General features: G+C 73.3%; 52 protein-coding genes and 2 pseudogenes (1 of these 54 cut by a window edge). 21 read left to right on the forward strand and 33 right to left on the reverse strand.

The genetic code is table 11. The features are described from left to right. Positions 1–236: 236 nt before the first annotated feature. Both AMK19_RS38420 and AMK19_RS37040 read left to right on the forward strand, forming a co-directional pair. Positions 237–404 (forward strand): annotated as a pseudogene (locus AMK19_RS38420) (IPT/TIG domain-containing protein); the annotation flags it as partial. 110 nt (positions 405–514) lie between these two features. After that, on the forward strand, positions 515–655 hold the full coding sequence (locus AMK19_RS37040) for a hypothetical protein (RefSeq protein ID WP_241844316.1): 141 nt from the start codon (positions 515–517) through the stop codon (positions 653–655). A gap of 16 nt (positions 656–671) precedes the next feature. Here AMK19_RS37040 and AMK19_RS09580 read toward each other — a convergent pair whose 3' ends face one another. Beyond that, the gene (locus tag AMK19_RS09580) at positions 672–1,646 is read right to left on the reverse strand and encodes a hypothetical protein (protein ID WP_073810084.1); all 975 of its coding nucleotides are present in this window, start codon (positions 1,644–1,646) and stop codon (positions 672–674) included. Positions 1,647–1,814: 168 nt separating this feature from the next. Here AMK19_RS09580 and AMK19_RS09585 point away from each other — a divergent pair, with 168 nt between their 5' ends. Further along, positions 1,815–5,582: a S8 family serine peptidase gene (locus AMK19_RS09585; RefSeq protein WP_073810086.1), complete on the forward strand. Its 3,768-nt coding sequence runs from the start codon at positions 1,815–1,817 to the stop codon at positions 5,580–5,582. A gap of 57 nt (positions 5,583–5,639) precedes the next feature. Here the strand turns inward: AMK19_RS09585 and AMK19_RS09590 are convergent, their stop codons facing one another. Together AMK19_RS09590 and AMK19_RS36460 are read right to left on the reverse strand one after the other, a co-directional pair. After that, positions 5,640–6,461, reverse strand: coding sequence for an alpha/beta fold hydrolase (locus AMK19_RS09590; protein ID WP_073810088.1), 822 nt, complete (start codon positions 6,459–6,461; stop codon positions 5,640–5,642). 105 nt (positions 6,462–6,566) lie between these two features. Then, positions 6,567–6,797, reverse strand: coding sequence for a hypothetical protein (locus AMK19_RS36460; RefSeq protein ID WP_198953280.1), 231 nt, complete (start codon positions 6,795–6,797; stop codon positions 6,567–6,569). Positions 6,798–6,821: 24 nt separating this feature from the next. On the opposite strand from AMK19_RS36460, the gene AMK19_RS09600 reads away from it, so the two are divergent. Beyond that, positions 6,822–7,322 carry a peptidylprolyl isomerase gene (locus tag AMK19_RS09600; RefSeq protein ID WP_073810089.1) on the forward strand — a complete coding sequence of 167 codons (501 nt, stop codon included), beginning with the start codon at positions 6,822–6,824 and terminating at the stop codon, positions 7,320–7,322. A gap of 7 nt (positions 7,323–7,329) precedes the next feature. Here the strand turns inward: AMK19_RS09600 and AMK19_RS09605 are convergent, their stop codons facing one another. Together AMK19_RS09605 and AMK19_RS09610 are read right to left on the reverse strand one after the other, a co-directional pair. Next, entirely contained in the window at positions 7,330–7,974 is a 645-nt protein-coding gene (locus AMK19_RS09605; RefSeq protein ID WP_073810091.1) for a response regulator, read from the reverse strand. Continuing rightward, a complete protein-coding gene (locus AMK19_RS09610) occupies positions 7,962–9,116 on the reverse strand; it encodes a sensor histidine kinase (protein WP_073810092.1) in 1,155 nt (384 codons plus the stop codon). The genes AMK19_RS09605 and AMK19_RS09610 overlap by 13 nt, the downstream gene beginning before the upstream one ends. Before the next feature lie 113 nt (positions 9,117–9,229). On the opposite strand from AMK19_RS09610, the gene AMK19_RS09615 reads away from it, so the two are divergent. Both AMK19_RS09615 and AMK19_RS09620 read left to right on the forward strand, forming a co-directional pair. Continuing rightward, on the forward strand, positions 9,230–10,414 hold the full coding sequence (locus AMK19_RS09615) for a serine hydrolase domain-containing protein (protein WP_073810094.1): 1,185 nt from the start codon (positions 9,230–9,232) through the stop codon (positions 10,412–10,414). Positions 10,415–10,643: 229 nt separating this feature from the next. Beyond that, positions 10,644–11,684, forward strand: coding sequence for a TIGR03617 family F420-dependent LLM class oxidoreductase (locus AMK19_RS09620; protein ID WP_073810096.1), 1,041 nt, complete (start codon positions 10,644–10,646; stop codon positions 11,682–11,684). 9 nt (positions 11,685–11,693) lie between these two features. Here the strand turns inward: AMK19_RS09620 and AMK19_RS09625 are convergent, their stop codons facing one another. Together AMK19_RS09625 and AMK19_RS09630 are read right to left on the reverse strand one after the other, a co-directional pair. Continuing rightward, entirely contained in the window at positions 11,694–12,098 is a 405-nt protein-coding gene (locus tag AMK19_RS09625) for a hypothetical protein (protein ID WP_143200134.1), read from the reverse strand. A gap of 183 nt (positions 12,099–12,281) precedes the next feature. Then, positions 12,282–13,079 (reverse strand): maleylpyruvate isomerase family mycothiol-dependent enzyme, encoded by a 798-nt coding sequence (locus AMK19_RS09630; RefSeq protein WP_073810099.1) that lies wholly within the window; start codon positions 13,077–13,079, stop codon positions 12,282–12,284. A gap of 120 nt (positions 13,080–13,199) precedes the next feature. Here AMK19_RS09630 and AMK19_RS09635 point away from each other — a divergent pair, with 120 nt between their 5' ends. Continuing rightward, positions 13,200–14,519, forward strand: coding sequence for a DUF2254 domain-containing protein (locus AMK19_RS09635; protein ID WP_073810101.1), 1,320 nt, complete (start codon positions 13,200–13,202; stop codon positions 14,517–14,519). 150 nt (positions 14,520–14,669) lie between these two features. On the opposite strand, the gene AMK19_RS09640 is transcribed toward AMK19_RS09635, so the two are convergent. After that, positions 14,670–15,617 carry a cytochrome c oxidase assembly protein gene (locus AMK19_RS09640; RefSeq protein ID WP_073810824.1) on the reverse strand — a complete coding sequence of 316 codons (948 nt, stop codon included), beginning with the start codon at positions 15,615–15,617 and terminating at the stop codon, positions 14,670–14,672. A gap of 271 nt (positions 15,618–15,888) precedes the next feature. Here AMK19_RS09640 and AMK19_RS09645 point away from each other — a divergent pair, with 271 nt between their 5' ends. After that, complete coding sequence (locus AMK19_RS09645) at positions 15,889–16,977, forward strand: hypothetical protein (protein WP_073810102.1); 1,089 nt, start codon at positions 15,889–15,891, stop codon at positions 16,975–16,977. Positions 16,978–17,014: 37 nt separating this feature from the next. Continuing rightward, entirely contained in the window at positions 17,015–17,881 is an 867-nt protein-coding gene (locus tag AMK19_RS09650) for a DUF3592 domain-containing protein (protein ID WP_073810104.1), read from the forward strand. A gap of 151 nt (positions 17,882–18,032) precedes the next feature. On the opposite strand, the gene AMK19_RS09655 is transcribed toward AMK19_RS09650, so the two are convergent. Beyond that, complete coding sequence (locus AMK19_RS09655) at positions 18,033–19,187, reverse strand: methyltransferase domain-containing protein (RefSeq protein WP_241844318.1); 1,155 nt, start codon at positions 19,185–19,187, stop codon at positions 18,033–18,035. 429 nt (positions 19,188–19,616) lie between these two features. On the opposite strand from AMK19_RS09655, the gene AMK19_RS09660 reads away from it, so the two are divergent. After that, positions 19,617–20,465, forward strand: a complete 849-nt coding sequence (locus AMK19_RS09660; RefSeq protein ID WP_073810105.1) for an SDR family oxidoreductase — start codon at positions 19,617–19,619, stop codon at positions 20,463–20,465. A gap of 399 nt (positions 20,466–20,864) precedes the next feature. After that, positions 20,865–21,974 carry a Tim44 domain-containing protein gene (locus AMK19_RS09665; protein ID WP_241844319.1) on the forward strand — a complete coding sequence of 370 codons (1,110 nt, stop codon included), beginning with the start codon at positions 20,865–20,867 and terminating at the stop codon, positions 21,972–21,974. Positions 21,975–22,026: 52 nt separating this feature from the next. Here AMK19_RS09665 and AMK19_RS09670 read toward each other — a convergent pair whose 3' ends face one another. From AMK19_RS09670 to AMK19_RS09715, 10 genes are all read right to left on the reverse strand, one after another. Next, positions 22,027–22,539, reverse strand: a complete 513-nt coding sequence (locus tag AMK19_RS09670) for a SigE family RNA polymerase sigma factor (protein ID WP_073810108.1) — start codon at positions 22,537–22,539, stop codon at positions 22,027–22,029. 86 nt (positions 22,540–22,625) lie between these two features. After that, positions 22,626–23,438 carry a hypothetical protein gene (locus AMK19_RS09675; protein WP_073810110.1) on the reverse strand — a complete coding sequence of 271 codons (813 nt, stop codon included), beginning with the start codon at positions 23,436–23,438 and terminating at the stop codon, positions 22,626–22,628. A gap of 281 nt (positions 23,439–23,719) precedes the next feature. Beyond that, a complete protein-coding gene (locus AMK19_RS09680) occupies positions 23,720–24,862 on the reverse strand; it encodes a hypothetical protein (RefSeq protein ID WP_073810111.1) in 1,143 nt (380 codons plus the stop codon). A 139-nt stretch (positions 24,863–25,001) separates the two neighbouring features. Continuing rightward, positions 25,002–25,997: a 2-hydroxyacid dehydrogenase gene (locus AMK19_RS09685; RefSeq protein ID WP_073810113.1), complete on the reverse strand. Its 996-nt coding sequence runs from the start codon at positions 25,995–25,997 to the stop codon at positions 25,002–25,004. Positions 25,998–26,069: 72 nt separating this feature from the next. After that, positions 26,070–27,095, reverse strand: coding sequence for a 6-phosphofructokinase (locus AMK19_RS09690; protein WP_073810114.1), 1,026 nt, complete (start codon positions 27,093–27,095; stop codon positions 26,070–26,072). Positions 27,096–27,375: 280 nt separating this feature from the next. Further along, a complete protein-coding gene (locus AMK19_RS09695) occupies positions 27,376–28,104 on the reverse strand; it encodes a type 1 glutamine amidotransferase (protein WP_073810828.1) in 729 nt (242 codons plus the stop codon). 347 nt (positions 28,105–28,451) lie between these two features. After that, positions 28,452–29,708 (reverse strand): Mur ligase family protein, encoded by a 1,257-nt coding sequence (locus AMK19_RS09700; RefSeq protein ID WP_073810116.1) that lies wholly within the window; start codon positions 29,706–29,708, stop codon positions 28,452–28,454. 200 nt (positions 29,709–29,908) lie between these two features. Beyond that, positions 29,909–31,246, reverse strand: coding sequence for a GNAT family N-acetyltransferase (locus AMK19_RS09705; protein WP_073810117.1), 1,338 nt, complete (start codon positions 31,244–31,246; stop codon positions 29,909–29,911). Positions 31,247–31,352: 106 nt separating this feature from the next. Continuing rightward, positions 31,353–32,792, reverse strand: coding sequence for a pyridoxal phosphate-dependent decarboxylase family protein (locus AMK19_RS09710; protein ID WP_073810119.1), 1,440 nt, complete (start codon positions 32,790–32,792; stop codon positions 31,353–31,355). Between the two features lie 195 nt (positions 32,793–32,987). Continuing rightward, positions 32,988–34,043 carry a Scr1 family TA system antitoxin-like transcriptional regulator gene (locus tag AMK19_RS09715; protein WP_073810120.1) on the reverse strand — a complete coding sequence of 352 codons (1,056 nt, stop codon included), beginning with the start codon at positions 34,041–34,043 and terminating at the stop codon, positions 32,988–32,990. Between the two features lie 117 nt (positions 34,044–34,160). Here AMK19_RS09715 and AMK19_RS09720 point away from each other — a divergent pair. After that, positions 34,161–34,424 (forward strand): annotated as a pseudogene (locus AMK19_RS09720) (tetratricopeptide repeat protein); the annotation flags it as partial. Positions 34,425–35,088: 664 nt separating this feature from the next. Here AMK19_RS09720 and AMK19_RS09725 read toward each other — a convergent pair. Then, the gene (locus AMK19_RS09725) at positions 35,089–36,195 is read right to left on the reverse strand and encodes a hypothetical protein (protein ID WP_073810122.1); all 1,107 of its coding nucleotides are present in this window, start codon (positions 36,193–36,195) and stop codon (positions 35,089–35,091) included. 367 nt (positions 36,196–36,562) lie between these two features. Then, positions 36,563–37,669 carry a winged helix DNA-binding domain-containing protein gene (locus tag AMK19_RS09730; protein ID WP_073810123.1) on the reverse strand — a complete coding sequence of 369 codons (1,107 nt, stop codon included), beginning with the start codon at positions 37,667–37,669 and terminating at the stop codon, positions 36,563–36,565. Positions 37,670–37,735: 66 nt separating this feature from the next. Here AMK19_RS09730 and AMK19_RS09735 point away from each other — a divergent pair, with 66 nt between their 5' ends. Both AMK19_RS09735 and glmS read left to right on the forward strand, forming a co-directional pair. Beyond that, entirely contained in the window at positions 37,736–38,041 is a 306-nt protein-coding gene (locus AMK19_RS09735; protein WP_073810125.1) for a hypothetical protein, read from the forward strand. Positions 38,042–38,092: 51 nt separating this feature from the next. Next, positions 38,093–39,934, forward strand: a complete 1,842-nt coding sequence (gene glmS / locus AMK19_RS09740) for a glutamine--fructose-6-phosphate transaminase (isomerizing) (protein ID WP_073810126.1) — start codon at positions 38,093–38,095, stop codon at positions 39,932–39,934. A gap of 78 nt (positions 39,935–40,012) precedes the next feature. Here glmS and AMK19_RS09745 read toward each other — a convergent pair whose 3' ends face one another. After that, positions 40,013–41,116, reverse strand: coding sequence for a calcium:proton antiporter (locus AMK19_RS09745; RefSeq protein WP_073810128.1), 1,104 nt, complete (start codon positions 41,114–41,116; stop codon positions 40,013–40,015). A 95-nt stretch (positions 41,117–41,211) separates the two neighbouring features. Here AMK19_RS09745 and AMK19_RS09750 point away from each other — a divergent pair, with 95 nt between their 5' ends. Together AMK19_RS09750 and AMK19_RS38590 are read left to right on the forward strand one after the other, a co-directional pair. After that, positions 41,212–42,084 carry a polysaccharide deacetylase family protein gene (locus tag AMK19_RS09750; RefSeq protein ID WP_073810130.1) on the forward strand — a complete coding sequence of 291 codons (873 nt, stop codon included), beginning with the start codon at positions 41,212–41,214 and terminating at the stop codon, positions 42,082–42,084. Between the two features lie 16 nt (positions 42,085–42,100). Next, on the forward strand, positions 42,101–42,505 hold the full coding sequence (locus AMK19_RS38590; RefSeq protein WP_443134997.1) for a hypothetical protein: 405 nt from the start codon (positions 42,101–42,103) through the stop codon (positions 42,503–42,505). On the opposite strand, the gene AMK19_RS09760 is transcribed toward AMK19_RS38590, so the two are convergent. The 4 genes from AMK19_RS09760 to AMK19_RS09775 form a co-directional block, all read right to left on the reverse strand. Then, positions 42,494–43,087, reverse strand: coding sequence for a DUF6629 family protein (locus tag AMK19_RS09760; RefSeq protein ID WP_073810131.1), 594 nt, complete (start codon positions 43,085–43,087; stop codon positions 42,494–42,496). The genes AMK19_RS38590 and AMK19_RS09760 overlap by 12 nt on opposite strands. Before the next feature lie 29 nt (positions 43,088–43,116). Continuing rightward, on the reverse strand, positions 43,117–43,521 hold the full coding sequence (locus AMK19_RS09765) for a VOC family protein (RefSeq protein WP_073810133.1): 405 nt from the start codon (positions 43,519–43,521) through the stop codon (positions 43,117–43,119). A gap of 88 nt (positions 43,522–43,609) precedes the next feature. Continuing rightward, positions 43,610–44,227, reverse strand: coding sequence for a DUF1707 SHOCT-like domain-containing protein (locus AMK19_RS09770; RefSeq protein ID WP_073810134.1), 618 nt, complete (start codon positions 44,225–44,227; stop codon positions 43,610–43,612). Between the two features lie 200 nt (positions 44,228–44,427). Then, the gene (locus AMK19_RS09775) at positions 44,428–47,346 is read right to left on the reverse strand and encodes a polysaccharide lyase family 8 super-sandwich domain-containing protein (protein ID WP_073810136.1); all 2,919 of its coding nucleotides are present in this window, start codon (positions 47,344–47,346) and stop codon (positions 44,428–44,430) included. 368 nt (positions 47,347–47,714) lie between these two features. Between AMK19_RS09775 and AMK19_RS09780 the strand changes: the two genes are divergently transcribed. After that, positions 47,715–48,371, forward strand: a complete 657-nt coding sequence (locus AMK19_RS09780; RefSeq protein WP_073810138.1) for an NADPH-dependent F420 reductase — start codon at positions 47,715–47,717, stop codon at positions 48,369–48,371. A gap of 17 nt (positions 48,372–48,388) precedes the next feature. After that, entirely contained in the window at positions 48,389–49,138 is a 750-nt protein-coding gene (locus AMK19_RS09785; protein WP_073810139.1) for a PIG-L deacetylase family protein, read from the forward strand. 103 nt (positions 49,139–49,241) lie between these two features. Here the strand turns inward: AMK19_RS09785 and AMK19_RS09790 are convergent, their stop codons facing one another. The 3 genes from AMK19_RS09790 to AMK19_RS09800 all read right to left on the reverse strand — a co-directional run bounded on the left by AMK19_RS09790 (position 49,242) and on the right by AMK19_RS09800 (position 51,115). Beyond that, positions 49,242–49,937, reverse strand: a complete 696-nt coding sequence (locus tag AMK19_RS09790) for a DedA family protein (protein ID WP_073810141.1) — start codon at positions 49,935–49,937, stop codon at positions 49,242–49,244. 36 nt (positions 49,938–49,973) lie between these two features. Further along, complete coding sequence (locus AMK19_RS09795) at positions 49,974–50,174, reverse strand: DUF1918 domain-containing protein (protein WP_073810143.1); 201 nt, start codon at positions 50,172–50,174, stop codon at positions 49,974–49,976. A gap of 266 nt (positions 50,175–50,440) precedes the next feature. Beyond that, positions 50,441–51,115 (reverse strand): TetR/AcrR family transcriptional regulator, encoded by a 675-nt coding sequence (locus tag AMK19_RS09800; RefSeq protein WP_073810829.1) that lies wholly within the window; start codon positions 51,113–51,115, stop codon positions 50,441–50,443. A 113-nt stretch (positions 51,116–51,228) separates the two neighbouring features. On the opposite strand from AMK19_RS09800, the gene AMK19_RS09805 reads away from it, so the two are divergent. Then, on the forward strand, positions 51,229–51,990 hold the full coding sequence (locus AMK19_RS09805; RefSeq protein ID WP_241844320.1) for an adenosylcobinamide amidohydrolase: 762 nt from the start codon (positions 51,229–51,231) through the stop codon (positions 51,988–51,990). Positions 51,991–52,001: 11 nt separating this feature from the next. Here AMK19_RS09805 and AMK19_RS09810 read toward each other — a convergent pair whose 3' ends face one another. Further along, complete coding sequence (locus AMK19_RS09810) at positions 52,002–52,208, reverse strand: DUF6011 domain-containing protein (RefSeq protein WP_073810144.1); 207 nt, start codon at positions 52,206–52,208, stop codon at positions 52,002–52,004. 236 nt (positions 52,209–52,444) lie between these two features. Here AMK19_RS09810 and AMK19_RS09815 point away from each other — a divergent pair, with 236 nt between their 5' ends. After that, entirely contained in the window at positions 52,445–53,068 is a 624-nt protein-coding gene (locus tag AMK19_RS09815) for a response regulator transcription factor (protein ID WP_073810146.1), read from the forward strand. Between the two features lie 36 nt (positions 53,069–53,104). On the opposite strand, the gene AMK19_RS09820 is transcribed toward AMK19_RS09815, so the two are convergent. Then, a complete protein-coding gene (locus AMK19_RS09820) occupies positions 53,105–53,845 on the reverse strand; it encodes a beta-glucanase (RefSeq protein WP_143200135.1) in 741 nt (246 codons plus the stop codon). Positions 53,846–54,008: 163 nt separating this feature from the next. Here AMK19_RS09820 and AMK19_RS09825 point away from each other — a divergent pair, with 163 nt between their 5' ends. After that, complete coding sequence (locus tag AMK19_RS09825) at positions 54,009–54,695, forward strand: aspartate/glutamate racemase family protein (RefSeq protein WP_073810147.1); 687 nt, start codon at positions 54,009–54,011, stop codon at positions 54,693–54,695. Position 54,696: 1 nt separating this feature from the next. On the opposite strand, the gene AMK19_RS09830 is transcribed toward AMK19_RS09825, so the two are convergent. Both AMK19_RS09830 and AMK19_RS09835 read right to left on the reverse strand, forming a co-directional pair. Further along, positions 54,697–55,461: a maleylpyruvate isomerase family mycothiol-dependent enzyme gene (locus tag AMK19_RS09830; protein ID WP_073810149.1), complete on the reverse strand. Its 765-nt coding sequence runs from the start codon at positions 55,459–55,461 to the stop codon at positions 54,697–54,699. A gap of 158 nt (positions 55,462–55,619) precedes the next feature. Then, positions 55,620–56,277 carry the final stretch of a sensor histidine kinase gene (locus tag AMK19_RS09835; RefSeq protein WP_073810151.1) on the reverse strand. The gene runs 1,013 nt beyond the window's last position, so only the last 658 of its 1,671 coding nucleotides appear in the window; its start codon lies beyond the right edge, outside the window; it ends in the stop codon at positions 55,620–55,622.

Consider the following 56,277-nt stretch of genomic DNA (forward strand, 5'->3'; position numbering starts at 1 on the left):
CCTGACGGCCTGACGGCCTGACGGCTCGACGGCCCGACGGCTGCGGCGCCGCGAGGGCGTACGCCCGATGGCATGACCTCCCGTGCCAGGACCCGCTCATTTCCGGCGACGGCACCGCGTTCACCGTCCACGCGCCTCCCGGCGCCGGCGTGGTCGCCGTCCGGGTCACCACCAACCCGGGCACCTCGCCGGCCGTCCCCTTCGGCCGGTTCGCCTACGACGGCCCCGCCCCGGTGGTGATCACCGGCATCGACCCGGACAGCGGCCGCAAGGACCACTCCGTCACCATCACCGGCGTCAACTTCGGCTCCGACGCCCGGGTCTTCTTCGGCGACGGCCCTTCCCCGTCCGTCCGGATCAGGCGCACCGGCGCGCCCGGCGAACTTGTCGCCACCGCCCCCCAGCCGAGCACCGGCCCCGGCAAGTCCCGCACTCCGGCGTCAACTTCGGCTCCGACGCCCGGGTCTTCTTCGGCGACGGCCCTTCCCCGTCCGTCCGGATCAGGCGCACCGGCGTGCCCGGCGAACTCGTCGCCACCGCCCCCCAGCCGAGCACCGGCCCCGGCAAGTCCCGCACTGTCGACATCACCGTGCTGTCCAACGGCTACTCGTCCCCGACCGGTCCGGTCGCCGAGTTCACCTACGAGGAGGCGTGACGGGGCGGCGGCGGCCTCAGTCGACCCAGCCGCGGCGGTGGGCCTGCCAGCCGAGTTGGATGCGGGTGTCGGCGCGGGCCAGTGACATCAGGCGGCTGATGCGGCGTTGGACGGTGCGCAGGCCGAGGCTGAGCTGTTTGGCGACGGCGGGGTCGGTGGCGCCGGAGAGCAGGAGCGCGAGGATGCGGCGGTCGGTCTCGTCGGGTTCGCCCGCGGGGACGGGGCCGACGGCGACGGTCGCGGGGCCGGTGCGGCCGAGCGGGTGGGCCCACTCCCAGGTCTGTTCGAACAGGACGGTGAAGACGGTGACCAGGGCGGGCGCGCGGACCACCAGCGCGACCGGGTCGGCGGTGGAGTCGGTGAGCGGGACGAGGGCGAGGGAGCGGTCCGCGACGATCAGCTTGGTGGGGACCTGCTCGACCACCCGGATGTGCTGCTGCCGGTCCATCGCCTCGAACAGTGGCTGCGCCGCGCCCGGTTCGTCCAGGGCGCGGCGCTCCAGCACCACCCGGTAGGTGACGCCGCGCTCCACCGCCGCCGACTCCGCGCCGGTCTCGTCGGCGGCCACCACCTGGTGACGGCCCGTCACCAGCGCCAGCAGCTCGTGCTCCGCGCCGGCCTGCAACTGCGTGACGCGGTGGCTGATCGCGGCCCGCCCGGCCACCACCTCCACCAGGTCGCGGTCCGCCCGGCCCGCGCGCGAGGTCGCCGACCGGTAGGCCTCGGTGAGGGTGGAGGCCGTCAACTCGGCCTCCCGCAGGGCGTGTCGGCGGCCGGTGAGCAGCGCTTCCAGGGCGACCGCCGGGGGAGCGGCGGTGTAGCGGAGGTCGGCGCCGGGGGCGACCAGCCCGCAGGCCTGGAGCAGTTCGAGCGAGCCGGTCGGCACCGGGCCGCAGCGGGCGGCCAGTTCGGCGCGGGACGCCGGGCCGTGGGCCACCAGGTGGGTGTAGACCCGTTCGGCGTGCTCGTCCAGACCTATCGCCGCCAGCATCCGCGCTCCGTTCCGCCGTCCCCAGGACCACCCGCCCGCCGCCCGTCCGCACCGCCCGTGGGCGGGTGGCGGTTTGCCGCCGGGCGGTGATCCGCCAGCGCACATCATGACCGGTCAGTCCCGTCTTCTGCCAGGCTCACCGGCCATGACCCGAACCTGGAGGCGTTCATGACACGAACGGCGCGCATACGCGGCGCGATGGCCCTGGCGGCGGCGGGCATCCTCGCCACCGGCACGCTCACCTCGACCGGGCAGGCCCTCGCCGCCCAGCCCGGCACCCCGGGCTCCACCCTGACGGGACGCCAGAGCGCCGCCCCGCGCACCGTCACCCTGATCACCGGCGACCGGGTGCAGGTCAGCACCGGGAACGACGGCCGCACCACCGTCACCGTACTGCCCGACGAGCACGGCAACGTCCCGCTGACGTTCACCCAGCAGCAGAACGGCGACCAGTACGTCATTCCGCAGCACGCCTCCGCCGCCCTCGCCGCCGGCACTGTCGACCGCGGCCTGTTCAACGTCACCGCGCTGCTGCGCCAGGGCTACGACGACCGGAACGCCCGGACGCTGCCGCTGATCGCCACCTACCGGGACGCGAAGGCCGCCGACGCCAGCCCGCAGGCCCGCGCCCGCGCCGCCGGCACCAAGCAGCTCAAGGCCGTCGACGGCGTGGCCTTCACGCCCGCCAAGGACGACGCCGCCAAGACCTGGAACCAGCTGGTCGGCCCGGACGGCAAGGGCCGCGACGGCCTGACCAAGCTCTGGCTGGACCGCAAGGTCCGCACCGCCAACGACGCCGAGAACAAGCAGATCGGCGCGCCCGCCGCCTGGGCCGCCGGCCTCGGCGGGCAGGGCGTCAAGGTCGCCGTCCTCGACACCGGCATCGACGACCAGCACCCCGACTTGGCCGGACAGGTCGACGCCCGCCGCAACTTCACCGGAGACACCGTCGACGAGGACGTGCACGACGCCGTCGGCCACGGCACCTTCGTCGCCTCCGAGATCGCCGGCACCGGCAAGGCCTCCGGCGGCAAGGAACGCGGCGTCGCCGACCAGGCCCGGCTGCTGGTCGGCAAGGTCCTCGACGACGGCGGCTCCGGCACCGACTCCCAGATCATCGCCGGCATGCAGTGGGCCGCCGACTCCGGCGCCGACGTGGTGTCGATGTCCCTCGGCAGCCCCGAACCCAGCGACTGCACCGACCCGATGTCGGTGGCCGCGCAGCGCATCGCCGAGCAGTCCAAGGCGCTGTTCGTGGTCGCCGCCGGCAACCTCGGCAGCTACCAGTCCGTCAGCTCGCCCGGCTGCGCGCCCGCCGTGCTCACCGTCGGCGCGGTCGACGCCAAGGACGGCACCGCCGCGTTCTCCTCGCACGGCTCCGTCACCGGCGCGCACACCCTGAAGCCCGAGATTGCCGCGCCCGGCGTCGACGTCAAGGGAGCCGCCGCCGGCGGACGCGGCGTCTACGCCTACACCTCGATGTCCGGCACCTCGATGGCCACCCCGCTGGTCGCGGGCAGCGCAGCCCTGGTCAAGCAGCGCCACCCCGAGTGGAGCGCCGCGCAGCTCAAGGCCGCACTGGTGTCGTCCGCGCTGGCCACCGTCCCCGGCGACGTCCAGCAGACCGGCGCGGGCCGGCTGCGCGTCGACGTCGCCGCCGGCCAGAGCGTGCTCGGCGCGCCCGCCGTCGGCTTCGGCGACTTCGCCTGGCCGCAGCAGAAGTCCGACACCCGCACCGTCCAACTTCCGTACACCAACACCTCCGACAGGCCCGTCACGCTCAGGCTGAGCGTGCAGCGCACCGACGGCGACGACGAGTCCGCGATCAAGTCGAAGCTCGTCAAGCTCGGCGCCGAGAAGATCACCGTCGCCGCCGGGGCCACCGTGCAGGTGCCGCTCACCTTCGACACGAACGCGAAGCTGACGGGCGGCCAGTACGGCGACGTCACCGGCCGGGTGCTCGCCACCGCCGACAACGGCGCGACCGTCTCCACCCCGTTCAACGCGTACGTCGAGCCCGAGACCCTCGCCGTCCGGGTCAAGCTGATCGACCGCGACGGCAAGCCCGCCGCGGCCGACGTCGGCACCAGCATCACCATGGTCGACCTCGGCCAGGCCACCGGCAGCCGCCAGGCCCCGAACGCCAACGGCGAGATCGTCTACCGGCTGCGCCCCGGCACGTACTCGCTGAGCGGATTCGTGGTCACCCCCGAGCGGGGCGACCCCACCGGCGAGGCCGCGGCGAAGGGCGTCACCGCGCTCGCCATGCCCGAGATCCAGCTGACCAAGGACACCGTCCTCACTCTCGACGCCCGCCAGGCCGCCCGGATCGAGGTGCAGGCCGACCGCGACGTCCAGGTGCGCGGCGGCGCGCTCGAACTCGGCCGCTGGTGGGGCGACAAGTGGGTCGACTCCACCGGCGTGCGCACCGGCCCGCTGCCCGTCGAACTCTCCGCCTGGGGCTCCGGCAAGGCCCGCACCGGCGGCTTCGAGTTCGGCAGCTACCTGCGGACGGCCGCCCCCGAGGTCGTCCTCAAGGGCGCCGGCCTCACCCTGGAGCCGCACTACGCCCAGTACGCCGACGAGGCCCAACTGCCGCACACCGGAAGCGCGTTGCTCGCCTCCGCCGCCAGCGCCGACCCGGCCGACCTGGCCGCCGCCGACGCCAGGGGCAAGCTGGTCCTCGTCCCCGACAACGGCACCTCGCAGCGCACCGTCTCCACCAACGCCAAGAACGCCGGCGCCGTCGGCGTGCTGACGTACCGCAACACCCCCGGCGTGTTCGGCAAGAACGACATCAGCCTGGACGCGCCCGTGCTGCCGATCACCGCCGACCGGGCCGCCGCGCTGAAGGCCGCCCTCGGCAAGGGCGCCGTCACCCTCGGCTGGACCTCCGCCGCCGACAGCCCCTACGTGTACAACCTGGCCTTCCGCGACGCCGGTTCGATCGCCGGCAAGCAGCGCCACACCGTCCGCGACCGCGACCTCGCCACCGTCACCGAGAACTGGCACTCCGTCGGCACGCCCGTCCGGATGAGCGACTACCTCACCGTCCAGCGCCCGTGGAACCCGTACGGCGGCACCGCCGTCGCGCAGGGCCTGGTCGCCACCCCGTCCACCCGCACCGCCCGCTACACCGCCGACGACACCACCTGGCTGCACGACGGGCAGAGCAGCTGGCCGTTCGCCGAGTTCATGCAGGACCTGCCGCGCCGCTACCAGGCCGGGCAGCAGCGCACCGAGGAGTGGTACCGGGGCGTGCTGCGGCCCACCGCCGGGCGTGCCGCCGACGGCTCCGCGCTGCTGGTCGGCGAACGCCAGGCCGACCTGATCGGCGTCGACCTCACCCGCACCCTGTGGGGCGACGGCAACGCCGACCACACCGGCAGCCAGGCCTACTTCGGAGACCTGGCCGCCGTCGAACTCTTCAGCGGCGGCGAGTCGTTGGGCCGCTCCTGGTTCGGCCCGATGGACGTCTGGGAGCTGCCGGCCGAGGCCCGCGAGTACACCCTGGTGCTCGACCAGTCCCGGATGTACCACCGCGACCTGTGGCAGCGCTCCACCGCCGTCCGCACCGAGTTCGGCTTCCGTTCGGCGGGCGACCCGAACGCGTACTCGCAGTCGCTGCCGCTGCTGTTCCCCGACTACCGGATCGACCTGGACGGCAACAGCACCGCCGCCGCCGGGCCGCTGCGGATCGCGCTCTCCGCCACCGGCCAGAGCGGCTACACCCCCGGCGCGCTGACCGACGCGAAGCTCGCGTACTCCTACGACGGCGGCACCACCTGGACGGACGCCGCCGTCGGCGCCGACAAGGTCGCCGTCCTCGACCACGCGGGCGCCTCCGGCAAGAACGTCAGCCTGCGGATCACCCTGGCCTCGGCCGACGGAGCCAAGGTCACCCAGACCGTCACCGACGCGTACGCCGTGCGCTGACGTCGACGCCCCCGGGCCCCACCGGTCTCCCGTACCGGTGGGGCCCGCTGCGTGCCGTCACACGGGCAGCGCGTGCAGGAACTCCGCGACCAGGCCGTGCAGTTCGGCCGGCCGCTCCAGGTGGACGTCGTGCCCGGCGCCCGGCAGGCTCGCCGCGTGCACGTCCGGGCGCAGCGCCAGCATCCGGTCCGCGTCCGCCGCCGGAACGATGCCGTGCTCGCCGAGCACCAGCAGCGCCGGGCAGTGCGCCGCGCCCGCCCAGTCCTCCCAGCGGTCCCGGACGGCGGTCCCGTCCAGCGCCGCCACCATCACCTCGGTGTCGAACCGCGGCCACCAGCCGTCCTCGCGCTGCTCCAGGCCGTCCGCCCAGGCCTCGCCCAGCGGGCCGCCGCCGAAGAACCGGACCGCCGAGGCGCGCTCCGCGAACGGCACCGGCCAGGACGCCAGCAGCGCGCCGATCTCCGCCGGCGCGTCCGGCGAGGCCGCCGCGGCGGCCTCCACCAGCACCACTCCCGCGAACCGCCCCGGGTGCGCGGCGGCCGCCAGCAGCGCCGTGTGCCCGCCCAGCGACTGGCCCACCAGCAGCGGACGCTCCAGGCCGAGCGCGTCCGCGACCGCCAGCACGTCCGCCACGTACGCCTCCCGGCCGAGATCCTCCGGGCGGCGGGTGGAGCGGCCGTGGCCGCGCTGGTCCACCGCCACCACCCGGTGCGCCGGGGCGAGGGCCGCCGCCAGCGCGTCCCACTCGCCGGCGTGCCCCGCCAGGCCGTGCAGCAGCAGCACCGGCCGCGCCTCGTCCGCGCCCGCCCAGTCGCGGCAGTGCAGTTCGACTCCGGCCGCGGCCACCGTCCGGGCCGTCCACGGGCTGTGCGTGCTCATGTGCTCGTCTCCCAACGCTACGGGGCCGGTCGGCCACGGGGTGTCAACCGACAATGCCACGCGACGGCGATGTCGATCAATGCCACTCGCGGTCCACAAGTGGCCTTATCGGCCGGTGGGATGACGGACCATCAGCAGCGCCTCGACGCCCGCCGCCACCGCCTCGTACGTGTGCGGGACATCCGCCGCCCACGCGTGGTGCCCGCCCTGCCCGCCCGCAGCATCCACGTTGCTGCTCGCTGCTCGCCGCTCGCCGCTCGCCGCCGGCGCCTCCGGCGGGTCCTGCGGGTCCCGCGGCTTCGCCGCCCGCGGGGCCTGCGAGGATGGGCGGACCATTCCGTCATCCCCAGTGAGGTTGTCTTGTCCAAGGTCAAGCTGAACACCAACCACGGCGACATCGTGATCCGCCTCGACGCGGAGAAGGCGCCCGCGACGGTCGCGAACTTCCTCCAGTACGTCCAGGACGGGTTCTACAACGGCACCGTCTTCCACCGGGTGATCAACAACTTCATGGTCCAGGGCGGCGGCATGGAGCCGGGCCTGCGCCGCAAGGACACCCGCGCCCCGATCCAGAACGAGGCCGACAACGGCCTGAAGAACACCAAGTACTCGGTGGCGATGGCCCGCACCTCGGACCCGCACTCCGCCACCGCGCAGTTCTTCGTCAACGTCGCCGACAACGCCTTCCTCGACCACACCGCCAAGTCCGGCCCCGGTTGGGGCTACGCGGTGTTCGGCGAGGTCGTCGAGGGCCAGGACGTGGTCGACGCGATCGAGGCCGTGCCGACCGCCTCCAAGGCCGGCCACGCCGACGTCCCCAAGGAGGACGTCGTCCTGGTCAGCGCCGAGGTCGTGGAGTGACCACCCGTCACGGCCGGCTGAGGTAGCTCAGCACCGCCAGCACCCGGCGGTGCCCGCTGTCCGCCGGGGACAGGCCCAGCTTGGTGAAGATGTTGCCGACGTGCTTGTGCACCGCATTGTCGGTGATCACCAGCCGGGCGGCGATGCCCGCGTTGTCCAGGCCCTCGGCCATCAGCGCGAGCACCTCCCGCTCGCGCGGCGTCAGCGCGGCGGTCGGGTCATGGGCGGGACGGGTGAGCAACTGGCCGATCACCTCCGGATCCATCACCGTCCCGCCCGCCGCCACCCGGCGCAGCGCGTCCACGAACTCGCTGACCCGGCCCACCCGGTCCTTCAGCAGGTAGCCGACCCCGCCGCGCCCGTCCGAGACCAACTCGCCCGCGTACTGCCGCTCCACGTACTGCGACAGCACCAGCACCGGCAGACCCGGCCGCCGGCGGCGGGCCCGGATCGCCGCCCGGATGCCCTCGTCGCGGAAGTCCGGCGGCAGACGGACGTCCACGATGGCGACGTCCGGACGGTGCTCCTCGACCGCGGCGAGGAAGGCCGGCGCGTCGGCGGCGATCGCCACCACCTCGAAACCCTTTGCCGTCAACAGGAGTTCGAGGCCGCCGGCGAGCAGCACATTGTCCTCGGCGATCACGACCCGCACGGCAGCTCCACCTCGATCACGGTCGGACCCCCGACCGGACTGTCCACCCGCACCACACCGTCCAGCGCCAGCACCCGGTGCCGGATCCCCGCCAGGCCGGTGCCCCGCGACTCGTCCGCGCCGCCCGCCCCGTCGTCCGCGACCACCACCGTCAACCGGTCGCCCACGCGGGCCACGTGAACGCCCGCCCGGGCCGCGCCGCTGTGCTTGGCCGCGTTGGTGAGCGCCTCGGCGACCGCGAAGTACGCCACCGCCTCCACCGCCGCCGGAACCTCGCCGAGCTCGCCCGCCTCCAGGTCGGCGCCGATCGCCGCCCCCGCCGCCAGCGCCGCCAACGCCCCCGCCAGACCCCGGTCGGCGAGGATCGGCGGATAGATCGTCCGGATGACCGCCCGCAGCTCCGCCATCGCGTCCTCCGTGCCCTGCTGCGCCTCCGCCAACAGCTTCTCCACCAACTCCGGCTGCTCGCCCAGCAGTTCGCGGGCCACGCCGAGCCGCATCGCGATCGCCACCAGCCGGGCCTGGGTGCCGTCGTGCAAGTCCCGTTCGATCCGGCGCAGTTCCGCGCCGTGCGCGTTCATCGCACCGGTGCGGGTCTCGGTCAGCGTCGCCACCTGCCGGGCCAGCCGGTCGGCCGCCGACGGCGACAGCAGCGCCACGCACAGCCGGGCGTGCAGCCGCGCCAGCACCGGCGCCAGCAGGTACGTCAACGCGGCGAACACCGCCGCCTGCGCCGTCCCCAGCGTCAACGCGGTGCCCCAGCCGGTCAACGGCGCGCCGAACGCGAAGCCGCCCGCACGGGTGCCGGGCGGCAGCGCCCACCAGAGCGGGACGGTGACGGCCGCCGTCACCGCGTTGCCCGCGCACACCACGGCGACCAGCCCGAACGCCAGACCCGCGCCGGTGCTCGCGCCGACCCATGCCAGCAGCCGCCACCCGCCGGCCCGGACCGGCCCGGACGGCTGCGCGGCCAGCAGGCGGTCGGCGCGGCGCCGGTGCCAGGACGCCCAGGGGCGCGCCGCCCCCGGCACCAGCAGCACCGGCAGTACGACGAGTGTGGCCACGGCCGCGGCCAGGCCGGTGATCAGATATCCGAGGCCGCGCCACCGTGCCGGCAGCCGGCCGCCCCCTTGATCGTTCATTCGGACAAGTCTGAGTGATCGTCACCCGGCCCGGCACTACAGCCTGCCACCCTCTTTTTCCACCCGTGCGGGGTACCGACCGCGCCGACCGGCCCGGCCTAGCGTCAACGGCCATGACCACCACACCGAACTCCGCTCCCCGCCGCCGCCGGACCCTCCTGCTGTCGGCCCTCGCCGTCCTCGCCGCCGGGGCGCTGACCGCCGGCCTGCTCGGTGCCGACGCCGCCGACCGGCAGGACCGGCTGCAGCGCGACGTCGACGCGCTCACCGCCCTCGGCGTCACCGGCGTACAGGCCCGCCTCACCACCCCCGGCCACCCCGACCGGACCGCCGTCGCCGGCGTCGCCGACATGACGTCCCGACAGCCTGTGCCTGCCGACGGCTACTTCCGGATCGCCAGCGTCACCAAGGCCTTCGTGGCCACCGTCGTCCTGCAACTCGTCGGCGAGGGAAAGCTCTCACTGGACGACACGGTGGAGAGCCGACTGCCCGGCGTGGTGGCCGGCAACGGCAACGACGGACGGACGATCACCGTCCGCGACCTGCTCCAGCACCGCAGCGGCCTGCACGACGACTACCCCGACTACACCTCCGCCGACGACTTCCAGCAGCACCGCAACGACAGCACCACGGCCGCGCAGACCGTCGCCCGCGCCACCGCCCACCAGCCGGACTTCGCGCCCGGCGCCCAGTGGAGCTACAACAACACCGGCTACGTCCTGCTCGGCATGATCGTCGAACGGGTCACCGGACACCCCTGGCACCAGGAGGTGCACGACCGCATCGTGCGCCCGCTCGCCCTCGACCACACCACCTGGCCCGGCACCGCCCCCGCCCTCCCGCAGCCGCACGCCGCCACCTACCAGCGCTTCACCGAGGGCGGCCCGCTGGTGGACGTCACCGAGCAGGTCGGCATGGGCGCCAACGGCGAGGCCGGCCTGATCTCCACCACCGCCGACCTCGACCGCTTCCTCACCGCCCTGCTCGGCGGCCGACTGCTCCCGCCCGCCCAACTCGCCCTGATGCAGCAGACGGTGGCGGTCGGCCAGGACTTCGAACAGCTGATGCCGGGCGCCCGCGACGGCCTCGGCCTGTTCTCCCGCCCGCTCTCCTGCGGCGGCCTCTACTGGGGCCACGAGGGCGGCGACGCCGGCTGGATCACCGCCACCGGCGTCACCGCCGACGGCCGCCGCGCCGTCACGGCCTCGCTGTCGGGCGTCGTCATCGCCTCCCCGGACGACGTCGCCCGGATCGCCGAGGCCGAGAACCGCCTGGTGGACGACGCGCTGTGCTCATGACCGGGGGTCGTCATGACCGGGGGCGCGACGCGGCCGTAGCGGCCGGTGAGCGGGGCGGTGCGGTCGGGGGCGTCCTCACGGCGGGGCGGCGTGGCCGTGGAGGTCGGTGCCGTCCTGACAGGCCCTCCGCGCGCGCCGCATAGCATCGGGACCGTCACACCGCCGTACCGGCACACTGCCGCACTGCCGTTCCGTCACACCGCCGCACGTCCCGCAGGAGTGTCCGCCCATGCAGATCGACCTCGCCGCACCGCCGCTGCCCGCCACCGCACCCGCGCTGGCCCGCGAAGCCGAGGAACGCGGCGCCGGACGGTTCGTCCTGTCGGAGACCTCGCACAACCCGTTCCTGCAACTCGCCCGCGCCGCCGACCGCACCACCCGGATCGGCCTCGCGACCGGCGTCGCCATCGCCTTCGCCCGCACCCCGATGACACTCGCCTACGAGGCGTGGGGCCTGCACGAGAGCTCCGGCGGACGGGCGGCGATCGGCCTCGGGACGCAGATCAAACCCCACATCGTCCGCCGCTTCGGCATGCCGTGGGACCGCCCCGCGGCCCGCATGCACGACTACCTGGCCGCCGTGCGGGCCGTCTGGCACAGCTGGCAGACCGGCGAACGCCTCGCCTTCCGGGGCGAGTTCTACCAGCACACCCTGATGACACCGGTCTTCGCGCCCGCCCCGCTGCCCTTCGAGCCCCCGCCGCTGCTGCTCGCCGGTGTCGGCCCGCTGATGACCGCCACCGCAGGCGCCGCCGCCGACGGCTTCCTCGCCCATCCCTTCGGCTCGCCGCAACACCTGGCCACCGCCGTCCTGCCGGCCGTCCGCGCCGCCCGCGCCAAGTCCGAGGCGGAGAACGCCCCGTGGACCGCCCGCCCGTTCGAAGTGGTCGCCAACGTCCTCGTCGCCACCGGCCGCACCGAGGAGGAATACCGCACCAACCTCCGCCTCGTCCGCGAACGCCTCGCCTTCTACGCCTCCACCCCCGCCTACCGCCCCGTCCTCGAAACCCACGGCTGGGCCGCCCTCCAGGACGAACTCCACCCCCTCTCCGTCCGCGGCCGCTGGCAAGAAATGGGCCACCTGATCGACGACACCGTCCTCACCACCTTCGCCGTCACCGGCGACCCCACCACCGTCGCCCGCGAACTCCACCACCGCTACGCCCCCCTCGTCGACCGCCTCTGCCTCAGCGGCCCCGACGAAACGGACGCCGCCCCCCTGCTCGACGTCCTCTCGGCAGCGGGCGGAGCGAACCGGACAGCGTCCTGACAACGACGATCAGTCGAGCGGAGACGGCCCGGTGATCCGTCGAACGTGCCACTCGCGGGTGTCCTCGGCGCGCACGACGTCCAGCCCGCCGAGGCGGAGTGCCCGCACCAGCGCCTCTTCCAGCATGTCGGTGGCGTCGTACAGCGAGGGGTTCGTCGTGTCCACGGGCCGGAACTCGTCGGCGTCCATCAATTCGTCCGTCACGCCCCACGACACCGTGACGTGGTCGGCCACCTCGCCCGGCCGCCACGGGTCGTCACGGCGCAGTTGTACGCCAGGGGCACCGCTGCGCTCGGCGACCGGCAGAGCGAGCAGCCTGCACACCAGCCTGATCCGCTCGACCAGGTCGAGCGGCAGCTCCATCTCCTCGGGTGTGCGGCCCCTGAAGTTCGCGTCCGTGCCCGTGTCCGTCATGCCGACCAGCGTCCCCCACACGCACGGACGTGCGGGGGTGAACGCCGGAATCCGGCGGCGGCCTCGACCGCGAACTGCACGCTCGTCCGTCCCCGCTCATGAGACGGCCCCCGTACCCGCCGTGAGCTCCGTGCTGACTGTCGTGCCAACGTTCTGACTGGCAGTCGGCGCCTCCGCTGCGTCCTACTCCTCCGGCTCCCAGGCGCGGAGCAGGTCGAGCAGCCCGGCGTCTCCGTCCACGCGCAGGGAGTTGGCCGGGATACGGTCGTACATGTAGATGACCAGCTCACTGGCCGTGCCGTGGACGGAGGCGCCGGCCGCGTCCGCGTCCTCGCCGGGGGTGGCCGTGGGCGCGGGGATGCGGGTGGTGCGTGCGCCGTCGCCGTCGACCGTGAGGCGCCAGGAGCGGCCCTCGGTGGCGTGGAAGTCGAAGGCGGTGGGCTTGTGCGGCCAGGCGGCCGGCGTGGCGCAGACGGTGAACAGGAACTCCTCCACGCCGTCGAGTGCCACGTCGAGCGGCAGCGCCTGCGGGGCGCCCGCGGAGACCTGGACGTCGTACGTGTGCATCGCGGTCTCCTGGACCCGGTGCCGGGCGACACCGCCGGCGGTGACCGGCGACTGCGACACCGGCCACCACGTCCAGCAACCGGCCTCCGGCCCGGCCTCGCGCAGGGCGCTCAGCAGAAGCTCCGTCGACGCGGCCAGCCAGGCCAGCAGCGCCGCACGCTCCTGCGGCACCTCCAGCGCGGCGCGCGCAGCGACCGCCTCGGCCGGGGGACCGTCGGCGGGCCCCGCACCGACGACGGCGGCCCAGAAACGGTCTCCCCCACCCAGGTGCTTCACCAGATCGAACAGCGTCCACCCGGGGCAGGTCGGCACCGGCGCGTCGAGATCCGGCGCGGCGGCGACCTCGGCGCGGAAGGCGGTCGACCGCTCGTCGATCAGTCGCAGCAGGTCGGGAAACTCAAGATTCTTTTGCACGCCGGATGTCTACCACCGGCCCCCGGTGACCGGACAGCGATTTTCCCGGCCCGCCGAGAGCACGCACCAGACGCCGCGGGGCTGCGGCGCGGGTTCGAAGACAGGCCCTAGCCTGGCGGGATGAGCGAGGAGCAGCAGCACAGCGGGAGGCGTCGGCGGCCGCGGTACCGGGCGCTGTCGCCGTTGCGGGAGCACCTGCGGGAGTCGTTCTGGTTCGCGCCGCTGGTGACGTGCGTGGGCGCGGTGCTGCTGGCGGGGCTGACGGATCTCATCGACCGGGAGATCTTCGCGGAGGCCACCGCCGAGCAGACGGCCGACACCCTGCTGTCGTTCACGTCCGCGGCGAAGAGCGTGGTGTCGACGGTCAGTTCGGCGATGCTGACGTTCATCGGCGTGGTGTTCTCGATCTCGCTGGTGTCGCTGCAGATGGCGGCGGGTCAGATGAGCCCCCGGGTGCTGCGCCTGTACGTGCGCAGCCGGCTGACGAAGGCGACGTTCTCGACCTGCCTGGCGACGTTCGTCTTCACGCTGCTGGTGCAGCTCGGCTACGACGAGACCACCGATCCGACGCGCGCCGTCTCGGTGCCGATCGTCTCGACGGTGGTGGCGCTCGTCCTGGTGATGCTGAGCCTGGCGCTGTTCGTGCTGTACGTGCAGGCGACGCTGCGGCTGCTGCGGGTGCCGCACGTGATCGACCGGGTCACCCGGGAGTCGCTGCAGGTGCTGCTGGCGTACCGCTGGCTCGCCCCGGAGCTCGCGGACGGCCCGGCTCCGCAGGGGCCGACGCTGCTGCACGAAGGGCGGGCCGGCGTGCTGCGGGACGTCAACATCCGCCGCCTGGTGCGGGTGGCGCGGCGGCACGGGACGGTGCTGCACCTGGTGCCGCGGATCGGCGACTTCATCGCGCCCGGCACCCCGACCGTGCTGGTCGCCGGCGGCACCCCGCCCCGGCCGGGCTGGATCACCACCGCGCTGAACGTCGGCGTGGACCGCACCATGCACCAGGACCTCGGCTTCGGCTTCCGCCAGCTCGTCGACATCGCCATCCGCGCCCTGTCGCCCGCCGTCAACGACCCCACCACCGCCGTGCAGGCCGTCGACCGCATCCATCAGCTGCTCGCCGTCCTCGCCCCGCTGCACCTCGGCGAGCTGCGCCACCGGGACGCGGACGGCGCGGTGCGGCTGGTGCAGCCGGTGCCGGACTGGGAGGCGACGGTGGACCTGGCGTTCACCGAGATCCGGATCTGCGGGGCCGGCCAGCCCCAGGTCACCCGCCGCCTGGTCGCCGCCCTGGACGACCTGCTGCGGATCGTCCCCGAACCGCGGCGCGCCCCGCTGCTGAACCAGCGCCGGCTGCTGGAACGGGCCGTCACCGCGTCCGTCCCGGACGAGCAGAACCGGGCGTTCGCGCTCACCCCCGACCGCCAGGGCATCGGCTGAGACCCGGCACGGCCCCGAAGCAGGACCCCCGGGAGCGCCAGACCCCGAAAGCGCCGGGCCCCGAAAGCGCAGGACCCCGAGAGCGCAGGACCCCCGAAAACGGCGGATCCGCCCGGGAGGAGCTCCCGGGCGGATCCGAAGAAACGACGATCAGCTGGTGGCACTGCGGTTCAGTGAGGCCAGGTACTGGTTGTACGCCACCAGCTCGGCGTCGCCGTCGCGGTCGGCGGCACGGTCGCGGCGGCGGGCCTGCCGCTCCTCGGACTTGGCCCACTGGAGGGTGAGCGCGATCAGCACGATCGCGGTGGGGATCTCGCCGAACGCCCAGGTGATGCCGCCGGCGAGCTGCTGGTCGGCGTGCAGGTCGGTGCCGGGGGGCGCCGTCGCGCCGGAGAAGGTGGTGACGAGCTGCCCGGAAGCCATCATCACGGCCACGCCGAAGAACGCGTGGAACGGCATGCCCATGAACAGTTCCAGAATCCGCATCACGAAGCCGGGGCGGTGCGGGCCCGGGTCGACGCCCATGATCGGCCAGAAGAACAGCAGGCCGACGGCGAGGAAGTGCAGCATCATCGCCAGGTGCCCGAGCTGGTACTGCATCAGCCAGTCGAACAGCGGGGTGAAGTACAGCCCGTACAGGCTCGCGATGAAGATCGGGATGGTGTACGCGGGGTGCGAGACGATCCGGACCAGGCGGCTGTGCAGCAGCGCGACCAGCAGCTCGCGCGGGCCGCGGCCGCTGCCCTTGCGGGCCGGACGCAGCGAACGCAGCGTGAGCGTGATCGGCGCGCCGAGCAGCAGCAGGATCGGCGACAGCATGGACAGCACCATGTGCTGGATCATGTGGGCGCTGAACAGCACCATGCCGAAGTCGTTGAGCTTGGTGTTGGTGACCAGGAACACCGTGCCGACACCGGCGGTCCAGGCCACCATCCGGCCGACCGGCCACTTGTCCCCGCGCCGCCACAGCCGGACGGCCCCGGCCAGGTACAGGCCGAAGAGGAGCCCGCAGAAAGCCAGGTACGGCCAGTCCGGCGACCACCCGATCGCGTTCGAGAAGGAGTAGGGCGGCAGAGGGCTACCGCCGTGGTGGTGCATCCCGGCCATGCCGTCCATGCCGTCGCCCATCGGGCGGCCCCGCTTTCGTCATGCCGTCCGCCGCCGCGTCGCCGCGCCGCCGGTGAGGTCCGTTCCGGCCCCGGTCGGCCCGGGTCCGGTTTGCTCCGGTTTCGTTTCGTTCGGACCCAAGCCTAGGCGGCGCTTACGAATCGTCGGCCAGCGCCCCCGGGGACCCGCCTCCGCCGGGTGCGCCGGCACCGGTCCGCCAGCACCCTGTCGGCCGTCACCCACGACGTGCACAATCACCCGTATGACGACTGCCACACCCCCGCGCGCCACGCCCGGCGGCCTCGCGCTGGGCTTTCTGACGGGCGGGGTGATCGGCGGGTCGCTGGCCGCCTTCATCGGGGGGTGCATCGTCGGGAAGGCGTCGCTCGTCGTCACGGGGCTGGCCCTGCCCGCGGCGTACGGCCTGCTGTTCTTTCTCGGCACGCTGCCGCGCCGCGCCCGCGACAGGGCCGCCGTGCCGCGGACGGCGCTCGCGATGATCGAGAGCCGGGAGGCCGTCGCCGGGGAGGCCACCGAGGTGCCGGTGCGGTTCGATCTGACCGTCGCTCCGGACGACGGGCCCGCGTACCGCGTCGCGATCCGGCAGGGCGTCCACCTCTCCGAGCTTCCCGACTACCGCCCGCGCGGGATCGTGGTGGTCGAGTACGAGCCCGAACGGCCGTGGAAGGTCCGGATCGTGACCCGGCCGACACCGGCCTGGGAGGAACGGGCCGCCGACGCGCACCTGGACTCGGCGCCCGGCCCGGCCATGACGGGCGACGCCCGGAAAGGCTGCGTCGGCGGGGTCCTCACCGTGCTCGGCCTGCTGTTCGGCGCGGCCTCCGTGCTCCTGCTGTCCGGCGCCGACCCGTTCGGCCCCGACGCGTCCGGCGCCGCGCCGCAACCGTCCGGCACCGTCGTGTCGTCCACCACCACCGTCACCTCGTCCACCACCGTGACGTCGGCCACCGGAACGGTCGCCCTCGGGGCGGGCCGATCCATGCTCGACCAGGGCGAACTGCGCACCGCCGTCGAGTCGTTGACGCAGGACGCGGAGAATCGCCGGGCGCTCACCGTCGTCGTCCAGGAGCGCCTGCTGACGATCGTCTTCGCGCCCGCCGGCGGGCAGGTCGCCGGGTTCGACCCGCGGGCGCTGCCGTTCGACCGGGTCGCCGCGCTGGTCGAGGACGCCGGCACCACCCTCGGCACCGGCTCCCCGCAGAGCTGGCAGTTGACCGCCGACGGCCTCACCGGCAGGCTCACCCTCCGGGTCATGGTGACCGGCGACCGGGGCGCGGGCAGCCTGGAGGCGGACGGGCAGGGCAACGTCCTGCGGCGCAACGGCAGTTGACCGGATCGGGGGGGATGGGGAACGGGGGATGGGACACATGGGGTGGCACGAGTGGCTGGTGCTGTGGTGCGCGGTGTGGGGCGCGGCGGCGCTGGTCGGGGTCGGCATGTCGCTGGCCGGCCTGACCAAGGCGCAGCGGACGGTCCGGCTCACCGGGCGGATCGAGCGGGTGCGGGCGCCACGGCACGGCGGGTCGCGGCTGGGCGGGATATCGGTGGTGGTCAGCTACCGCGACCCGGCCTCCGGACAGGAGGTCACCGTGACGAACGACGGCGAGCGCGGCGAGATGATCACCGCGGCGTGGGAGGGCCGCGAGATCGGCGTCAGCCATCCGCGGGGCCGACCGCACGCCTACCGGTTCTCCAACGCCCCCGAGCAGCCGTCGCGCGGACTCGGCCGGCCTGCCTTCGCGCTCTTCCTGGTCTACGTCGGGCTGGTGGTCCTCGTCGCGATCGACCGGGGGTGGCCGTGGGCGCTGATCGGCTCCGGCGGGCCGCCGGCGATCCTCGGCGCCGTCCAACTGCCCTGGGCGGTCCGTGTCAGGAACAACCGCCTCGACAGACTGACCGCGATGGAGACCGTGCCGGGCCGGGTCGTCGCCGTCCTCAAGGACATCAGCGTCGACCAGGACGACGGCCCCATCACCACGATCACCCCGGTGGTCTCCTTCACCACCCACCAGGGCACTGCCGTCACCGCCCACTGCACCTCCCACCTCCCGCACCCCGCAGGCGCGTACGACCGTGACGTCACGGTCCACTACACGGCCGCCGACCCGGCCGACTTCACCCTGGACCGGGCCGCCGAACACCACTCGGAGAAGCTGGCCGTGGCCATCCACGCCCTGGCGGTAGCCCTGCTGGCGGCGACGGCCGTGGCGGGAGCAGTGCTCCTCCGCAGGTGAGTCGGCTCTCCGGGAAGGGCGCTCTCGTTCCTGCGGCCGGCGATGCCGACGATCCGGCCGACACGGGCCGGCCCCCGGGGTGCCGGAGATCTCGCACGCGCCTTGGCGGAGGCCCTTCCCGTCTGGCGGTGAAGCCGCCGCTGGCGTGGGGTCAGGCCGGTGTGGGCCAGCGTGGTCCGGTGTCCGGGTCGCCGAACCACACCCACTGCTCGTGGGGTGTGGCGGTCATGCCGTAGTCGTACACCTCCGGCCGGTCGAGCCCGATCCATTCGTCCCTGGCGGCGCCGATCTCGTCGGCGAGGCGGCGGGGGCCGCCCTGGTGGACGAACACGCCGTCGGGTGTGGACGACAGCGTCGCCCAGGACGAGACGCCGTCGTGGATCCACGCGGACACCCCGTCCTCGTCGGTCGCGGTCTCCACGTGGACGTCGGGGAGGGCGACCCGCAGGTGGAACAGCAGGTCCCAGTCCTCGAGTTCGGCGGGATCCCGGTCGGTGCGCTGCTCGGGACCGGGCGGGGCGCTGCGGCGGAGGTCGGCGAAGCCGCGGACCGGGGTGCCGACGGTAGTGGTCCGGTCGGGCATGAACCGGGCCAGGCCCTGGAGCCAGCCGGTCGCGCTCTTGTGGTCGCCGGCGACGGTGAGGGCGACGTGGCCGAGCCGGCCCCAGGGCGCGACCAGGCGCCCGCCCGGTGCGGTCTGTTCGATCCACGTCCAGGGAATCCGTTCGACGGCGTAGGTGGCGATGACACGGTCGAACGGCGCACCGTCGGGCAGACCTGAGCCGCCGTCACCCTCCCGCACGCGCACGTCCAGGCCCGCGGCCCGAAGGCGGGAGGCGGCGGCCGCAGCGAGGCCGGGGTCGACCTCGATCGAGGCCACCTGGCCGGGCCCGGCGCGGTGGGCGAGCAGCGCGGCGTTCCATGCGGTGCCGGTGCCGAGTTCCAGGACACGGTGGCCGGGCTCCAGCAGCAGCGAGTCGAGCATGTCGACCACGACGGCCGGCGCGGACAGGCTGGACGACGGCAGATCGTCGGCGAGTTGGGTGACCGCGGGCCGGCTCGGGGCGCTGTGGAGCAGCTCCAGCCATCGCCCGGGGGCGGTGTCGCGGTCGACGGGCTGCCAGGCGTGGCCGTCCCAGTCCCACAGCCGGCCGGGTGCGAACAGGTCGCGGGGAAGCGCGGCGACCGCGGGGCGGATCCACGGCGAGCGCTCCGGCCACTGCCCGGTGCGCGCCATCTCCGTGTCGAGGCGCTGCCGCCACACGTCGGCCGTGGACGGGCTCGTGGTGTTGTCGACCGCGGTCACCGCACGTCCCCTTCTACTTCTTGTGCTTGCCGGTGCCCGGCTGGGGCTTGTCGACCTTGCCGTCCGCGTTGCCCGGCGGGGGCGTTCCCGTCCCCGGATCCGGCGTCGGCTTCTCGTGCTCACCCATGATCTCTCCTCCCCGATGCCCGGCCGGACCGACCCCGACCGGGTGCCATCGTCCCGCTCCTGCGCCGAGTGCGGAAGGGCGCACAAGAGTGCTCGGCGCACGCGCCCGATTGACCCAAGCCAAATCAGATGCCGGGCGACCGCTTCGGCGGTCCGGGGAGCATGGTCGGCGTACCTGTGAAGGTGTTCGGGCAGGTACGGATGAACGTGCCCGGCGAACTGCCAAGGGCACCTTGACTTGAAGCGCGCTTGAATCTCTAGGGTCCCTTCCAGTTGCTCGTCCGACGAAGGGGGAAGACGCTCGTGATCCTCGTGACAGGGGCCACCGGAAACATCGGAAGTGTTCTGCTGAAGGAACTGCAGGCGTGCGGTGCCGGCCCGATCAGGGGACTCACCCGTGACGCTGCACGGGCCGCGTTCCCCGAAGGGGTCGAGGTCGTCGAGGGCGACTTCGCCGAGACGGCGGCACTGAAACCCGCTCTGGAGGGTGTGCGATCGCTGTTCCTCGTGTCGCGTCTGGGCCCGGACGCCGACATCATCGAGGCCGCCCGGCAGGCGGGCGTGGAGCATGTCGTGCTCGTCTCGTCCATCACCGTCCAGACCCATCCGCACCTCGGCCCCGCCGCGGAGAACCTCGCTGTCGAGCGGCTGCTCCAGGACAGCGGCATGGCCTGGACGATCCTGCGGCCGACACAGTTCGCCTCGAACGCCCTGATGTGGGCGGCGTCGGTCCGCGAGCGGGAAACGGTCCGCATGCCGTACGCGGACATCGGGCTGCCCACGATCCACCCCGCGGACATCGCGTCGGTGGCGCGCGTCGCCCTGACCGAGCCCGGCCACCGGGGCCGGACATACGCACTGACCGGTCCGGAACAGGTGACAGCCCGCCAGCAGGTCGAGTCCGTCGCGGCGGCGCTCGGACAGGAGGTGCCGTTCGCCGAGATCGGCCGGGAGGAGGCCCACGCCCGGATGACCGCGGTCTTCGGCGCCGGGACTGCGGATGCGGTGCTCGACGTGATGGGCGGAGACGTCAACGAGGCGCTGCAACAGGTGCGCGACACGGTTGCACAGGTCACCGGCTCAGCGGCCAGGCCCTTCCATCAGTGGGCATCGGAGAACACTGCAGCCTTCCGCCGACCTTCCTCGCCTTGAGCAGGTCCACTCGTACGCGACCGGGCACGCCCCGGTGCCCGGGGTGTCCAGGACGTCGTCCCTGATCGGAGTCTTCTGCGCCCCTGGCCGGCGGCTTCCGATCCCGGGCGGGCAGGGGCCGGCCGTCGTTCGGGCGGCCGGGCTTGTAGGCTCGCGGGGAGGAGCTCTGATTCGTGAAGGGGGAGCCCGGTGCGCGCCCGTCGGTGGATAACGTTGGTTGGTGGTGTCGTCGCGCTGAGCAGCCCGACGCTCGCGTATGCGCGTGGTGGGGGCGGTAGCCACGGGTTCGGGGGCGGTGGCGGCGGGGGCGGTGGTTTCCACGGGTCGACCGGTGGCGGCTTCGGCTACGGGTTCGTGGCCGGTGGCGGCGGGGGTGGAATCTTCCCGCTGCTGGTGGTCGTGGCCGTGATCCTGCTGGTCCTGTGGATCAGGTACCGGCGCCGGAAGGCGAAGCAGGCGGCCGATCTGAACACGGTGTCGGACCGTACGGCGCACCGCGCGGACGCGCAGGCGGACGAGCGTGCCGCCCAGGTCGGGGCCCGGGTCGATGCCATCGCCGACACGGATGCGACGTTCGACCGCGCCGCGCTGGAGCAGCGGGCGGTCTGGCTGTACACGACCGCCCAGCAGGCCTGGACCCGGAACGATCACGCCATGCTGCAGCAGATCCTGTCCCCGGTGCTCTACGGCAAGTGGGCGGACGGGCTGCGCGACTACGAGTCGCGCGGCGAGGTCAACGTGGTGGAGATCGTCTCCGGCCCGGTGGTCCAGCTGGTCGACGTCGCGAATCGCGCGGGCGAGGTGAACGACACCGTCACGTTCCGGATCACCGCGACGCTCAACGACTACGTACGCCGCAGCTACGGCGCGGACGCCGTGCGCAAGGACGGCTCGACGCGCCCGGTCGAGTACTGGACGCTGCGCAAGAACCCGGCCGGGGAGTGGATCGTGTCGTCGATCGAGCAGGCGGCCGAGGGCGCGCACCACCTGACCGACGCCATCGAGACCGACAGCTGGGACCAGAAGGAGGTCGCTCGCGAGGCGGTGCTGGAGGTGGCCGGGAGGACCGCGGTCAAGGGTGTGAGCGACATCCTGTCGCTCACCAACATCTCGTGGAGCACGGATGCCGACACCGCCGTCGGCGATCTGAGCGTGCTCGACGGCCGGTTCGACAAGGCTGTTCTCGAGGTCGCCGTCGAGCGGTTCCTGGAGGAGTGGGTCATGAACGACGGCAGCCTGGACTTCACGTCCGTGCGCACCGTCAACCGCACCGTCATGCGCAACGCCGTCGTCAGGTCGGTCACCGTGCGCTCGCTGGTCTCGCGCGACCCGATCGTCTTCCGTGTCTCGGTCGACGCGGAGGGCGTCTACTACGAGGTCGACCGGCGCAGCGAGCAGGTGCTCCGCGGCGACGCGCGCGAGCGCAGGCCGATCACCTTCGCGTTCGACCTCCGGCTGGACGACACGTCCACCAACGCGTGGACCGTGATCGCCACCGACGTGCAGTAGGCGGAGCCCACGCAGGGCACTCCGCCGGACCCTGCGGTGCCGGGCAGGCGGGTCAGGAGGCGAAGAGGTCGGCGCGGTCCTCGCCGAGGTGGGCCCGCAGGGTGGCCAGGGCGCGCATGCTCTGGGTCTTCACGACGGAGTTGCTGACCCCCACCATCTCGGCGGTGGCCTCTATGGTGTGGTCCTCCCAGTAGCGCAGCAGCACGATCGCCCGGTCCCTGGCGGTGAGCAGCGCGAGAGCGTCGATCAGGGTGAGCCGGGTGTCCGCCGAGACGCCCTCCTGGACGGTGTCCGGGATTAGGTCGGGGACCCGGTCGATCGCCACCTCGCCGGTGCTGCGCAGGCGCTTGTGGTCGAGCAGGCTGTTGAGCAGCACCTTGCGGGCGTAGCCGAACGGGTCGAGGTCCCGGCGGGTGATCCGGGGCCAGGCGAGGTACATCTTGGTCAGCGTCGTCTGGGTGAGGTCCTGGGCCAAGTGCCAGTCGCGGCACATCAGGTAGGCGATCTGGCGCAGTCTGACCGCTCCGGCCTCCGCGAACGCGGTGAACTCTGCTTCTTTCCGCACCAGTGGTGCCCCCTGATCGTGCGTGCGGTGGATCCCGAGTAAAAGGGAGTGCGGCCCCGGAGGTCCCGGGGCCGCAGCGGGGCAGGTCAGTCGAACTGCGGGAGCGACGGGAAGCGGGCGTCCGCGGCCGCGCCCTGGGCGGGCGTCATCATGTTGTGGAAGGCGGGGTTCCCGGCCAGTTCGGCGGCGGCCTCCTCGGTGAGCGGGAGGACTCCGGGCGGGTTCGTCCTGCCCTCCCGGGCCAGGCAGGTGGCCATCTGCACGGTGACGGCGGTGCCGTCGGCGTGGCGGACCGTGACCACGGTGTTCTGGATGCAGTTGTCATCGATGTGGGTGACCCGGACCTGCTGGCCGTACTTGTCCCGGCGGCAGCCGTCGAACGTCGTGCACTTGGCGTCGGGGGACGCGGAGCCGACGAAGACCCGCATCATGCCCAGGCCCGCCGGAGTCTTGACGTTGACCTGGGCGACCGGGACGTCGGCGGCGTACTTGCCGTGCGCCTCGGTCGCGTTGTTCGCGGCGTATCCGCTGGTCTCCAGGCCGGCGGGCAGGGAGTCCAGCACCGTCGCGAGCACGGCCGTGCCGCTCACCCGGACCAGGGCGCCGGACGGCGTCGGCGACGGGGTCGAGGACGGGCCCGCCGAGGCGACCGGGGCAGGCGCGCCACCGGCCGCCGGGCCGACCAGCCCGGTCCCGCCACCGGTGCCGGTGCCGTGCAACTGGCTGCCGGCCAGCGCCACGACGGCCGCCATCGCCAGCGCCGACCCGGCGACCTGCCCGACCGTCCGGACCCGGCGGGCGCGGCGGCCCTTCCTGGTCGCCTCCGTCACCACGTCACCCAGCGGCGGCGGCGTCAGCGCGGACAGCTCGTCGCTCAGGTCCAAGCGGAAGTCCTTCATCTCTGAACTCACTTCTGTCGTCGTCTTCGCACGCCGGCCATGCGGACCCGCTCGAACGCGGCTCTGACCTCTACACGGGTGCAGGGACGCGCGGGGTCACAGAAAAGAGCCGCCGTTACCCGACCGTGACTTCGCCCTGGTCGGGTGGCGGCGGTGGAGGAGGTGGCCGTTCTTCCGCATCGTGTGCATACGCTGCGCGAAGTCGCGTTCGTAGAGGGTGAGTTCGATTCGGCGGTGGGGTCCGACGCCTGTGCCGGTCCGGCGGCCGACGCCCGCGCCGGTCAGTGTCTGCGGCGGCTTCGGCCGAAGCGGATCAGTACGGCGCCGGCGGCGGCCATCAGTGCGGCGCTGATGGCCAGGGGGCCGGTGGAAGGCGATCCGGTTTCGGGGAGGGCCGGGCCGGTCGGGGTCGGCTCGGGGGCGGTCGGGGTTTCGCCGGTGGGGGTGGGCCGGGGGCCGGTGGGGCTCGGCGTGGGGCTGGGGCTGGGGCTGGGGCCGCAGGGCAGCCATTGGAGCCGGACTTCGCCGTTGCCGCTGCGGACGCCGGTGGTGAACTGGGCTCCGGCGGGGCCGAGGCTCGAGCCGCCCCCGCCGCCTCCGCCGCCCAACGTGGAGCCGGTGGAGGAACCGCCCGCTCCGCCGCCGACGGCTCCGCCGCCGCCGCCCCCGCCGGTGCCCATGTGGGGGTCGCCGAGGTTGAGTGCGCCGTTCCCGCCGGTCATGCCGTTCGCGGACCCGCCCGCCACGCCCGGCGGGTCTCCGTCGAACGTCGGGGTGCCGCCCGCCCCGCCCGCACCGCCCGCGCCGCCGGACGCGCCGCCCTGGCCGGAGCCCGGGGCGGCGGGCGTCATGCCGCTCTCGCCGCTCTGGCCGCCCGCGCCGCCCGCACCGGTGCCGTCGTCGGCGAAGCTGCCCGCGCCGCCGCCCCCGCCACCTGCGACGACGACCGTGGCGCTGTCGAGGGCGACGGTCGTGGCTCCGCCGCCGCCGGCCGCGACGGCCCCGTTGCCCGGTGACGGCTCGTTGTTGTAGGCGCCGCCCTGGCCGCCGCCGCCGTAGCCGCCGTGCGGGGGGCTGCCGTCGGTGAGGCTGCCGCCGCTGCCCGCGCCGGCCACGTTCACGGTCAGCACCTGCCCGCTGTGGACGTCCAGCGTCGCGCGGACCTCGGCGCCCAGGCCGCCCGGCGACCCGTAGACCGCGTTGCCGCCCGCGCCGCCGAACGCGGTCACGTCCACCTGGCACACGTCGTCGGGCACGGTGACGGACTCGGGGTTGCCGGTGAACACGAAGTCCACCGTGCCGCCCGGGGCCGTCACCGCCGATGGCAGGGCCCGGGCCGCGCAGGCGGCGGGAACGGCCAGGACCAGGCCGGAGCTCAGAGCGAGGGCGCAGGCAGCGCGCAGGGTGCGGTGTGGGTGTCTCATGCCTGCACGATATGCTCACGTAAAGTGTCAGATCCGCTACATGGCGTGACCATTTGAATGTGTCGCAGTGCCCTCCACCGGACCCTGCACGTTCCCTCGTCGACATCGACCGCTGGTGGCCCCTGGGCGCGGGCTCGGGTCAGTTCCGCGGGACGAGGGTGTTCTCGTTGGTGCGGCCGGCGGCGAAGTCGTCGATGTTGCGGAGGGTGGCGTCGATGATCTGGCCGACGGCGGTGTGGGTGAAGTAGGCCTGGTGGCTGGTGACGAGGACCTGGGGGAAGGTGATGAGGCGGGCGAGGGTGTCGTCGGTGATGCCCTGGATGGAGCGGTCGGTGAAGAAGACGCCGGTCTCCTCCTCGTAGACGTCGAGGCCGACGCCGGCCAGGCGGCCCGCGCGCAGGGTCTCGACCAGGGCGGCGCTGTCGAGGAGGCCGCCGCGGCTGGAGTTGACGAGGATGGCGTCGTCCTTCATCCGGGCCAGCGCGGCCGCGTCGATGATGTGGTGGGTGGCCGGGAGGAGGGGGACGTGGAGGCTGATCAGGTCGGCGCGGGTGAGGAGTTCGGGCAGTTCGGTGTACGCCATGCCGAGGTCGACGCAGGCGGGGTTGGGCGCGATGTCCCAGCCGAGCAGGTGGGTGCCGAAGCCGGCGGCGATGCGGGCGAAGCACTCGCCGATCTTGCCGGTGCCGATGACGCCGACGGTCATGCCGTGGATGTCGCGGCCGAGGAGCCCGTCGAGGCGGAAGTCGAACTCGCGGGAGCGGTTGGCGGCGCGGCTGAGGCGGCGGTTGACGGCGAGGGCGAGCGCCCAGGCGTGCTCGGCGACCGCGTACGGGCTGTAGTGGGAGACCCGGGCGATGGTGAGGCCGAGTTCGGCGGCGGCGTCCAGGTCGATGTTGTTGAAGCCGGTGGCGCGTTGGGCGACGACCCGGGTGCCGCCGGCGGCGAGGACGGCGAGGGTCGGGGCGTCCAGGACGTCGTTGACGCTGCTGCTGACGGCCGGGTAGCCGGCGGCGAGCGGGGCGGTGTCGCGGTTGAGGAATACGGCGAGGGTGCGCAGCGGGTGCCGGCCCGCGAAGGCCTTCTCCAGGAGCGGCTGTTCGTCTGCTTGGACGCCGTACGCGAGGATCTCCATGCGGCGAAGGCTAACCCCCGGGGTGCGCGTGGTGGGCCACGACGCGCCCCGGGGGCGGGAGTTGACGGACCGTCAGATGACGGTCTCGGCCTCCAGGTAGCGGTCCGAGGGGACGGTCTTCAGTTCGGCGACGGCCTCGCCCAGCGGCACCAGGCGGATGTCGGTGCCCTGCAGCGCGGTGATGTGGCCGAACGCGCCGCGGTGCGCGGCCTCCACGGCGTGCCAGCCGAAGCGGGTGGCCAGCACCCGGTCGTAGGCGGTCGGGGTGCCGCCGCGCTGGGTGTGGCCGAGGATGACCGGGCGGGCCTCCTTGCCGAGGCGGTGCTCCAGCTCGCGGGAGAGCTGGGTGGCGATGCCGGTGAACCGCTCGTGGCCGTACATGTCCTTGGTGCCCTCCTCCCACACCATGGTGCCGGGCTCGGGCTTGGCGCCCTCGGCGCACACCACGATCGCGAACTTCTTCTGACGGTCGAAGCGCTCGCGCACCACGTCCGTCAACTTGTCGATGTGGAACGGCCGTTCGGGGACGACGATGGCGTGCGCGCCGGCCGCCATGCCCGCGTTCAGGGCGATCCAGCCGGTGTGGCGGCCCATCACCTCGACGACCATCACGCGCTGGTGGGACTCGGCGGTGGTCTTCAGCCGGTCCAGCGCCTCGGTGGCCACCGACACCGCGGTGTCGAAGCCGAAGGTGACGTCGGTGCAGGCGATGTCGTTGTCGATGGTCTTCGGCACGCCGACCACGGGCAGGCCCGCGTCGCTCATCAGCTTCGCGGCCTTCAGGGTTCCCTCGCCGCCGATCGGGATGACCGCGTCGATGCCGAGGTCCGCGCAGTACTTCTTGGCGCGCTCGACACCGTCGCGCAGGTGGCTCGGCTGGACCCGGGAGGAACCCAGGATCGTGCCGCCCTGGGCGAGGATGCCGCTCACCGAGTCGAGCGTCAGCGGGCGGTGCACGCCCTCCAGAAGACCGCGCCAGCCATCTTCGAAGCCGATGATCTCGTCGCCGTGGTCGACCACCCCCCGGTGGACCACGGAACGGATGACGGCGTTCAGGCCGGGGCAGTCACCGCCGCTGGTCAGGACACCAATACGCATTGCTTTGCCAACTCCCGAGCAGGATTCGGACGGCCGGACTGGTGGTTGAGAAACGGACATAGTGCCCGAATCGGACCTGCTGCACAGCATACGGTTCCTGCGTCCGGCCGGGCCGAAACCGACGCGGGGGCGGCTTCCTCGACGCACCTCACGTAACTGCGACCCGACCGCCGAGGAGGGTGTTGCGCCCGGGTCTCCTGATTCATTCTGCTATGAAGTTGTTCCGCGGCGGACGGCTGACCACATGGCGGTCAGCCGTCCACCAGGCAAAGGGCGAACGTCACGCCGGGCGGGCCGCAGCGGCGATCCGCTCGGTGCGCAGCGCGTCGAACCAGGTGGTGTCGGCCGGCGGCAGCGCGTTCACGTCCAGCGCCAGCTTGATCAGCATGTCGGCGACGGCGGGGTTGCGGGCCATCACCGGACCGTGCAGGTAGGTGCCGAACACGGTGTCGCGCCACGCGCCCTCGGTGCCGTCGCCGGTGCCGTTGCCCCGGCCGACCTGCACCGTGGCGAACGGCTTCACGCCCTCGCCGAGGTGCGTGACGCCCTGGTGGTTCTCGAAACCGGTCAGCTGCGGCAGACCCAGCTGCGGGTCGACCTCCGCCAGCACGTCGCCGACGCAGCGCGCGCCCTCGCCACGGGCCGTCCACACGTCCAGCAGGCCGAGGCCCGCCTCGCGCTCGCCCAGGTCGTTGATGAACTCGTGGCCGAGGATCTGGAAACCCGCACAGACCGAGAAGATGATCGCACCGTTCTCGGCCGCCCGGACCAGCCCGCCGTCGTTGCGCAGCCGCTCCGCCGCCAGCCGCTGCGGACGGTCCTCACCGCCGCCGATCAGGTAGATGTCGCCACTGGTCGGCACCGACTGGTCGGAGCGCACGTCGATCCGCGTCACTCCGAGACCGCGCTGCTGCGCCCGGCGCTCCACCACCAGCGCATTGCCGCGGTCGCCGTACGTGGACAGCAGGTCCGGGTACACCCAGACCACCCGCAGGCTGCTCTCGCTCATCCTCGAAGACCTCCCGAACTGCGGCGCCGCCTCCGGCGCACCGCCCCCGTACTGCTGCTGCGGCTCGTCGAACCCGCGCCGCCGCCCGGTGAACTGCTGCTCGCCGTACTGCTGCTGGGGCTCCGCGAAGGACTGCTCGGCGTACTGCTGCCCGCCGTACTGCGACTGCTCGGCGTACTGCTGCTGCTCGGCGTACGGCTGTTCACCGTACGACTGCTCGCCGTAGTGCTGCTGCTGCTCGCCGTACTGGGCCTGCCCGTACTGCTGCTGCTGGTGCTGCTGCTGGTCGTCGAACTGCTGCCCGGCGTACGGCTGCTGGCCGTGCGACTGGAAGTGCTGGTCGCTCATCAGGCCACCACGGCCTTGCGCAGCTGCTGGAACGCCGTGTAGTTGGCGATCGCCTCGATGCGGCCCTCGGGCGCGGCGTCCACCGCCTGCGCCAGCGAGTCGACGACCTGGAACTGCAGGCCGGCGACCTCCAGGCGGACCGCCAGGTCGAGCTTGCGCTGACCCATCACGAAGATCGGGTGACCGGACAGGCGCTCGTAGTCGACGTCCCACAGCCAGGAGGTGTCGGTGCCGTCGGCGTCCATCGCGTTCACCGACAGGAGCACCGGCGCCGGCGGGCCGTCGATCAGCGAGAAGGTCTCCAGCCAGCCGGCCGGGTTCTTCGCCAGCAGCAGCCGGATGTCGCGGCCGCGGTACTGCACCACGTCGTAGCGGCCCGCCACCGCGGCCACCGACTGCATGCGCTGCAGCGCGACCTGCGGGGCCACGCCGAACACCGCGGCCACGGCGGCCGAGCTGGTCGCGTTGGCCAGGTTGGCGCGGCCCGGCAGCTGGAGCTGGATCGGCCAGGCACCGCGGTGCGGGTCGATCACGTGGGTGCCCTGGAGCGCCCAGTGCGGGTTCGGGCGGCGGAAACCGCACTCGCCGCAGAACCAGTCGTCGCCCGGACGCTGCATCACACCGCCGCACGACGGGCACGACCAGGCGTCCTCCTTCCACGCCTGCCCGGCGGCCACCCAGACCACCTTCTTGCAGGACGAGGCGGCCCAGGTCACCAGCGGGTCGTCCGCGTTGGCGATGATCACGGCCTCGGTGTCCTTCAGGCCCTCGCGCCACTTCTCGGCCATCATGCGGGTCTCGGCGGCCCGGTCGAGCTGGTCACGGGAGAGGTTCAGCAGCGCTATGGCCTTCGGCCGGGTGTCCCGGGCGACCATCGGCAGGTACTTCTCGTCCACCTCGATGACGCCGAACTTGGCGTCGGTGCCGCCCGCGAGCGCCGCCGTGATACCGGCCGGCATGTTCGCGCCCAGCGCATTGGAGACCACCGGGCCGGCCGCGCGCAGGGCCTCGGCGATCAGCCGGGTCGTGGTGGTCTTGCCGTTGGTGGCGCTGACCAGGACCACGTCCAGGTGCTCGGCGAGGGTCTTCAGCAGATCGGGGTCGAGCTTGAGCGCGACCTTGCCGCCGATCACCGACCCGCTGCCGCGACCGGCCTTCTGGGACAGCGCGGCCGCCATCTTGCCGGCCGTCACGGCGATCTTTGCGCGGGCGGGCAGCGAGGCGTCGCGCGCGGCTTCCGAATCGGTGCCTGGCATGCTCAGGGGTTCCTCCTTGCTGCGGCACCGCCCGGGCCGTTCAGACGGTCCCCGGGCGGCAGGGACGGACTCAGCCTACCGACTCCCGCCCGCACACTTGAGCAGGGGCAACTTACCGGCCCGCGCCGCCCCCGGACAGGGCCGCGCCGCAACGGGCCCGGAAGCGGATCAAGGAGATCCGCCGCCGGGCCGACCGGAGGTCAGCGGGCCGCCCACGGGGCGGGCAGTTTCTCCGCCGCCTCCGCCAGGTGCGCGGTGATCACCAGGGTGCCCTCCTCCACCTGGTAGTCCAGCGGCGCCGACAGCCGCCGCATGGTCGAGATCAGCCCCGTGTTCGCCGCCGTGGTCACCGCGTACACCGTGCCCACGCCCGACTCCAGCGCCAGCGCCGCCATCCGCCGCACCAGGTCCACGCCCAGGCCGCGGCGCTGCCACGCGTCCTCGACCAGCAACGCGATCTCCGCGCCCTCGTCGTCCCACATCAGGTGCGACAGTGCCACCAGCCGGCCCTGCGCGGTCTCCACCGCCAGGGTCTGCCCGTGCCGCGGGTCCAGCAGGTGGTTCAGGTAGCGGTCGGCGTCCTTCACCGGGCCGTGGTAGCGCCGCCGCAACGACTCCGGCGAGCACCGCGCGTGCATCGCCACCGCCGCCTCCCGGTCGGCCGGCGTGGCCCGCCGCACCGTCAGGTCGTCGCCCGCCGGGCGGCTGATCCGCGCCGCCACCTGCGGCACCCGGGGCCCCAGCACGGTGTCCAGCTCCACCAGCGTCCGCGCCCGGGCGAACTCGGTCGGCGTGAACGGCAGGTTCGGCCGGGACAGCTCCAGCAGGTCCCCGTTCGGCAACGGCAGGCGCATCACGTGCCCGTCCACACCGGGCTGCACCGCCGCGCCCCGCCCCGGGAACTGCCGGATCGCCGCCCGCCCGAACAACTGCCGCAGCGCCACCGGCAGCTCCGCCGCGTCCAACGCCGTGCGCGTCGCCAGCGCCAGCACCTGCCGGGGCACGTCCACCAGCTCGTGCGCGTCCGCACGGTCCGACCAGATGTCCCAGCCGCCGCCCGCCGCGACCGCCGCCGCCAGCTCGGCCCTGGTCAGCGCGGCCGGCGCACGGACGATGAACTCGTCCACCGTGCAGTCCGGCAGCGGGTGCGCCTGCATCGAGACGATGTTCACCCGCCGCTCCGCCAGCGCCCCGCACACCCGGGCCAGACTGCCCGGCGCGTCCGCGACGCTGGTCCGCAGCCGCCACAACGCGGTCTGCTCCTCCGCGGACGTCACCTCGGACTCCCCGCCCGGCGGCCCGAGGGCCTCCGGGCCGGGCGGGTGCCGGTGCGCCAGCCGGACGCGGAACAGCACCGCGGCGAGCAGCGCCCCGGCGGAGGCGAACAGCAGCACCGGCCCGTCGTGGCCGTGCACCACGACGTTCGCGACCAGGTCGGCGGCCGCGACGGCGCTGAACACCGCCGCGAGCTCGACCGCCTCCCGACGCCAACGGTGCTGTCGCTTTGCGTTTCTGTGGGTGTACGCCGTGTCATCCATGCCTGAATGGTGGCGCTCCGCTGTTTCACGATCACGAACCCCCCGTGACCCGCCGGTTAATGTCTGCGCGGGCCCCCGTCGGATCGGCGCTGATCCGCTCCCGCGATCATTCTGACGTCCGGCCCCGGTCCAGGAGTTCCGCACCGGCCGATTTCACCTCGTCCAGCAGCAGCCGCAGATCCGCGTCCGTGGTCGACGCGTTCAGCAGACACGCCCGCAGCATCTCCTGCCCGCGGTACACCGCGCCCGTCACGAACACCCGGCCGCGCTGCTGGATCGCCACCGGCAGAAGGGAGTTGAGCTCCTGCGTGCGCGCCTCGTCGACACCTGCCGGGCGGTACCGGAACGCGACGATCGACGTCTCCACCGGCGCGAGCAACTCCAACTCCGGGTCCTGCTCGACCCACTCGCCCAGCCGCCGGGCCTGGCCCGTGCAGTGCGCGATGTCCCGGGCCACGCCCGAACGGCCGCGGTGCGCGATCGACGCCCACACCTTCAGCGAACGGAACGGGCGGGTCTGCTCCGTCCCGTACTCCGAGAACCACCCGAGACCGCCCGCGTCCTCGTCCCGCAGGTACGACGGCACCAGGCTGAACGTCCCCCGGAGCTCCTGCGCGTCGCGCACCAGCGCACAGCCGCAGTCCACCGGCACGCCCAGCCACTTGTGCGGGTCCAGCGCGAGGGAGTCGGCGCGCTCCAGGCCCCGGTAGCGGTGCGCGATCGTCCCGTCCAGCACGCCGAACGCGCCGTACGCGCCGTCGATGTGGAGCCAGAGGCCCTCGCGGGCCGCGAGATCGGCGATCGGCTCGAACGGGTCGACCGCGCCGGTGCCGACCGTTCCCGCGGACGCCACCACCAGGAAGGGGAGACGGCCGGCGGCGCGGTCCTCGGCGACGGCGGCTTCCAGGCTGTCCAGACGCAGATGGCCCTCCGCGTCGGCCGCCACGACCCGCAGGTGCTTCGAGCCCAGCCCGAGCAACTCGGCGGCCTTGCGGACGCAGCTGTGCGCCTCGCCCGTGACATACCCCACCAGCGGCGGCATCCCCGCGAGACCGTCCTCGCGGACGTCCCACCCCGCGGCGCGGGCGGCGCGGTTGCGGGCCGCGGCCAGGCAGACGATGGTCGCCATCGACGTCCCGGAGGTCAGCAGACCGCCGCCGGCCGGGTGCGGGAAGCCCACCAGCTCGGCCATCCACCGGACCACCGCCCGCTCCAGATGCACATCGGCGTGGTCGCCGCCGGCGGAGCTGGGGTTCATCGCGGACGCGGCGAGAGTCGCCAGGACGCCCGCGGGCTGCGGCGAGGAGTTCACCCACCCGAAGAACCGCGGGTTCCCGTTGCCCATCGGGTGCGGCATGATCCGCTGCTCGACGGTCTTCAGCAGCTCGTCGAAGCCCGCGCCGTCCTCCGGCAGTTCCAACTCCAGCAACGCGGAGCGCTCCGCCGGATCCATCGGCTGCCACACCGGGCGCGAGGGCAGCGCGTCGAGATAGTCCGCCACCAGCTGCGCGGCCGCGTGAGCGGCACTTCGGAAGTCGTCGTTCATGGGAGGGAAGGGTAGAACAGCGGGGTGCGAGAGCCTGCGGGCGCGGCCGGGGCAGGGCCGTTCCGGCGCCGGTCCGCACGTGCCACTCACCACCGCACCCCGGAGGTCGACCTGCTCGCGCTCGGCGCAGGAACAGCGAATCCCCCGGCGAAGACGTCGGGGGATCAACTGATCTGTGGAGTGCGCAGGTTGGGCTCAGGCGTCGCCGAACTTCCCGTTTCCCGCCGCTTCCGCGAAGGCGGCCCAGGCGGAAGGGGAGAAGCTGAGCGCGGGTCCGTCCGGGTCCTTGCTGTCCCGGACGAGCAGCGTGGCATGAGAGGACACAAAGTCGGTGCTGATCTCAACGCACTGGCCTTGGCCATTGGAGTAGCTGGCCTTGAACCAAGTTGCACTGGCTCGGTCAATCTGCGGCGTGGCGGACATGTTGACGAGACCCTTCCGAACAGTGTGGATCAGTGCGATTGACTCATCCGGGGCAAGCGCTTCTGCCTGTAGACGATGGTAGTCCGTCAGCCATGCTGCCACCGTTGCGCTTTCGCGCTGAACGTACCCACGGTGGTGCGTCTCGGTGTATCCGACCGTCTCCCGGGTGGGCAGAGTCAACAGAGTCACGGACTGCGTGAACGGTCGGGTCCCGGCCCGGTCGAAGGGCAGCACTTGAAGGGTCACGTTCGGCCGTCGCGCCAACTCCACCAGCCAGCCCAGCTGTTCGGCAGTCACGCTCGGGGAGCCGATCACACTTCGAACGCAGCTCTCGTCCAGGATGAGCCGAAGGCGCGGGGGGTTCGGCCCCCGAAGGGGGGCCTGGCGGTCCATGAGGGCTTGGACGCGAGCGTCCGCCTGGGCCTGGGTGATCGACCCGCGCTCCACGTAGCCGGCCTGCAGAGCGGTGGCGAACCGGCGCGTTTGGGCGATGCCCGGAGGTAGCCCAACCTCCCACTGACACAGCTCCACTGTGGTGAGCTCAAGAGCCCGGTACTCGTCGAAGCCTTCGATGAACGCGCTGTGGGTGAGCATCCACCAGGTGCCTTCAAGTGCGCCGCCCGCTCCGAGCGCGTGATCGACCGCACGAACGAACTCAACGGGTGGCAGACGAAGACCGTTTTCGATCATAGAGACGTAGGCGCCGGTGTACCCGGCGGCCGCGCCCAGGTCCTTCTGTCGCATCGCTGCCCGTTCCCGCAGCTCGCGGAGTTGCCACCCGAAGGCCTTGAGCGGAGATGACGACGGATCAAGTGTATTGCGTCGCACGGGTGTTCCACCTCTGATTAACAGAAGCAAGTGTTGATTTGCATTGCTGGAGATCCTACGTGCCCGGGCCGATGCTGGTGACACACCGACGACCGGACGGAGCAGACGGTGATCACCATGCGTGCGCCCCAACTCCCGCTCGTCCCCAACCTGGCGATGCGGGAGCTGCGCGGCAACCTCTCGCCGAGGGAGTTCGCCACGAAGATTCGCAGGGCCGCCAAGGAGATCGGTGAGCACGTGTCGTGCGACGCGCGCTACGTCGGGCGGGTGGAGGCAGGCGAGATCCGCTGCCCCAACTACGCCTACCGGCGGGTGTTTCGGCACATGTGGCCGGAGAAGTCGCTGGCGGATCTGGGGTTCGCCCCGCGCCGGGCGCTCCGCCACGCTCGGCTCTCTGTGTCGGCAACCCACTTGCTCGTCCGAGGAGTTGGAGTCGCGGTGACCGACGCCACGGGGCGGGGCTTCGCCCTGTTCGAGGTGGAGCCCGACGCGCCGCAGTCCAGCAGCGGGCCCCCGGACGCACGGATCGTGCTCGTGCAGGACGAGCGGTCGGAGCGCTGGGACCTTCCCGGGGCCTCCTGGGCCACGGACATGGGCGAGCACCCCGCCGCGATCACCACCCGGCACGTCAAGGACCGGCTGGGAATCGGGCTGCCTGTCTCCCCGACCCTGCTCGACGTCGGCCCGATGGTGCCGGGAGGCATGGCGCTGGTCTTCGACGGTGGCACCATCAGGCCCGTCGACGCGCTCCTGATGCGGCCCCTGTCCGACGGTGAGTACAGCGCGGTGCGGGTGGCGCGGACGAGCGAGCTGCCCGAGATGGACATGGACCAGCACGTGACGTCGCGCATCCTCCGGGCGCTGGCGAACAAGCACACAGGATGCGGTATCCCGCCTCCCGTGAAGTGACTTCCGTCGTGACCTACCCGATTGCCAACTGCGCTGCGGCCCGGTTCACAGGCGGTTCGGTGACCGGGTCGGACGGTCGGGCGGCGAAGATCGTGGAAGCCGTGGTGTCGGGCCGACCCCCGCGGCCCAAAGCGTTTCAGTCCAGGGTGCTGGAAAGGCCGCCCGCGGAGCGGCAGTAGCCCTGGATCTCCTTGTCGGTGATCCTGCTGCACAGGCGGCCGGCCGCGCCGTTGTCCGTGTAGTTGACGGTGTAGTAGCTCATCAGGCCCTCCGCGCAGGCCTTGCGCTGCCAGGCGTCCTTCGCGGTGGCGCACTGCTGGGCCGCCCAGTCCTCGCGGTCGAGGTTGTACTTCATGGTGCGCGAGCCCACGCCGCGGGAGCAGTCGTTCTCGCCGCCGGAGGGCTTCGCGTTCAGGCACCACTGGAGGGCCTGGGCGAACACCTCGGGGTGGTTGGCGTAGTCGTGCGAGGAGAGGAAGTACGTGGGGGCGTAGAAGAAGCAGGCCGACTGGTAGAGCGCGGGCTGCTCGGGGCAGGGGTACAGCGGGTCGGCGGCGAGCTTGTCCGCGGGGAGGTTCGCCTTGGCCTTCTCGTCCTCCTCGTCGGGGGCGAAGAGTTGCATGAAGACGCCCTCGGAGCAGGTGATGCGGCGGCTCTCGGAGGGGAACTTGTTGCACAGGTCGCGGGCGGCGGGGATGTCCTGCTTGGTGACGAACATGATGCCGTGGCCGACGCCGTGGATGCAGGGTCCCTTGTTGGACGGTGCGCACAGGGTGAGGATGTCGTGCTGCGGGTCCTGGGAGTTGGCGAGCATCTCCTCGACCGCGCCGTGCAGGTAGCCGGCCGCGCAGGTCTCGTGGGGGAAGGAGATGACCTTCTGGAAGTCCTGGTGGTAGCGCTGGACGGCGGCGTGGCCGAGCTCGTGCGCGATCGGGTGGCAGAACCGCACGGTGTACGGCTTGTCCTTGGTGATCTTGTCGAGGTCGGCGAGGGCGACGCCGGGGTCGCCGGCGTCCATCTCGGCCATCAGCTTGTTGCGGAGCGTGGAGCGGGTCCACACCGCCGGGTCGCCGGTGGGCGAGGGGGACGCCGCGCCGGGGGCGGGGTCGGTGCGGCCGACCTGGCCGGCGGGGGAGACGGCGGCGGTGGCTGGCTTGGGCGTCCAGTCGGTGACCAGGACCGACCCGAGGCCGAGCGCGGCCAGCAGGACGGCGGTGACGACGGCGAACACACGCGGTTGCATGACGGACAGTCCCCCAGTGATCGACACGGACAGTACGCGGCCCATCCTGCGGCGTGACCACCGGAAACCCCCGCCCGGACACCGCCGACGGATGCAAGCACCGGGCCACCATCACCCGAACACCGACCGCGCACCGTCCTTCAACGACGGCCTCGCTCCCGTGGGTGCGCCCCGCTCACCCGTTCGGCCGTCCCTCATGCACTACGCGTCGCGGAGCCCATCGGTTGCGCCCGAATGCTGCCGGCGATTCGCCGACGGCCCGCGGCCGTCGATGAGCACCACGGACGCCCAGACGGGAGGCTCAATGTGCGCATGGGCCAGGTCCCCCTGACGTCGAATCGGGAAATCGAACGTGTTCAGACGCGGGCTATGGGGCAGTCGCGGGGGGCGGTGTCCAGGCCGGTCGCAGGAAGCGGGCGATGTCGGTGGATTCGGCGGCGATGCCCGGGGCGAGACCGGGTGCGGCCGTCGGGTCGAACAGGGTGACGTCGGCGTGGTCGCGACGCCAGGACCAGGTGCCGCAGGCGAGGCCGTCGGTGAGGACGGCGGCGCGGATCAGGCCGCCGCCCGGGCGGACCTGCTTCTGGTGTGCGGCGGGCACGGAGAGGGCCGAAGTGCGGTGGGCGACAAGGTAGTTGTCGTACATCGGGAGCAGCCGGACCTCGGGCGCGGGGCCCGGGGCGGCGTCGATTTCGTCGGCGCGGTCGGCGGGCAGGGCGCAGTCCTGGTCCTGTACGCGGACGGGGAGCAGGTCGAGGGAGTGCCAGGCGCGGCGGGCTGCGGAGGCGGGCAGACCGGACCAGCCCGCGAAGTCCTCGAGGGTGGCGGGGCCGTGGGCGCGCAGGTAGCGGCGGGCCAGGGCGGTGACGGCGGCGTCGCCGGTGGGGCCGTCGCCGGGGGCGTCGGGCAGCCAGTCGGCGAGCAGGACGTAGGTGGCGTCGCCGTCCCGGTCGGGGCCGAAGCAGATCCGGCCGCGCAGGGCGGTCCGGCGGATCAGGTGGAACGGCGCCTGGCCGTCCGCCGGGAGGCCGGCGTCGGCGAGGCGATGGGTCAACTCGGCCCGGGTGCAGGGGCCTTGGGCGGCCAGGGCGTCGGTGATCACCGTCTCGGCGCGGTCGCAGAGGCTCTCGTCGAGGCCGAGTTCGCGGTGGCGGCGGGCGCTCAGGCGCAGGACGTGCGGCCCGAGCAGGTCGAGCAGCCAGTGCAGGTCGGCGGTGGTGACGGTGTGCAGGGTGCCGCGCAGGAACCAGCCGCGGACCAGGGTGCGGTCGACCTCCAGGGCGCGCCGGAGGTCCGCCGCGGTGAGGGCGTGGGTGCGGACACGGATGCCCAGGGCCCCGGCGCGGGCGTCCTGGGCCTGGATGCCGACGACCCGTTCGACGGTCTCGGCGGCGGAGGAGAAGGGGCGGCCGAGGCCCTGTCCCTCGGTGCGCAGGGCCCTCACCCGGTCGTCGTCCAGCTCCAGTGCACGCATGCGCTCACCGTACCGTGACGGCTTTGGCGCGCAGTCCTGCCCGAAATCGGGCAGGATCTTTGGCAAATGGACACTTCCCGCCTAGGCTCCCCGACCGTGCCTGTCTCACCGCACCCTCATGAGGACCTGCTCGCCCATCTCGCCCGGACCACTGCGCTGGCCCCCGCGGAGGCGGCGCGGGTCGTCGCGGAGGTGCTGGCGTACTTCTCCGAGAGCACGGAGGAGTACGTGCGCCGCCGCCACGGTGAGCTCCAGGCCAGGGGCCTGACCAACGATCGGATCTTCGCCCGCCTCGGTGCGGAGCTGGCCGCCCGCCGGGTGGCCGCGCCGGAGCTGTCGGTGCGGCAGCTGCGGCGGATGGTCTACGGCTGATCGGGCCCCGCGTCCACCTGACAAACCCTCGAACACCAGGAGTCCACGCCCATGTGCGGAATCGTGGCCTACATCGGCCCCAAGGACGCGTCCCCGTTCCTGCTGGAAGGCCTGCAGCGACTGGAGTACCGGGGATACGACTCGGCGGGCGTGGCGGTGGTAGCCCCCGCCACCAAGTCCGTCCCGGCGAAGCTGAAGGTGTGCAAGGTCAAGGGCCGGGTCGCGGACCTGGCGGCGGCGCTGCCGGCCCGGTTCAAGGGCGGCGTCGGCATCGGCCACACCCGGTGGGCGACCCACGGCGTCCCGTCCGACGAGAACGCGCACCCGCACACCGACAACGACGGCCGGATCGCGGTGGTGCACAACGGCATCATCGAGAACGCCGACGAGCTGCGCGCCAAGCTGACGGCAGACGGCGCGGTGTTCCGCTCGGAGACCGACACCGAGGTGCTGGCCCACCTGATCGCCGCGCACCGCGCGGACGGCGGCGAGCTGGAGGACGCGGTGCGGGCCGCGCTGAAGCTGGTCGTCGGCACGTACGGCATCGCGGTGCTGGACGCCGAGCAGGCCGACCGGATCGTGGTGGCCCGCAACGGCAGCCCGATCGTGCTCGGCATCGGCGAGAAGGAGATGTTCGCGGCGTCCGACGTGTCCGCGCTGGTCCGCTACACCCGGCAGGTGGTGCACCTGGAGGACGGCGAGCTGGCGACGGTCCGCGCCGACGGCTTCCGGACGTTCACCGAGGACGCCCGGACCGTCACCCGGCAGCCGTCCACCGTCGACTGGGAGATCGGCTCGTACGACACCGGCGGGTACGCGCACTACCTGCTGAAGGAGATCCACGAGCAGCCCGGCGCCGTCGAGCGCACCCTGTCCGGCCGGCTCGACGAGCGGTTCGCCACCGCGCACCTGGGCGGGCTCAACCTGGACGCCCGGGAGCTGCGGGAGATCCGCCGGGTGAAGATCCTCGGCTGCGGGTCGGCGTACTACGCGGGCGAGATGGGCGCGCAGCTGATCGAGGAGCTGGCCCGGATTCCCGCGCACTCCGAGCCCGCCTCCGAGTTCCGCTACCGCAACCCGGTGATCGAGGCCGACACCCTGTACGTGGCGGTCAGCCAGTCCGGCGAGACCTACGACACGCTCGCCGCCGTGCAGGAGATCAAGCGCAAGGGCGGGCGGGTGCTGGGCGTGGTCAACACCGTCGGCTCGGCGATCGCCCGCGAGTGCGACGGCGGCATCTACCTGCACGCCGGCCCGGAGATCTCGGTCGCCTCCACCAAGGCGTTCACCTCCACGGTGATCGCCTTCGCCCTGCTGGCGCTGCACTTCGGTCGGATCCACGACCTGTCGCCCGCCGACGGCCGGCGGATCGTGGGCGCGCTGAAGGCGCTGCCCGAGCAGATCCGCGAGGTCCTGGGGCAGGAGAAGGCGATCGAGGCGCTCGCCGCCGAGTACGCCGACAGCCAGGGCATGATGTTCATCGGCCGGGTGCGCGGCTACCCCGTGGCCCGGGAGGGCGCGCAGAAGCTCAAGGAGATCTCCTACGTGCACGCCGAGGCGTACCCCGCCTCCGAGTTGAAGCACGGACCGCTGGCGCTGATCAGCCCCGAGCTGCCGACCGTCGCGCTGGTGCCGGACGACGAACTGCTCGACAAGAACCTGACCGCGCTCGGCGAGATCAAGGCCCGCTCCGGGCGCGTGCTGGCCGTCGCGCACCGCCGGATCGAGGCGCGGCTCGCGGACCACTGCGTGGTGGTCCCGAAGAGCGAGCCGGAACTCGACCCGCTGCTGCTCAACATCCCGCTCCAACTGCTCGCCTACCACGCGGCCGTGGCCCTCGGCCGGGACGTGGACAAGCCGCGCAACCTGGCCAAGAGCGTGACGGTGGAGTGACGTTCCTGCTCCGAAACGGCGGTGGCGGGTGCGTGTTCGCACCCGCCACCGTTCGTCCGACACGGAGGTCTCAGGAGGTCAGGGGCTGACCGCGAGGACCAGGTAGGCGCCCAGGATCGCCAGGTGGACGCCGCCCTGGAGCGGGGTGGCGCGCTTGGGGATGACGGTCAGGGTGCCGACCGCGACCGTCAGGGCCAGCAGGATCATGTGATTGGCGCCGAGGCCGAGTTCGAGCGGACCGCTCAACCAGGTCGAGGCCACCGCGACCGCCGGGATGGTCAGGCCGATCGAGGCCAGCGCCGAACCGAGCGCCAGGTTGAGGCTGATCTGCACCCGGTTGCGGACCGCCGCCCGGACGGCCGCGATCGACTCCGGCAGCAGCACCATCAGCGCGATCACCACGCCGACCACCGCGTTCGGCAGCCCCGCCGACGCCACCCCGCGCTCGATCGTCGGCGACACGCCCTTGGCCAGGCCGACCACCGAGACCAGGGCGACCGACAGCAGGCCGACGCTGATCAGCGTCTGCCTGCGGGACGGCGGCTCGGCGTGCTCGTCCATCGAGTCGATCACCTCGCCCGCCGGCGTCACCGGCAGGAAGTAGTCGCGGTGCCGGATCGTCAGGGTCGACACGAACAGGCCGTAGATGACGATCGACGCCGTCGCCGCGAACACCAGCTGGGTGGGGGAGAACTGCGGGCCCGGCGTCGAGGTGGTGAACGTCGGAAGCACCAGGCTCAGCGTCGCCAGCGTCGCGATCGCGCCGAACGCCGCGCCGGTGCCCTCCGCGTTGAACACCGCCTCCCGGTACTTCAACGCGCCGACCAGGATCGACAGGCCGAGGATGCCGTTGCAGGTGATCATCACGGCGGCGAACACCGTGTCCCGGGCCAGACCCGCGCTCTTGTCGCCGCCGTCCGCCATCAGCGTCACGATCAGCGCCACCTCGATGATGGTGACCGCGACCGCCAGCACCAGTGAGCCGTACGGCTCGCCGACCCGGTGCGCGATCAGCTCCGCGTGGTGCACGGCCGCCACCACCGACACCGCCAGGAAGACCGCCACCAACGCCACCACCGGCCACGGGAGTTCTCGGTGCCAGGTCGCCAGGAGCAGCAGGAACGCCATCACCGGGGCGATGGTCGTCCACTGCAGATAGTGCGGTCGCGAGGGAGAAGCCATACGGCTGAGCTTCGCAGATGGCACCGGCCCGGCCCGGAAGTGACACTCGTGGCGGCGGTCACGATGGACGTTGACGAACAGTGAGGAGCGGCGGAATGTTCTGCGGACGTCGGACGGTGCTGGCGGCGGCCCTCGGACTCGCGGCGGGGTGCGCGCGCTCCGGGCCGCCCACGTCCGTCGCGCCTGCGCTGGTGCCGCCCTCGCCGTCGCAGTCTCCCTCGCCGTCCCCCTCGCCGTCGCTGTCGCCGTCTCCCTCGCTGTCGTCGTCCGTTGCCGCGCCCAGTCGGGAGGAGGTGATCGCGCGGTACGCCGGGCAGCGGCCCACCCGGTGGGGGACGGACCTGCCCGGGGTGGTGGCCGAGGTGCCGGACGGGGCGCTGGCATTGACCTTCGACGCGTGCGGCGGGCCCGGCGGGGACGGCTACGACGCGGCGCTGATCGACACGCTGCGCCGGCACCGGGTGCCCGCCACGCTGTTCCTGAACGCCCGGTGGATCGACGCCAACCCCGGGCCGTTCGGCGACCTGGCCGCCGACCCGCTGTTCGAACTCGGCAACCACGGCACCGCGCACCGCCCGCTGTCCGTCACCGGCCGCTCGGCGTACGGCATCGCCGGCACCGCGGACGCCGCGGCCGCCTACGGGGAGGTGGCGGACAACGCGGCGAAACTGTCCGCCCTGCTCGGCCGGCCGCCGCGCTGGTTCCGCTCCGGGACGGCGCACTACGACGAGGTCGCGGTGCGGATCGTCGGCGAACTCGGCGAGCGGGTGGCCGGGTTCGCGGTCAACGGCGACGGCGGGGCGACGTTCACCGCCGAGCAGGTGGCCCGGACGGTCGGCGCGGCCCCGCCCGGGGCGGTGGTGATCAGTCACTTCAACCACCCCGACGCGGGCACCGGACGCGGCTACGCGCAGGCGCTGCCCCGACTGCTGGACGCGGGGCGGCGGTTCGTCCGCCTGTCGGACTGACGGGCAGCCAGGTCGAATGCTCCTCCGGTGCGTCCGGTGCGTCCGGTGCGTCCAGGCGGCGCAGGCCGCGCACCCGCGAGCAGAGCAGCACCACCGGGGCCACCGCCGTCAGCGCGCAGGCCGCCCAGAGGGCCGTGCGGGTGCCGCAGAGCGAGGCGGCGGCCAACGCCCCGACCAGCAGACCGCGTTCGCCGCCCACCAGGCCATCCCGTTCCCGCTGCTCTCCGACGCCGCGCTGCGCCTCACCGGCGCGCTGCGCCTGCCCACCTTCCGGGCGGGCGGCGCCGAACGGCTCAAGCGCGTCACCCTGCTGCTCGACGCCACCCGCACGGTGCGCGGCGTGCTGTACCCCGTACCCGACCCGGGCGGCTCGGTGCAGGACGCGCTCGCGCTCATCGACGCGGCCGGTTCAGGCCGGTGATCTTCGCGCCCGGTCGTACACCAGGACGGAGGTGACGGCGGCCAGCGCGCACCAGGTGGAGATGAACGCCAGCCGCCACAGCAGGCCGCAGACGAGCGCGCCCGCGCCGAGGACCACGCCGAGGCGGCGCAGCAGGCGGTCGCCCGAGCAGAGCAGCGCGCCCACCGTGGCGATCAGGTAGCCCGCCAGCAGTAGGCCGGCGGCCGGGACGCCGACCGCGTACTGGAGGGTGTGGCCGTGCGGGTGCGCCGCCGCCGGGTGCCGGGCGAGGGCGACGGCCAAGGGGACGGCGACCGCCGCGCCGAGCGCGGTGAACCAGGCCGCCGAGCGGCGGCCGGTCGCGCACCACACCGCGGCCGGCACGTACACCGGTAGCAGCGGCAGCGCGATCACCGCCCACACCGTGCGGGCCCACGCCCAGCCCGACCAGACGCCCGCCTCCGCCAGCTGGTGCAGGCCCAGCAGCAACGGCATTGCGGCGAGCGGGAGTTGGCGGGGAGCCCTGGTGCGCAGCAGGGTGGCGACGCCGACCGCCGAGACGGCGGCGCCGACGAGCAGATCGGCCCCGGCGCTCCAGCACACCCCGCCAGCGTACTGACCGGCCCCCGCGATCAGTACGACTGAAGCTCGATCAGCGTGCCCTGCGGGTCGCGCAGATGGGCGCTGCGCAGCGTCGGCCCCCACGCGGGCCGGTCGGTCGGCGGCAGCACGGGCGTCCCGCCGTGGGCCAGGCAGAGCGCGTACGCGGCGTCCACGTCGGCGACCCGGCAGACGAACATGCCGGTGTCGGCCGGGGCCGCGTCGGCGGGCGCCGGGGCGGTGCCGAGGGTGGCGGCCATCGCCGCCCGGTCGAACAGAACCAGGACCGCCTGGTCGCCCAAGTCCCAGTTGGCGTACGGGCCTTGTGCCGTGCCCTTGACCAGGTGCGCGCCGAGCAGCGCGGGCAGGACGGCGTCGTAGAAGGCGAAGCAGGCGGCGAAGTCGGCGACCAGCAGACGGGGGTGGAGCGCGTCCATCGACAATCCTCCGGAACTGGGGAGCGGGTCCGCCCCCACTATGCCGACCGCAGGTGCGGGGGTTGACCGCCGGGTCGGGGCCGGCGGCTCAGGGGTTGCGGCGGAGGGACTTTCGCGGGCCGCGCACGAGGACGCGGCCGAAGCGCTTCTCGCCGGTCAGCGACACGTGCAGGGTGGTCGGTCCGGCGGGGGCCTGGGCCCGGTTCTTCACGCGGCTGTGCTCCAGCATCAGGGCGTCGGTGTCGACCACCGTGCCCGGGCCGACGATCAGGGTCAGGTTCTTGCCCCGCATGTCGATGTCGATCTCCAGGGTGCCCCGGGTGATCACGGCCTGGGTGAGGTCGAGCGTCACGCTGCACCACTCCAGGTCGAGTTCCAGGCGGCGCGGCACCACCCAGCGGCCCTCCCGCTTGACCGCGCTCCACTTCTGCTCGATCCGCAGGACGTCCTTGGCCTCCGCGACCACCCCGTCGCCGGAGAGCGAGACGCTCGGCAGGTCCGCGGTGAGCTCGGCCAGTTCGCGGACGGTGCGCGCCGAGAGGGCGACCTCCAAGCGCTGGTCCAGTTCGTCCGACGTGAGCCGGCCGTCGCCCGCCGCGACGCGCAGGATGTCGGCCGTCCGGTCCCGGTCCGCGTGGGAGGCCCGGAGTTCGGGGTGGGTGCCGAGGCCGGAGGGCTTCCCGGCGGGCGAGATCTCTCCTGGCATGGGTTCCCGTTCTGAGCGTGGTGAAGGGCCGCCGGTGAAGGGGGCGGCGACGAGAACTTACGATATATCGCGATAGGTGTTCTCGCCAAGGGCGGTCGACGGTCGGGCCGTGGCCCGGCGAGGTTCCCGAACGGCCGAACTCCGCGTTCTGGACGCGGAGTTCGGCGGCGGTGCGGATGGCGGACACGGGTACGGCAGGGTCAGGCGGTGGTGATCACCTGGAGGATCGGCGGGTAGGCCGTGTTCTCCCGGCTGTTGAGGTTCACGGCCAGGCCCACGCGGCCGGCGGGCTGGCCGATGGTCAGGGTCAGGGCCGGGTCGGCGGTCACGGCGGCGGTGACGTCCAGGGCGATCCAGTCGGCGGCCGTGGAGATCCGGCCGGTGCCGAGCGCGGCGGCCGGGGCCGGGCAGCGGTTCCACGTCGCCGCTGTCTCCTGCCAGCCGCCGGGTGCGGTGGCGAATGCCTGGAGGTCCGTCTCGGTGCCGCCCGAGTCGGCGACGACGCCGCGCACCCAGAGCACCGCGCGGCGCACCGTGCCCGGCACCTGCGAGGTGTCGAAGGCGAGGAGGGCGCGGCGGGAGAAACCGGAGGCCGTGGTGTCGGTGTTCTTCACCGTCAGCACGTTCGCCGTCCCGTAGTTGGCGTCGCCGTACGAGCCGTCCCGGACGTAGGTGTCCTGCACCGGGGCGAGCAGGGCGGCGTTCGCCGCCGCCGCCGCGCCGGAGGTGCGCAGCGTCACCGTGCGGCTCGCGCCCTGGGTGCCGCCGAGCTCCGCCAGCAGTTGCACCGCCGGGCCCGTCGACAGCACCGTGACGCCCGTGGCCGGGTCCGCCGAGACGTAGCCCGGCCGGGCCACCGTCACCTGCACCGCGGCGACCGTGCGGGACGGGTCCGCCACCGAGACGCTCAGCGTGCCGCCCGACTCGCGGACCAGCACCGAGCACGGCGCCGAGACGGTGATCGGGCCGGCGCTGCCCGCCGTGAAGAAGTTCGCCGCCGTCACGCCCGAGGCGGAGTCCGAAACCGCCTGAACGGAGGACGAGTTGGCCAGCACGGTGACGGTCGGGGACGCCGCCCGGGCCGCTGTCGCCGCCGCGTCCGCGCCCGGCAGCAGCAGGTACGCGTAGCCGGCGTTCGACGGGTCGGCGCCGTGGTCGAACCAGAGCGTCAGGTAGCGGCGGGTCAGCGCCTCCGAGCTGCCGCCGGAGTTGATGTCGTGCCAACTGCCGGTGCGGGCCTCGCGCTTGGCCTGCACGGTCGCGCCGCCCGGGAAGACGTAGCCGCCGAAGCCCGCGATCGTCATCGACTTCGCGCCCGTGAACCGCTGCGACCAGCCGAGGGCGGTCGGTTGGGCCGTCCCGTCCACGGTGAACGCGTGCGTGCCGGACGCGCCGAGGTTGCGGTTCTCGACCACGGTCTCGACCGGCACGCCGTCGGTGCAGCTGATGCCCGCGCCCAGGCAGACCACCGAATCGTCCAGCAGGAACCAGGACTTCCAGCCCGAGAGCGTCGACGACAGCCCGCGCACCGCCTGCCCCACCGCCGCGTACGTGCCGTCGCTCGCACCGCCCGCCCACCCGCTGTCCGGGCGCGCCGCGCCCCACGCGCCGCCGGCCGCGTCCGCGAGCTTCTTCGTCGAGACGGTCGTCCCCGGCAGGCGGTACGGGTCGACGGTCGGCCAGAACGCGTCGGCGTACTGGCCGTTGCCGGTCGTCGCGTTCCACCAGGCGAGGAGCCCGTTGTTGGTGTGCCAGCCGCGCACGTTCTCGCCGTTGCCGGTCTCGTAGAACGTCGTGCGCGCCGAGCACATCGACAACGAGACCGCCCAGTCGGCGCGCCGCGCCACCGCCCGGTCCATCGCGAACACCCGCGTGCCCACCGGCTCCGCGGCCGGTGCGACCGAGCCGTCCGCGACGAGGGCCTGGGCGCGGGCCAGTTCGGGGACGTCGACGGCCGCGTCCGAGAGGTACGGGCGGTAGTAGTCGCGGGCGATCCAGCCCTTCACGGCCGCCCGCCAGCGCGCGGACCGGTCGGCCGGGGCCGCGCCCGAGTTCGCCAGTCGGAGGATGTGGCCGATGATCGTGTGGCCCCGGCCGTGGTCGTCCTGCTGGAGGTGCAGGAGATCGGAGGACTGGAGGCCCCGGCTGCTGGCCCGGCCGACGACCGAGTCCATCACGAGGCCGTTGAAGAGGAACGGCGCGTAGGCCGAATCCACCGCGTCGAAGACGTTCTGGCGCTGCGGGTCGGTGACCTCCCAGGTCGAGCCGGCGAGCAGGGCGAACAGGCGGCTCAGGCCGCTGAGCAGAACCTCGCCGTAGGACCCGGTGTACGGGACCCAGGTGTGCTGGACGAACGAGCCGTCCGGGTACAGGCCGTCCCCGGTCAGCACGTACGGGAAGACCGGGGACAGTGCGGCGGAGGCGGTGGCGAGCTTCGCGGCGCTCCTGCCGACGACGCCGCGCAGGGCGAGGACGCGGCAGAGGTCGACGCGGTTGGCGCCGGTGCTCGTGCCCGAGTAGGCGGAGACCTTGGAGTCGGGGACGGCGTGGTCGACGGCCGCGCAGTAGGCGGTGAGCCGGTCGGTGGTGAGCCGGGGTGCGAGGAGGACGCAGGTGTCGAGCAGCGCCTGCGGCGAACCGATCTGCCAGTCCCACCAGTTGTCGTAGGCCGTCGCGGTGGCGGTGTACGCGGAGGCGCAGAGCTGGTCGAGGCCCGCGGCGACGGCCGCCGCGAGAGTCGCGTCACCGGTCAGGCCGGTGCCCGGCTGGGCCCAGGCGAGGGCCATGGTGCGGAGGCGGACGAAACTGCCGGTGATGTTCGCGGAGACGGAGCCCAGGGGGAGGTCCGGCCAGAGGGAGCCGGCGGTCGGCGCCATCGCCTGCTGCTGGGTGCGGGCGCGGTCACCGAGGGCGCGCAGCGCGGCGGCGAACGGGTCGGCGGCCGGGTCGAACCCGGTGCCGGTGAGGAGCGCGAGCCAGCGCAGGCGGAGGGTCTCGTACGGGTCGGCGGTCGCGGCGCCCGCGGCGGTGGCGGTGGCGGGGCCGGCGACGGCGAGGGTGAGGGCACCGGCGGTGCCGGCCTGGAGCAGGGTGCGACGGGAGAGGGCAGGCAGGGGCACGACGCCTCCGGGAGGGGGTGGGAAAGCGCTTTCCGGCTGCCCGACGGTAAGCGCTTTCCCGCTGGGGCGTCAACGGTTCGGGAGGGCATTGGGTAAGCGCTTTCCACACCCCCGGCGTGCAGGTTTCCGGGCCGGCCCGGCGGGGCAGGACGGGCGCGTCCCGCCAGGGGCCGGCTCCGGGCGGGCGAGTGGAGCCTCCCGGTGACGGTCGCGCCGGTGCGGGTGGCGTGGGGGTGGCGGGGGTCGCATGGTGGGGGGTGGGGGTGGACGGGCCTGTGGGGGCGGACGGGTTCTGACTGTGGATCAAAGTGGGCTCGGGTAGGGTGCGTTCGGATTTTCGGGTCGGGTCGAACGGGGACGGAGTGGGAATGCGAATCGGAATTCTCGGCACGGGGACGGTCGGGCAGACTCTCGGTAGCAAGCTCGTCGCGCTCGGACACGAGGTCGTTCTCGGGTCGCGGAGCAAGGGCAACGACGCGGCCGCCGACTGGGCGGAGCGCAGCGGGCAGGGCGGGCGGGCCGGGACGTTCGCGGAGGCGGCCGAGTTCGGGGAGCTGGTGATCGTCGCCACCTCCGGCACCGTCGCACTGTCGGCGGTGGATCTGGCCGGGTCGGAGCACCTCGCCGGGAAGACCGTGCTCGACGTGTCGAACCCGCTGGTGTTCTCGCCGACCGGGGAGATGACGCTCGACCCCGTCAACACGGACAGTGTCGGCGAGCAGCTGCAGCGCGCGCTGCCCGAGAGCCGCGTCGTGAAGGCGCTGAACACCGTCACCGTCACCGTCATGGTGGACCCGGACCGGATCCCCGGCGAGCACCAGCTGTTCGTGGCGGGGGAGAACGCCGAGGCGAAGGCGCAGGTCACGGCGCTGCTGGGAGAGTTCGGCTGGCCGGCGGGGCGGGTGCTGGACCTCGGCGGGATCGAGGCGGCGCGGGGGACGGAGATGCTGATGCCGTTCTGGATGACGCTGATGCGGCACTTCGGGCACGCCGACTTCAACTACGCGATCCGGACCGCGAACTGAGCGCGAGAGGCAGCACCATGAGCAGCAACCCCACCGAGCAGCAGCCCCCGTTCGGCCCGCTGGACGAGGACTGGAGCACCGCCCTGGCGATCGTCGCGCACCCGGACGACATGGAGTACGGCGCGTCCGCAGCCGTCGCCCGGTGGACGGCGCAGGGCAAGCGGATCAGCTACCTGATGGTCACCAGCGGTGAGGCCGGGATCGACGGGATCGAGCCCGAGCAGTGCCGGCCGATACGGGAGCGGGAGCAGGTCGAGTCGGCGGCGCTGGTCGGGGTGGACACCGTGGAGTTCCTCGGGTACCCGGACGGCATGGTGGAGTACGGACTGCCGCTGCGCCGGGACCTGGCGCGGGCGATCCGGCGGCACCGGCCGGAGATCGTGATCACGACCAACTTCCGTGACACGTACGGCGGGGTGTTCCCGAACCAGGCGGATCACATCGCGGTGGGGCGGGCCGCGTTGGACGCGGTGCCGGCGGCCGGGAACCGGTGGGTGTTCCGGGAACTGCTCGCCGAGGGCAACGAACCGTGGAACGGCGTCCGCCAGGTGTGGGCGGCCGGGTCGCCGGACGGGCGGCACGGCGTCGACATCACGGAGACGTTCGCGGCCGGCGTCGCTTCGCTGGAGGCCCACCGGGCGTATCTGGCGGGTCTGAGCGGCGAGATGGCGAACGCCGCCGAGTTCCTGGAGTCGATGGGCCGGATCGCGGGGGCCCGCCTCGGGACGACGTTCGCCGCGGCCTTCGAGGTGGTCAACTTCCGCTGAGCTGCGGCGAGGCGTGGTCGGGCGCGATCGGGGCGGGCGGCCCGACTGCGCGCCATGATGGTACACGTCAGCGCCCCGCGAACCAGCGGTTGTTGACGGAGCGTCAGTGCCGTCCGTCGGCGGGGACGTCCTCGCCGCTGTCCTGGTGCGGGATGCGGCTGCCGGCGTCGTACACCGGGCGGCGACGGCGGCGGTGGCGCAGCCAGGCGCGGCTGGCGACCAGGGCGAGGACGGCGAGGACGGCGATCAGCAGCAGCACCTGGTAGCGGACGGCCTGCCGGTACAGGACGGTGATGTTGCTGCCGGCGGAGTAGCCGATCGCCGTCCAGACGCCCGCCCACAGGACGGCGCCCGCGGCGTTGGCGGGCAGGAAGCGCCGCCACGGCATGCCGGTGGTGCCGGCGACGACGCCGTTGGTCTGGCGCAGGCCGTCGACGAAGCGGGCGCCGGTGACCACCAGGGTGCCGCGGCGGCGGAAGAAGTCCTCGGCGCGGGCCAGGCGCTCGGGGGTGAGCCGCAGGTAGCGTCCCCAGCGGTGGACGAACGCCAGTCCGCCGGTACGTCCGATCAGGTAGGCGAGGCCGTTGCCGGCGAACGCGGCCAGCACGGCGACGGTCAGCACCACCGGCAGCGACAGCTGCCCGGCGCCCGCGTAGACGGCGGCCAGCACCAGGATGGTCTGGCCGGGCACCGGGATCACGCAGTTGTCGAGGAACACCAGGACGCCGACGGCCAGGTAGCCGTAGTCGTCCAGCAGTGGCGCGAGCTGGGCCAGCGGGCCCGGCAGGGGTGGGGGCAAGGCGGACCGCTCCTCCCACCGGGCCGAGGCCCGGGATCAGCGCTGCTCTTCGGCGAGGCGGTGCTCGACGATGCAGTCGGGGCCGGGGTAGACGAGGCCGGCGTGGCCGTCCTCGAAGCGGACAAGGTACGGCGGCTCGCCGTCGGTGCCGCGCACCTCGACGATCTCGCCCTTGCGGTCGGTCATGCCGACCGACCTGCTGTACATGTGGACGTGGTCTCCCACGGTGGCTTGCATGGCTGCTCCTGCGGTTCGGCGGGACCTGGCCGAGCGGCCGGCGGCCGCTGGCCGGGACCGGTGGGACGCGGGGGCGGACCCCTGCTTCCGCGGACCCCTGTTTCCACTGTGCGGCGGCGCTCCGGGCGGTGCAATGGCGGAACCGGTCAGCCCGCACTCGGCCCACGGCCGACACACGGTCGGCCCACCGGGGAGATCGGCCTGCGGGAGGCGTCGATCGGCGGGGTCGGCGGGGTCGGCGGGGTCGGCGGGGTCGGCGAGGCCGGTCAGCCGGCGAGCTCGGCCGGCGGGGTGGCGAGGTAGCTGCGTACCAGGCGCTTGCACTCGGCGATCAGCTGCGGGTCGCCGTCCGGGGCGGCGCGGAAGGCGAGCTTGAGGACGGCGTCCGCGCACTCCATGGCGACCCGCAGGGCGAGCGCGTAGCCGGGGGCGGAGAAGAGGTCGCCGCCGATGGTGCGCAGGCGCAGGGCGACGGCCGCGTTGTTGTCGAGTTCGGCGTCGAGCATGTGCAGGTCCTCGACGGAGGAGGGGAGGGCGTCGACCAGGCCGAAGTCGAGGTGGCCGAAGCCGGGCAGGGTGCGCTTCATCGCCACGAACTCCTCGACCGCGAGGTCGGTGAACTCGGCGACGCCGGGGCGTCCGGCGGCGTCCACCCGGCGGGCCAGGCCGTCCAGGAAGACCGCCAGGTTGCGTTCGGCGAGGGCGGCGAGCAGGCCGTCCTTGCCGGAGAAGAACTGGTACAGGGTGCCGATCGGCACCTCGGCGCGCTGCGCGACCTCCTTGGTGGTCAGCCCGCTCGGGCCGACCGCGTCGAGCAGGCCCGCGCAGGCGTCCAGCAGCCGCTCGTACCGCTCCTGGCTGCGCTGCTGCACCGGGCGGCGGCGGGCGCCGGCCGCCGGGGCGCGGGAGGCGGAGACGGGGGCGGAGGGCTGCGCGGTCATGCCGGACACTCTGCCGCATCGGGTCGCGTCGCGGCCAATCCCCGTGCCAGGTCGGCGGGGCGGTGTGATTGGGTGGCCGTTCGACGGCGGACGGAACGAGAGGCGGGGTCGGTGTGGACGGGCGGCCGGTGGCGGTGCAGCGGGCCGGGCGGATCGAGGACGGCGGGTGCCGGCACCTGCTGGTGTGGCGGGCCGGGCCGGGCTGGCGGATGGTCAGCTCCGGGGTGCTCGGTGGCGGCCTCGGCGAGCGCCACTGGGTCCTCAACGCGCAGGTCCGGGCCGGCTACGGGCGGATGGACCCGGACGCGCACCTGGCCGAACTCGCCGCCGCGCAGGGCCTGCTGGGCCCGGGCGTGGGCCTGATGACGGCCGCCGAGGTGGACGCCTGCACCTGGGCGGAGGACGGCGGCGTGACGGCGGTGGTCACCACCGGCATCGGGGTGCCCACCTGGGCCGCCGCTCAACCTGACGGATCGTCAATTATGTTGCCGGGCGCGCGGGTTGCTTTCGCTCCGGGGACGATCAACGTGCTGGCGGTGGTGCCGGCGGCGGTGGCGGACGCCGGGCTGGTCAACCTGCTGGCGACGGCCACCGAGGCGAAGGTGCAGGCCTTGCTGGAGGCGGGCCGCGACTGCTCGGGCACGCCGTCGGACGCGATCTGCGTCGCCGTGCGGACGCCGGTGGCGGGCGAGCCGGTGGAGCCGTTCGGCGGGCCGCGTTCGCACTGGGGCTCCCGGCTGGCGCGGGCGGTGCGGGCGGCGGTGTTCGAGGGCGCGGTGCTGGACCGCGAGCGGCGCGCCGAGTACGACGGGCCGCCGCTGCACCCGGCGACGGTGCAGGGCTGCGAGCTGGCCGACGTGCTGACGGGTCGGTGAGTGCGGGGGGATCAGGTGCCGGGCAGCTGGTCCTGGTCGATGACGTAGACCCGGGTGCGCTCGGGCGCGTCGGCGCAGTGCCGGCCGAGCTTCTCCCAGCGGGACTCGGGGGAGTGCAGCGGCCGGTGGCACCGACGACACCGGACGACCGGGGCGGGGCGGCGCTCGACAGCTGTCCCCGGCAGTGGCGGTTCGATGGTTTTCAGGTCGGTGCTCACCCCTCCAGTTCACCATTCCGGCCCGGCGGCCGTGCGACTGGGGGCCCGGAAGGCCCGCCCGACCTCCGGTTGTCGCCCTGCGGTGGGGCGTTCGGCGGGGCGCTCGGCGAGGCGTTCGGCGGGGCGTCCGGCGGGGCGTCCGGTGGGGCGTCCGGCGGGGCGTCCGATGGGGGCGGGCGCGGGGTCGGGCGCGGGTATTCTGGGCGCTTCGTGTCGACGGGGGGATCGGGGCGGTCATGGTGAGAGTGCTGCTGGCCGAGGACATGCACCTGGTGCGCGGTGCGCTGCGGGCGCTGCTGTCGGACGCCGGTGACATCGAGGTGGTGGCCGACACCGGTCACGGCGACCAGGTGCTCGCCGCCGCGCTCGCCCACCGGCCGGACGTCGCGGTGCTGGACGTCGACATGCCGGGGACGGACGGGCTGACCAACGCGGGCGTGCTGCGCGAACGGGTGCCCGGGTGCGGGGTGTTGATCCTGACGGCGCATCGGCGGCCCGAGGTGCTGCGGGCGGCGCTGGCCGCCGGGGCGACGGGGTTCATGCCGAAGGACGCGCCGCCCGAGCGCCTCGCCGAGGCGATCCGCACGGTCGCGGCGGGCGGCACCGCGATCGACCCCGAGCTCGCCGCCCGCGCCCTGACCGCCCCCGCCAGCCCCCTCACCGAACGCGAGGCCCAGGCCCTCGCGCTGGCCGCCGACGGCTGCGAGCCCCGCGAGATCGCCAAACGCCTCCACCTGTCGCCCGGCACCGTCCGCAACTACCTGGCCGCCGCCCAGGTCAAACTCGACGCCCGCACCCGCCTCGACGCCGTCCGCATCGCCCGCGAGTCCGGCTGGCTCCCCCCGGCGGCCGCCCGCTAGCGGCGCCGTCGCGCCAGGTCCTGTCCTGGCGGGCGGTCAACTGCCGTTCGGGGGTGGGGTGTTGCGCAGCACGCGGAGGTTTCGGCAGTGCCAGGAGATGCGGCGGATGTCGGGGCGGGGGCGGAGGTGGCCCCACTGGCCGGCGGAGACCGAGAGGTTGACGATGATCCAGGCGCGCCAGGCGGCGCCGACGCCGCGGGCGTCGGAGTGGACTGCGCGGCCGTCGATCGACCAGTCCACGGAGCCGGCGCCGAAGCGGCAGGTGAGGGTGAACCAGGTGTCCGGGGTGACCAGATTGTCCAGGTAGGCGGGGTTGCCGGGGTTGACGTGGTTGCTGAGCTCCAGCATCTGCGGGTGGTCGGGGTGGTACTCGAAGAGGTCCACCTCGCCGTGGCCGCGCTGCGGGCGGCCGGGGGCGACGTCCCGCCCCCAGGTCCAGATCGCCGGCCAGGCGCCCTGGGTGGCCGACAGCAGGCACTGAGCCTCCAGCACGTCCTCCGGGAGGAGTTCGAAGTTGCCCCGGGTGTTCTCCGTGGTCACCAGCGGCGTGCGCCAGCTGAACGGGTTCTCCCGGACCGCGGCGAACTCGTCGCCGTCCGGCCCGAAGCCCGGCACCAGGTGGTCGAGCTTGTTGTCGCCGCTGTTGCGCCCGTCGGGCGGGTACGCGGAGGAGGCGCCGGCCGCCCACTGGGAGCTGTCGGAGAACGGTGCGTCGAAGACGACGGCGGGGCCGGCCGGGTCGGTGGGGCTGCCGTTCGGGGGGATCACTGCGGTCACCGGACACTCTCCCGGGTCGTGCGATTGGTTCATCCGGGGGCATTCCCGGCAAAACCGTTCGCCGACCGCCCGATCCACCGGCGCGTTGAGGTGCGAGCTCCGGCGTGGGGGCGTGCGAGGGCGCGCGGCCGGACCGGCGGGCCGGGTGTGGCAGGCTGGCGCGATGAAGACGATCGGCCTGCTCGGCGGCATGAGTTGGGAATCCACGGCGGAGTACTACCGGCTGCTCAACGAGCTCACCCGGGAGCGGCTCGGCGGGCTGCACTCCGCCAAGTGCGTGCTGTACTCGGTGGACTTCGCGGAGATCGAACAGCTCCAGGCCGCCGGCCGGTGGCAGGAGGCGGGCGAACTGCTCGCGGCCGCCGCCCGGTCCGTCGAGGCGGCCGGCGCGGACCTGCTGCTGATCTGCACCAACACCATGCACAAGGTGGCCGACCAGGTCGCCGCCGCGATCGGCATCCCGCTGCTGCACCTGGCCGACGCGACGGCGGAAGCCGTGCTGGCGGCGGGAGTCGAGCGGGTCGGGCTGCTCGGCACCGCGTTCACCATGGAGCAGGACTTCTACCGCGAGCGCCTCGCCGGGCACGGCCTGGAGGTGATCGTCCCCGACGCGGCCGGGCGGGAGCTGGTGCACCGGGTGATCTACCAGGAGCTGTGCCTCGGCGTGGTCCGCGAGGAGTCCCGCGCCGCGTACCGGGGCGTGATCGCGGAGCTGGTGGCGGCGGGCGCGCAGGGCGTGATCCTCGGCTGCACCGAGATCGAACTGCTGGTCGGCGCCGAGGACAGCCCGGTGCCGGTCTTCCCCACCACCCGCATCCACGCCTCGGCGGCGGTCGCGGCCGCGCTGTGACTCAGTCCCAGTCCTGGAGCTGCTGGATCAGGTCGGCGTCGCCCTCCATCCGCAGCGAGCCGACCGGGATGCGCATGTACATGAGCAGGGCCATCTCGCTCGCCGTGCCGTAGATGGCGGCGGTGGGCCTGCTCCCGGCCGCCTCCGCCGCGGTGAGGCGGGTGAAGCGGGAACCGGCGGCGTCCACCGTCTGGCGCCAGGAGCCGGCCTCGGCTGCGTGGTAGTCCATGGTGGAGGGCTCGTTCGGCCACGGGTTCGTGCCGGTGCAGACGGTGGAGAGGAACTCGTCGATGGCGTCGACCGCCTCGGTCGTCGGCAGCTCCTGCGGGGCACCGGAGGCCAGCTGGGCGTCGTAGGTGTGGATCAGCGACTCCGGGACGCGGCGGCGGGCCACGGCAGCCACCGTGTGCGACGAGGCCAGCGGCTCCCACCAGGCCCAGCAGCCCCGGTCCGGGCCGGCCTCGCGCAGAGCACTGAGAAGCTGCTCCGTCGAGTCGGCCAGCCAGGCTATGAGCGCCTCGCGCTCCCCGGGCGCCGCCAGCCCGTCCTTGCTCGGCCGCTCGTCGCCCGGCGCGGTGTTCAGCACGATGTAGGCCCAGAAGCGGTCCCCCTCACTGAGGTGGTTCGCCAGGTCGTACAGCGTCCAGCCCGGGCAGGACGGGACGTCGGCGTCGAGGCTGGGGGCCGCGGCGACGGCGGCGCGGAACGCGGCGGACCGCTCGTCGATAATCCGCAGCAGGGTGGGGAATTGGAGATGCTCAGTCACGCAGACCTTGTATCACCCGGATCGGGGCGCTCGCACTCGATTAAGAAGGCACCTCATGTGGTGAGTCTTCGGGTGCGGATGAGGGGTGCGGCGATGTCGGCGAAGTGGTCGGCCTTGCGCCCGTAGCGGTGCCGTCGCAGCCCGAAGGAGCCGACTTCTCAGCGATCCAGGGCGACGGCCAGCGTCCAGTGGTCGGGGCCGGCCGGGCCGCTGGCGAGGGCGGCGCCGTGGGCGGCGGCGCGGGCGGTCAGGTTGGGGGTGCCGTCGCCCGGGCGGTGCGGGCCGGGGCGGGGGCGGTCGTTGGTGAGGCGCAGGCCGCCCGGGTGGAGGGCGAGCGCGCAGTGGGTGGCCCGGCTGTGCCGCAGCAGGTTGGTGACGCCCTCGCGGAGCACCGCCGCGAGCAGCGGGCGGGCGGCGGCAGGGGTGCTCTCCGGGGCGCCGGTGAGCCGCAGCTCGATCCCGGCAGCGGCCAACAGGGCTCGGGCGGAGGCGAGTTCGCGGTCTAGGTCGAGTTCGGTGTGGTCGGCGGGGATCGCGCGCAGCTCGGCCAGGGTGCGCTCGGCGAGTGCGGCGGCGCGCGGCAGGTGGCCGGCGGCAGGCTCGCGCAGGGCGAGTTCGGCGGTGACGGCGACGGCGGTCAGGCCCGAGCCGAGCAGGTCGTGGACGTCGCGGGCGATCCGCCGCCGCTCCCGGGCGACGGCCAGTTCGGCCAGCGCCCGGCGGGCCTCGCGGACCCGGTGCACCAGCGTGGTGAGCAGCGTCAGGCCGTAGTAGACCAGTGCGATGGTGACCACGTCCACGGCCGCCGTCCCGTCG

Source organism: Kitasatospora sp. CB01950 (genome assembly GCF_001905465.1).
GTDB lineage: Bacteria > Actinomycetota > Actinomycetes > Streptomycetales > Streptomycetaceae > Kitasatospora.

Excerpts from the sequence above, each read along its gene's own strand:
- AMK19_RS09710 (WP_073810119.1), bottom strand. The coding sequence starts at position 32,792 with ATGAACGACGACTTCCGAAGTGCCGCTCACGCGGCCGCGCAGCTGGTG.
- AMK19_RS09685 (WP_073810113.1), bottom strand. The coding sequence starts at position 25,997 with ATGGAGATCCTCGCGTACGGCGTCCAAGCAGACGAACAGCCGCTCCTG.
- AMK19_RS09625 (WP_143200134.1), bottom strand. The coding sequence starts at position 12,098 with ATGACGGACACGGGCACGGACGCGAACTTCAGGGGCCGCACACCCGAG.
- AMK19_RS09675 (WP_073810110.1), bottom strand. The coding sequence starts at position 23,438 with ATGAAGGACTTCCGCTTGGACCTGAGCGACGAGCTGTCCGCGCTGACG.
- AMK19_RS09650 (WP_073810104.1), top strand. The coding sequence starts at position 17,015 with ATGGGGTGGCACGAGTGGCTGGTGCTGTGGTGCGCGGTGTGGGGCGCG.
- AMK19_RS36460 (WP_198953280.1), bottom strand. The coding sequence starts at position 6,797 with ATGGTCCGCCCATCCTCGCAGGCCCCGCGGGCGGCGAAGCCGCGGGAC.
- AMK19_RS09785 (WP_073810139.1), top strand. The coding sequence starts at position 48,389 with ATGAGCAGCAACCCCACCGAGCAGCAGCCCCCGTTCGGCCCGCTGGAC.
- AMK19_RS09800 (WP_073810829.1), bottom strand. The coding sequence starts at position 51,115 with ATGACCGCGCAGCCCTCCGCCCCCGTCTCCGCCTCCCGCGCCCCGGCG.
- AMK19_RS09695 (WP_073810828.1), bottom strand. The coding sequence starts at position 28,104 with ATGAGCGAGAGCAGCCTGCGGGTGGTCTGGGTGTACCCGGACCTGCTG.
- AMK19_RS09770 (WP_073810134.1), bottom strand. The coding sequence starts at position 44,227 with ATGCCAGGAGAGATCTCGCCCGCCGGGAAGCCCTCCGGCCTCGGCACC.
- AMK19_RS09640 (WP_073810824.1), bottom strand. The coding sequence starts at position 15,617 with ATGCACCACCACGGCGGTAGCCCTCTGCCGCCCTACTCCTTCTCGAAC.
- AMK19_RS09705 (WP_073810117.1), bottom strand. The coding sequence starts at position 31,246 with ATGGATGACACGGCGTACACCCACAGAAACGCAAAGCGACAGCACCGT.
- AMK19_RS09700 (WP_073810116.1), bottom strand. The coding sequence starts at position 29,708 with ATGCCAGGCACCGATTCGGAAGCCGCGCGCGACGCCTCGCTGCCCGCC.
- glmS (WP_073810126.1), top strand. The coding sequence starts at position 38,093 with ATGTGCGGAATCGTGGCCTACATCGGCCCCAAGGACGCGTCCCCGTTC.
- AMK19_RS09690 (WP_073810114.1), bottom strand. The coding sequence starts at position 27,095 with ATGCGTATTGGTGTCCTGACCAGCGGCGGTGACTGCCCCGGCCTGAAC.
- AMK19_RS09780 (WP_073810138.1), top strand. The coding sequence starts at position 47,715 with ATGCGAATCGGAATTCTCGGCACGGGGACGGTCGGGCAGACTCTCGGT.
- AMK19_RS09730 (WP_073810123.1), bottom strand. The coding sequence starts at position 37,669 with ATGCGTGCACTGGAGCTGGACGACGACCGGGTGAGGGCCCTGCGCACC.
- AMK19_RS09610 (WP_073810092.1), bottom strand. The coding sequence starts at position 9,116 with ATGAACGATCAAGGGGGCGGCCGGCTGCCGGCACGGTGGCGCGGCCTC.
- AMK19_RS09735 (WP_073810125.1), top strand. The coding sequence starts at position 37,736 with ATGGACACTTCCCGCCTAGGCTCCCCGACCGTGCCTGTCTCACCGCAC.
- AMK19_RS09580 (WP_073810084.1), bottom strand. The coding sequence starts at position 1,646 with ATGCTGGCGGCGATAGGTCTGGACGAGCACGCCGAACGGGTCTACACC.
- AMK19_RS09590 (WP_073810088.1), bottom strand. The coding sequence starts at position 6,461 with ATGAGCACGCACAGCCCGTGGACGGCCCGGACGGTGGCCGCGGCCGGA.
- AMK19_RS09635 (WP_073810101.1), top strand. The coding sequence starts at position 13,200 with ATGAGCGAGGAGCAGCAGCACAGCGGGAGGCGTCGGCGGCCGCGGTAC.
- AMK19_RS09645 (WP_073810102.1), top strand. The coding sequence starts at position 15,889 with ATGACGACTGCCACACCCCCGCGCGCCACGCCCGGCGGCCTCGCGCTG.
- AMK19_RS09680 (WP_073810111.1), bottom strand. The coding sequence starts at position 24,862 with ATGAGACACCCACACCGCACCCTGCGCGCTGCCTGCGCCCTCGCTCTG.
- AMK19_RS09750 (WP_073810130.1), top strand. The coding sequence starts at position 41,212 with ATGTTCTGCGGACGTCGGACGGTGCTGGCGGCGGCCCTCGGACTCGCG.
- AMK19_RS38590 (WP_443134997.1), top strand. The coding sequence starts at position 42,101 with ATGCTCCTCCGGTGCGTCCGGTGCGTCCGGTGCGTCCAGGCGGCGCAG.
- AMK19_RS09745 (WP_073810128.1), bottom strand. The coding sequence starts at position 41,116 with ATGGCTTCTCCCTCGCGACCGCACTATCTGCAGTGGACGACCATCGCC.
- AMK19_RS09585 (WP_073810086.1), top strand. The coding sequence starts at position 1,815 with ATGACACGAACGGCGCGCATACGCGGCGCGATGGCCCTGGCGGCGGCG.
- AMK19_RS09825 (WP_073810147.1), top strand. The coding sequence starts at position 54,009 with ATGAAGACGATCGGCCTGCTCGGCGGCATGAGTTGGGAATCCACGGCG.
- AMK19_RS09725 (WP_073810122.1), bottom strand. The coding sequence starts at position 36,195 with ATGCAACCGCGTGTGTTCGCCGTCGTCACCGCCGTCCTGCTGGCCGCG.
- AMK19_RS09620 (WP_073810096.1), top strand. The coding sequence starts at position 10,644 with ATGCAGATCGACCTCGCCGCACCGCCGCTGCCCGCCACCGCACCCGCG.
- AMK19_RS09615 (WP_073810094.1), top strand. The coding sequence starts at position 9,230 with ATGACCACCACACCGAACTCCGCTCCCCGCCGCCGCCGGACCCTCCTG.
- AMK19_RS09765 (WP_073810133.1), bottom strand. The coding sequence starts at position 43,521 with ATGGACGCGCTCCACCCCCGTCTGCTGGTCGCCGACTTCGCCGCCTGC.
- AMK19_RS09795 (WP_073810143.1), bottom strand. The coding sequence starts at position 50,174 with ATGCAAGCCACCGTGGGAGACCACGTCCACATGTACAGCAGGTCGGTC.
- AMK19_RS09815 (WP_073810146.1), top strand. The coding sequence starts at position 52,445 with ATGGTGAGAGTGCTGCTGGCCGAGGACATGCACCTGGTGCGCGGTGCG.